Annotated in this window: 43 protein-coding genes (2 of these 43 cut by a window edge); 5 read left to right on the top strand and 38 right to left on the bottom strand. The window is 56.7% G+C overall.

From position 1 onward, the window contains the following. The 38 genes from ACFSR7_RS19405 to upp form a co-directional block, all read right to left on the bottom strand. Positions 1-862 carry the 5' portion of a sugar transferase gene (locus tag ACFSR7_RS19405; protein WP_378164370.1) on the bottom strand. Its footprint begins 644 nt before the window's first position, so the window shows 862 of its 1,506 coding nt (coding positions 1-862); it begins with the start codon at positions 860-862; the stop codon falls past the left edge of the window. Positions 863-1,005: 143 nt separating this feature from the next. Next, positions 1,006-3,153: a hypothetical protein gene (locus ACFSR7_RS19400; RefSeq protein ID WP_378164368.1), complete on the bottom strand. Its 2,148-nt coding sequence runs from the start codon at positions 3,151-3,153 to the stop codon at positions 1,006-1,008. Positions 3,154-3,319: 166 nt separating this feature from the next. Continuing rightward, complete coding sequence (locus ACFSR7_RS19395; RefSeq protein ID WP_378164367.1) at positions 3,320-6,013, bottom strand: S-layer homology domain-containing protein; 2,694 nt, start codon at positions 6,011-6,013, stop codon at positions 3,320-3,322. A 568-nt stretch (positions 6,014-6,581) separates the two neighbouring features. Then, positions 6,582-10,352 carry an S-layer homology domain-containing protein gene (locus ACFSR7_RS19390; RefSeq protein ID WP_378164365.1) on the bottom strand — a complete coding sequence of 1,257 codons (3,771 nt, stop codon included), beginning with the start codon at positions 10,350-10,352 and terminating at the stop codon, positions 6,582-6,584. 231 nt (positions 10,353-10,583) lie between these two features. Beyond that, positions 10,584-11,714, bottom strand: a complete 1,131-nt coding sequence (locus ACFSR7_RS19385) for a glycosyltransferase family 4 protein (RefSeq protein WP_378164655.1) — start codon at positions 11,712-11,714, stop codon at positions 10,584-10,586. 147 nt (positions 11,715-11,861) lie between these two features. Then, positions 11,862-12,629, bottom strand: a complete 768-nt coding sequence (locus tag ACFSR7_RS19380) for a WecB/TagA/CpsF family glycosyltransferase (RefSeq protein ID WP_378164363.1) — start codon at positions 12,627-12,629, stop codon at positions 11,862-11,864. A gap of 2 nt (positions 12,630-12,631) precedes the next feature. Then, a complete protein-coding gene (csaB, locus tag ACFSR7_RS19375; protein WP_378164361.1) occupies positions 12,632-13,909 on the bottom strand; it encodes a polysaccharide pyruvyl transferase CsaB in 1,278 nt (425 codons plus the stop codon). 130 nt (positions 13,910-14,039) lie between these two features. Next, positions 14,040-16,079, bottom strand: coding sequence for a DUF5693 family protein (locus tag ACFSR7_RS19370; RefSeq protein ID WP_378164359.1), 2,040 nt, complete (start codon positions 16,077-16,079; stop codon positions 14,040-14,042). Positions 16,080-16,790: 711 nt separating this feature from the next. Then, positions 16,791-18,494 (bottom strand): phospho-sugar mutase, encoded by a 1,704-nt coding sequence (locus tag ACFSR7_RS19365; protein WP_378164358.1) that lies wholly within the window; start codon positions 18,492-18,494, stop codon positions 16,791-16,793. A 90-nt stretch (positions 18,495-18,584) separates the two neighbouring features. Beyond that, positions 18,585-19,025, bottom strand: coding sequence for a 3-hydroxyacyl-ACP dehydratase FabZ (fabZ, locus tag ACFSR7_RS19360; protein ID WP_378118570.1), 441 nt, complete (start codon positions 19,023-19,025; stop codon positions 18,585-18,587). 192 nt (positions 19,026-19,217) lie between these two features. After that, entirely contained in the window at positions 19,218-19,736 is a 519-nt protein-coding gene (locus tag ACFSR7_RS19355) for a CDP-alcohol phosphatidyltransferase family protein (protein ID WP_378164356.1), read from the bottom strand. Between the two features lie 264 nt (positions 19,737-20,000). Then, positions 20,001-20,234: a DNA-directed RNA polymerase subunit beta gene (locus ACFSR7_RS19350; protein WP_378164354.1), complete on the bottom strand. Its 234-nt coding sequence runs from the start codon at positions 20,232-20,234 to the stop codon at positions 20,001-20,003. A 130-nt stretch (positions 20,235-20,364) separates the two neighbouring features. Further along, on the bottom strand, positions 20,365-21,210 hold the full coding sequence (locus ACFSR7_RS19345; protein ID WP_378164352.1) for a flagellar hook-basal body protein: 846 nt from the start codon (positions 21,208-21,210) through the stop codon (positions 20,365-20,367). A gap of 22 nt (positions 21,211-21,232) precedes the next feature. Then, positions 21,233-22,099, bottom strand: a complete 867-nt coding sequence (locus ACFSR7_RS19340) for a flagellar hook-basal body protein (protein WP_378164351.1) — start codon at positions 22,097-22,099, stop codon at positions 21,233-21,235. Between the two features lie 28 nt (positions 22,100-22,127). Continuing rightward, on the bottom strand, positions 22,128-23,123 hold the full coding sequence (gene mreB / locus ACFSR7_RS19335; RefSeq protein ID WP_378164349.1) for a rod shape-determining protein: 996 nt from the start codon (positions 23,121-23,123) through the stop codon (positions 22,128-22,130). A 92-nt stretch (positions 23,124-23,215) separates the two neighbouring features. After that, positions 23,216-23,503 (bottom strand): sporulation transcriptional regulator SpoIIID, encoded by a 288-nt coding sequence (gene spoIIID / locus ACFSR7_RS19330; RefSeq protein WP_090116189.1) that lies wholly within the window; start codon positions 23,501-23,503, stop codon positions 23,216-23,218. Positions 23,504-23,708: 205 nt separating this feature from the next. Next, positions 23,709-24,851: an HD-GYP domain-containing protein gene (locus tag ACFSR7_RS19325; RefSeq protein WP_378164347.1), complete on the bottom strand. Its 1,143-nt coding sequence runs from the start codon at positions 24,849-24,851 to the stop codon at positions 23,709-23,711. A 163-nt stretch (positions 24,852-25,014) separates the two neighbouring features. Continuing rightward, complete coding sequence (locus ACFSR7_RS19320) at positions 25,015-25,755, bottom strand: peptidoglycan DD-metalloendopeptidase family protein (protein WP_378164345.1); 741 nt, start codon at positions 25,753-25,755, stop codon at positions 25,015-25,017. A 73-nt stretch (positions 25,756-25,828) separates the two neighbouring features. After that, a complete protein-coding gene (gene spoIID, locus ACFSR7_RS19315) occupies positions 25,829-27,142 on the bottom strand; it encodes a stage II sporulation protein D (protein WP_378164343.1) in 1,314 nt (437 codons plus the stop codon). Positions 27,143-27,321: 179 nt separating this feature from the next. After that, complete coding sequence (gene murA / locus ACFSR7_RS19310) at positions 27,322-28,743, bottom strand: UDP-N-acetylglucosamine 1-carboxyvinyltransferase (RefSeq protein WP_378164341.1); 1,422 nt, start codon at positions 28,741-28,743, stop codon at positions 27,322-27,324. 230 nt (positions 28,744-28,973) lie between these two features. Further along, positions 28,974-29,225 carry a DUF1146 domain-containing protein gene (locus ACFSR7_RS19305; protein ID WP_378164339.1) on the bottom strand — a complete coding sequence of 84 codons (252 nt, stop codon included), beginning with the start codon at positions 29,223-29,225 and terminating at the stop codon, positions 28,974-28,976. A gap of 40 nt (positions 29,226-29,265) precedes the next feature. Continuing rightward, positions 29,266-31,437, bottom strand: a complete 2,172-nt coding sequence (locus ACFSR7_RS19300) for a S8 family serine peptidase (RefSeq protein ID WP_378164337.1) — start codon at positions 31,435-31,437, stop codon at positions 29,266-29,268. A 478-nt stretch (positions 31,438-31,915) separates the two neighbouring features. Next, on the bottom strand, positions 31,916-39,187 hold the full coding sequence (locus tag ACFSR7_RS19295) for a cadherin-like beta sandwich domain-containing protein (protein ID WP_378164335.1): 7,272 nt from the start codon (positions 39,185-39,187) through the stop codon (positions 31,916-31,918). Between the two features lie 220 nt (positions 39,188-39,407). Next, a complete protein-coding gene (locus ACFSR7_RS19290) occupies positions 39,408-43,613 on the bottom strand; it encodes a cadherin-like beta sandwich domain-containing protein (RefSeq protein ID WP_378164333.1) in 4,206 nt (1,401 codons plus the stop codon). A 553-nt stretch (positions 43,614-44,166) separates the two neighbouring features. Further along, complete coding sequence (locus ACFSR7_RS19285) at positions 44,167-44,628, bottom strand: Dps family protein (protein WP_378118544.1); 462 nt, start codon at positions 44,626-44,628, stop codon at positions 44,167-44,169. An 85-nt stretch (positions 44,629-44,713) separates the two neighbouring features. After that, positions 44,714-45,724: a YpdA family putative bacillithiol disulfide reductase gene (locus ACFSR7_RS19280; protein WP_378164331.1), complete on the bottom strand. Its 1,011-nt coding sequence runs from the start codon at positions 45,722-45,724 to the stop codon at positions 44,714-44,716. A 137-nt stretch (positions 45,725-45,861) separates the two neighbouring features. Then, entirely contained in the window at positions 45,862-46,263 is a 402-nt protein-coding gene (locus tag ACFSR7_RS19275; RefSeq protein WP_378164329.1) for a F0F1 ATP synthase subunit epsilon, read from the bottom strand. A gap of 24 nt (positions 46,264-46,287) precedes the next feature. Beyond that, positions 46,288-47,694 (bottom strand): F0F1 ATP synthase subunit beta, encoded by a 1,407-nt coding sequence (atpD, locus tag ACFSR7_RS19270; protein ID WP_277534580.1) that lies wholly within the window; start codon positions 47,692-47,694, stop codon positions 46,288-46,290. 76 nt (positions 47,695-47,770) lie between these two features. Continuing rightward, positions 47,771-48,646, bottom strand: coding sequence for an ATP synthase F1 subunit gamma (gene atpG, locus ACFSR7_RS19265; protein ID WP_378164327.1), 876 nt, complete (start codon positions 48,644-48,646; stop codon positions 47,771-47,773). A gap of 85 nt (positions 48,647-48,731) precedes the next feature. After that, a complete protein-coding gene (atpA, locus tag ACFSR7_RS19260) occupies positions 48,732-50,246 on the bottom strand; it encodes a F0F1 ATP synthase subunit alpha (protein WP_378164325.1) in 1,515 nt (504 codons plus the stop codon). A gap of 43 nt (positions 50,247-50,289) precedes the next feature. Next, the gene (locus ACFSR7_RS19255) at positions 50,290-50,835 is read right to left on the bottom strand and encodes a F0F1 ATP synthase subunit delta (RefSeq protein WP_378164323.1); all 546 of its coding nucleotides are present in this window, start codon (positions 50,833-50,835) and stop codon (positions 50,290-50,292) included. Then, positions 50,832-51,317: a F0F1 ATP synthase subunit B gene (atpF, locus tag ACFSR7_RS19250; RefSeq protein ID WP_282913115.1), complete on the bottom strand. Its 486-nt coding sequence runs from the start codon at positions 51,315-51,317 to the stop codon at positions 50,832-50,834. Before atpF ends, ACFSR7_RS19255 begins: the two co-directional genes overlap by 4 nt. A gap of 115 nt (positions 51,318-51,432) precedes the next feature. Then, positions 51,433-51,654 (bottom strand): F0F1 ATP synthase subunit C, encoded by a 222-nt coding sequence (atpE, locus tag ACFSR7_RS19245; RefSeq protein WP_090116173.1) that lies wholly within the window; start codon positions 51,652-51,654, stop codon positions 51,433-51,435. Between the two features lie 35 nt (positions 51,655-51,689). Next, positions 51,690-52,445: a F0F1 ATP synthase subunit A gene (gene atpB / locus ACFSR7_RS19240; protein WP_277534573.1), complete on the bottom strand. Its 756-nt coding sequence runs from the start codon at positions 52,443-52,445 to the stop codon at positions 51,690-51,692. Position 52,446: 1 nt separating this feature from the next. After that, entirely contained in the window at positions 52,447-52,854 is a 408-nt protein-coding gene (locus ACFSR7_RS19235; RefSeq protein WP_378164320.1) for an ATP synthase subunit I, read from the bottom strand. After that, on the bottom strand, positions 52,854-53,105 hold the full coding sequence (locus ACFSR7_RS19230; protein ID WP_378164318.1) for an AtpZ/AtpI family protein: 252 nt from the start codon (positions 53,103-53,105) through the stop codon (positions 52,854-52,856). Before ACFSR7_RS19230 ends, ACFSR7_RS19235 begins: the two co-directional genes overlap by 1 nt. Before the next feature lie 359 nt (positions 53,106-53,464). Further along, the gene (gene wecB, locus ACFSR7_RS19225) at positions 53,465-54,604 is read right to left on the bottom strand and encodes a non-hydrolyzing UDP-N-acetylglucosamine 2-epimerase (RefSeq protein ID WP_378164316.1); all 1,140 of its coding nucleotides are present in this window, start codon (positions 54,602-54,604) and stop codon (positions 53,465-53,467) included. 32 nt (positions 54,605-54,636) lie between these two features. Further along, positions 54,637-55,266, bottom strand: coding sequence for a uracil phosphoribosyltransferase (gene upp, locus ACFSR7_RS19220; protein ID WP_378164314.1), 630 nt, complete (start codon positions 55,264-55,266; stop codon positions 54,637-54,639). 175 nt (positions 55,267-55,441) lie between these two features. Between upp and ACFSR7_RS19215 the strand changes: the two genes are divergently transcribed. The 5 genes from ACFSR7_RS19215 to ACFSR7_RS19195 form a co-directional block, all read left to right on the top strand. Continuing rightward, entirely contained in the window at positions 55,442-56,128 is a 687-nt protein-coding gene (locus ACFSR7_RS19215; protein ID WP_378164312.1) for an S-layer homology domain-containing protein, read from the top strand. 112 nt (positions 56,129-56,240) lie between these two features. Beyond that, complete coding sequence (locus ACFSR7_RS19210) at positions 56,241-56,552, top strand: acetyl-CoA acetyltransferase (protein WP_378164310.1); 312 nt, start codon at positions 56,241-56,243, stop codon at positions 56,550-56,552. A 125-nt stretch (positions 56,553-56,677) separates the two neighbouring features. After that, positions 56,678-56,866, top strand: a complete 189-nt coding sequence (locus tag ACFSR7_RS19205) for a helix-turn-helix domain-containing protein (RefSeq protein ID WP_378164309.1) — start codon at positions 56,678-56,680, stop codon at positions 56,864-56,866. 6 nt (positions 56,867-56,872) lie between these two features. Continuing rightward, on the top strand, positions 56,873-57,169 hold the full coding sequence (locus ACFSR7_RS19200) for a hypothetical protein (protein ID WP_378164307.1): 297 nt from the start codon (positions 56,873-56,875) through the stop codon (positions 57,167-57,169). A gap of 138 nt (positions 57,170-57,307) precedes the next feature. Continuing rightward, positions 57,308-57,671: the 5' portion of an MFS transporter gene (locus ACFSR7_RS19195; RefSeq protein WP_378164305.1), read on the top strand. It continues 956 nt past the right edge of the window; the window shows 364 of its 1,320 coding nt (coding positions 1-364); the start codon lies at positions 57,308-57,310; its stop codon lies beyond the right edge, outside the window.

Genomic DNA, 57,671 nt, shown 5'->3' with positions numbered 1-57,671 from the left:
TAGCGTCCGTATGAAAAGCAAAAACGGTTGACATTCGATCGAACATTTCCGGTATAATCCGGATATCGACATTGTACTTGTAAATGGTGTGCAAGATCGAATCAATAACACTGCGTTCGGAAGGTATCGTTATATACACGATATCGACATGTTGATTTTGCAATACCGCTTCCAACTCCGCCGTCTTGCCGATTACTTCAGAACCAATCTTATAATCGTCCAAGTAACCGACGATCTGGAATTTGTGGCTTCGCTCCTGTTCAAGCCTTCTTTGCAGTTCATTGCCTACCTTGCCTGCGCCTACGATGAGAACGCGGTCTTGCAGATACCCCTTTTCATTTAAAGCTTGATTCATATATTTATGTGTAGCTCGCCAAGTGACAGCTTCCACGAGCATCAGAATGGCGAACGTTACTAGCGTCACCCGGGAGTAGATAAACGTCGTTTTTAATAAAAATGTGATGCCGATCGACATGAGAAACGCATAACTTGTTGCCTTTGCAGAGAACAATAATTCTTCGGTAAGCCCACGCTCTCTTTTTCCAGAGAAAAGAACGCCTTGCGCTCGAATAAATCCATGAATAATCAGAACCATGCCTAAAAATAGCAAATATTTGTCGAACACATAGACTTCGCGGATCCAATGGATGGGATCCATTGAATGGACTGCCGGATAGTCTGGAATTACTTTTACATACATGAGTAAGTAAAACGTCAAAATATATGTGCCATATTCGCCAGTTAGAAAGGAAATCTGTATCCATCGCTTGAGTTTATCAAGCTTAATTCGCTTCCTGGAAGCATTCCCTACCGCCTTTATACGCATCTGTGCGATACTCTTGGTGGTTCCAATCCGCTTCACTTCCATGCCTTCTCACCATCATTCGGGTATAGATAATTCTATTTTAACACAATTTCCGACAATCGGGACGAATGTATTTTCCAGTTCTGTGAATAAAAAACTGCCGGTATAAAGTAAATACCGGCAGTTTTAATGTTCAGCAATCAACCATTCGTGTCAGCTGTCCAGTCATTCGTAATAAACCAGAAATCGACGGCACGTTCAGCGACAAGCTTTTTAGCGCCTTGAACTACTTCATAAAGACGGAGTTTGTACTTCAGCGTCCCGTCATAGCCATTATTCGGATTCGGCTTTTTAATGACGAGCTCTTGATTCGCTCCTGCTTTTAGAGTCGTAGTCGTTGCGTCGCCTTCAATCGTCAAGTCCTGCGATAGATAGTTCGTTTCTTTCCCATCGCTGGCATTAACGCCGACTACCTCAAGCATGAGTTTGCGATCTGTCGGGTAAATATCGTAGGAGGTGTCCTTATCCAGATTGTAATCTATTGTTAACTGAATATCGTCCCCCAGCAGCGTCGGGAAGAACTTATTGATCGTGAACTTGTATGGCAGCAAGCTGATGTCTTTAAAGGTATTATACAACCGCTGCTCCTGCGGCAATCCGTAGGAGACGGCGTTAATGAAACCTTCAGCAGCCGTTTTAGCATCTGTATATTTGGTATCTGAAACGCCTTCGCCTACGATCAACTTTAAGTTATTCGTATCATAGTTTTGCGGCACTGTGGCCGTAAACGTAAGCAGTGCTTTATTCGAAGCATTAACTTGACCTTCAGCCATCGTTGCAGTAGCCGGGAAGATATCGCCGTTATCGCTCCTGAATAAACCTACCAACCTTACCGGATCGATGGTGCGCTTTTCCGCGCTTGTCAGTGTCATTTGCACCGAGAAAACTTTACTTGTAACCGTATTGTACACATTTACATTGTTTAATTGAGCTGTCATCTTGCTGCCTTCACGATCAATGTTCATAACCTTATCAACGGCATACGATGGAATTTGGGCCAAGTAAGACGTGCCCGTCAACTCTCCAAGCTTGGTCGTCGTCTTATCATCGACCTTATTGTTCAGGACTAACTGAGCCTTAGTAAAGTTAAAATTAGATGGAAGCTTTGCGTATACGTCCAGGTCTACGAAGCTGCCTGCATTTAAACCAAACTGATTGTTCACTGCAATTGTTTTAAATTCAAGCTTCGTCTTTTCATCCAAGTAAAAGTAACCGGAAAGTGCCGGAATGGATACAGCTGTTTTAGACTTGTTGGTAAGTCGAATTCTAGCTGACAGTACATCTTGACTGTTCCAAGGTTCCCTAATCAACGACGTCAGCTTATATTGATACGTGCCCTCCGTATTTGTATAAGTGAAGTTATCGGTTGATGTAGAAGTAGTCGGCGTGCCCTGGCTGAAATAAAGATTATAAGTACCGACCGGAAGCGTAACAGCCGTTTCTCCACCACTATCTTTTAAAATCATCAGTTTCCAGCCCGTCTTAGCCAATGCATTAGGAACAGTCGCCGTGATACTGAGTTCTTTGCGCGTTAGCGGTTGTATCGAGAGATCGTCTGTAATCGAAGGTGTAGCTTCGTACATAATGCCGCTGGCAGTCACAAGATAATACTTGTACTTACTAAGCGTAACGGCTTTCTTCCCGATATTGTTATATACATATTTGACCGTTATGAGCTGCTCATCGTCGCCTGATGCTGCGATCGTTGATGAGGTTACCTTAGAGTTCAACGTAGTCGTAGAGAAATACAAAGACTTGTAAGAACCTGCAGCTACGACGTTATTAAAGTTTTTAGGGAACGTGAACTTCCCAACGCCTTGCTCATAACCGGCGACACTGAAGTTAAACTTAACGACTCTAAATACCAGGTCCGATAACTTCGTTGATTCGCCTACGGTAGCATACAACGTAATCATGCTTTTAGAGTTTGGAGCCACTCTGGTGAGCTTTGCATCGGCAGCAGATGTCTTAATGGAATAAGTGCTGCCTGATAAGTTGGCTAACCTGAACCAATAGTTCGAGAGATCCAGAGAAGTAGAACTGCCGTTATAAATACTCAAAGTAAATGCAGCAATCTGTCCACCATCCACTGGGGTCAGGCCAACATCAACCAAATTAATATAGCTGGTACTACTTAAGTAAATAGGTTTAACGACTTGCGATACGGCCGTTATTTTAGACGCTGCCGCTGCTGTCGTTGTTGCAGCATAAGCCGAAACAGGCGCTATAGCCAACATGGCTGCGGTTAGTCCAACCAGTACTTTAAACTTTTTGCTAGATCCGTTCATCCGGCGATCCTCCCTAAACTCTATTGCATTTATTATAGCTTGCACACATGAATATTACGTGAACCGCATCTTAACCTACTACTATAGACGACGGATCTAGTCAAAAAGTTGTGACAAAAGAAAAAAAGAGCAAGCCCGAAGGCTTGCTCTTTTTTGTAAAGAGAGATTACTTGTTGATCGTTACGTCAGCAGCCTTGTTCTTGTTCAAGTCCTTAACGGTAGCGTTAGCGAACTTAACTTGAATAGCTTGCGAAGTGGAGAACGTACCACCATTTGCATTGATATACAGAGTGTTACCAGAAATCGTGTAGCTATTTACTGAAGTAGCAGAAGTGCTGCTGTTAATGTAGACGAAGATGCCCGAAGCACCAGCAGCCGAGTTAACATCCAGCGTTTCGCTGAAGGTTACAGCCAGTTGCGTGTCGCTGTTAACAACAACCGTTTGAGCAACCGGAGCAACGTTTTCCTTGAAGGTAACAAGTGCAGTTACCTTGTTCGTGTTCAACGTATTGCCAGCAGCATCAACAATGTTGTTAACCTTTACTTCACGTTGACCGGAAACTGGGAACGTGCCAGCCGGTACTTCTGCAACAACAGTTTGTTGGGACGGCTGGAAGTACAGAACCGTATTAGTCGGCAGAGCCGCACCATTGATGGTGTACTTCGCAACATCGAGAGCCGACGGCGCAACTTCTCTGTCGAACACGAAAGTGATCTTGCTGTTGTTCTCAGGATCAACAGTTACGCTTCTAAGTTCAATTACGCCGCTAGTAGAACCAGCGGAGACCGTGAAGGAAGAAGAACTTGCATCGTTTGCGTTAGGAGTTGCAGCCTTGTCAACAACCAGGTTGCCTGGAATCGAAAGAGAGTACGTGCCAGCACCCAGCGTCGAAACAGGAATGCGCACATAGAAGTTTTCGCCGGAATCAGCATAGTCACCATCATTGTTAGCATCGTAACCTACTGCAGCGCTAGTTGTAGCCCAGTTGATGTCTGTACGGACGCTGTTCGAATTCGTGTACGTACCGCGAATTGGATTGCGAGCACTGATATCAACTGCTTCACTGAATTTGATGTAAACATACGTACCGTCATACAGCGAACCAGCAACAGTCGGCTTGTCGCTATCCTTGCTCAGCGTTACAGATGCAGAGTAGTCAGCGCCAGTGTTGTTAACCAGATCCTTGTAACCCTTAACAACAGCCGTAGTGTTCAGGAAGCTGTTGCCACCCAGCCAGTTAACGTTGTAAGTAGCCGTCAGTTGGTCGTCGCTCAGCGTTGCAGCAGGCGTACCAGTGGAAGAGCTACCATTGTACACTGCACCAGCATTGCTAAGACCGTTGATTGCTTCGCTGAATTTAACGGTGATCGTGCTGCCGCTAGCAGTCAGAGATACAACCGTAGGAGCAACCGTATCAGTAGGAGCAGTCAACGTAGTGTTGTAGTCTGCAAAGCGATTACCAACTTTGTCAGTACCGCCGATGATGTAGAAGGAGTAATTCGTGCCCAGAGTCAGGTTGTGGATTTTAACGCCACTAACCCATCCAAGGCCGTCGCTCGTATCAGTAATCGTGGTGTAGAAAATTCCAGTCGTCGTGCCGACCGTACCTGGGTTGATTTGAGCGCCGTTAATCGAAAGCGTACCAAGGTTTGTTGCAGGAATAGACTCGCTGAACGAAACAGTAGCCGTGTTACCAGCATAGGTCACGCCAGTTACAGCAGGAGCAGTCGTGTCGTTCAGAAGAAGAGCTGCTTTGTAAGCGGAGATCGTTTGACCGGAAGCAGACTTCAGACCAGAAACCGCCAGTTCCTTATAGGAATTGTTCGGGAACGGTGCGAAAGTATACGTTACAGTCGTCTTGTCGCTGCTAACAGAAGCCGAGATCGGCTCTTCGCCAGCCAGGGACACATAGTTTACAGCAGTGTTGCTAGCGCCGATACCATAAGTAACGCCACCAACGGAGACACCTTCTTGTACCGCTTTGTTGTACTTAATAGCGATTTGCTTGTTGTTAATAGCTGTTGCGGATTCAACAACAAAGCCGCCGATGGTAACTTCCTTGGTAACAGCGACAGATGCCTTCGTGCCGTCATATGCAACAACAGTCAGCTTGTAAGTGCCTGGAACTTGCTTAGCAGTCGTGTACGTGAAGGTCTTGTCGTCCTTCAGCGTAGCAGCAACTTCAGCAGCCGTGCCCAGAGCAACCTTAACGCTGTCAGCAGCATTTACAACCTTACCAGCTACCGTGATCGTGTCATCAGCATTAATCGTAGCCGTAACATCGCTCAGAACCGGAAGGGCTTTGAGTTGGGTTACAACGTAAGCAACGTCGATCGTTTGGCCACGCGTAGCGTTAGCCTTGTAGTTCGAAGGAACAGCCAGGCCAGCGTTGGTAGCAGCTTGGATGTACGGGCCAGCCCATGCGGACGAACCAGCAACAACAGCGCCTTCAACCGGCTTGATGCCAGCGAGGGTAACAGCAACCTTGATCACTTGCTCAACAGTTACGTTCAGCTTAGGACCAAACTTGCCAGCGCCGATACCGTTAACCAGACCAGCGTCGGAAGCGGATTGGATAGCCGTGAAGTACCAGTCTTTAACCTTGACGTCGGAGAAAGAAGACGCCGTGTTGACCAGCTTCAGACCGCCAACGCTTGCAACGATCGTTGCGAACTCAGCGCGAGTCAACGTGGAGTCCAGACGCGGATTGCCGCTTGGATCACCCTTCAAAACACCTTGATCAACGAACCACTGATACTTTTGCGCAGTGGTCAGTTCAGTTGTAGCGGCAGATGCCATAGAGGCAAACATGCCGAATACCATAGCGAGTGCTATGAGAAGAGACAAACTTTTCTTCATAACCTTTTTTTCTCCTCCTCGGAAAGGACTCTGTAATGTTTGTGTAGAAGATTTGTAGCTCGATTCTCTCATCGGTGTGTCACCCCCTCTCCGGAGTTGAGCGTTGTCTATAATTGATGTCTGCACATGTCTATGGTAGTAGAAGCATGTCGCAGAAACTCGTAAACACGCAGAAAATGGCCAGGGTAAATAATGCCACTTTGATCATTATACATGCGGGCAAACCTAGCGTAAAGAGAATTCTTGGAAAAGCTAGCCGCTCGTATGTCTTAAGTCCCTCTTGCGAGTCACATGATGTTAGACGCAGTTCGTCACGAAAAGTTGCGTCGTCGCTCATTTTTTTTGAGCAATTTTTTTCCGGATTTGTCCTGACTACTTTTTACACGGAATCAGGGGCTTCCAATCATGCTTGTCTTCTTTCCACAGCCTTCTATGTATAACTTAAGACTTCCATAGTATAGCTTACGGTCGATGGCCCCGTCATTGCCAAAAGTTTTCCTCCAGCGCACAATTCTATGAAAAATGAGAAAGGGAGCCGCCGCGCCAGCGGCAACTCCCAAGCCTACTATTAGAGTTTCTTCAGCTTTTTCATAACGCGCTGCGCAATGACCGCAGCATCCGCACGCGAGAGATTCGAATCCGGTTCGTAGCGGAATGTAGCCTTGCCGCCGGCCGGCACCGTGTTGGCGATGCCGGAGATAAATCCTGCTTTATTGACTGCCAGGATCGAACTAACCGCGTATGAGTCTGTCGTAGAAGCATCGGTAAAGACTTTCTGCAACGAAACTAAGTCCTTTTCCGCATCTGCATTGCTCTTAACTAGATTCATAGCTCTTGCGATCATGACAGCAGCCTCTCCGCGCGTCAAGTTATCATTAGGCATAAAGAGTCTCGGCGACTTCCCTCTAATATATCCCATCTTGACCGCCGTCTCGACATACCTATAATTCCAATACGGCTGATCCGGGTAATCGAAAGGCTGTACATCATCAAATGTCATATTATTCGGGTCGTATTGTAGCGGAATACCCATTACCTTAACAAGCATTTGTGCGAATTCGCCGCGCGTGATGTTCTCATATACACCGAAGGAATTCGCATCCTTGTTGTTCATAATGCCGTGCGAGAACATCGACTCTAGTGCAAGCCTCGCGTATTTGTGGCCAATAATATCGCTGAAGCTGTAGCGTAAGCCCATAACGGTGTAATAACCAAAGCCGTCGAATGGCGCAGTTACCGTCTTGCTGGAAGTATTGACGATGCCGCCGATGTTTTCCCAGCCATTATTGGTATAGCGCCAGATACTCAAGTTCTGACCGTAGACGTTCGCAATGTTGGCGTCATACTTTAACGTGATCGTGCCACGTTGCGAAGGCTCGAGCCACTTAGAAGTATCATACACACGTCCATAAAACATATTCGATGCTTGATAAGGCTGCATGGCTTTCGCCATTGTATATTCTCCACTGGTTGTCGTTGCAGTGGTATCAAAGTACCCTGCATCAACCCAGAACAGCTTGGAAGCATAAGCAAAGTTGGTCTTTGGCGTCAAACGATCAACCGCATAAGAATCCACCGGCACATCTTTAATCGTACCGTCGAGTGCATTGCCGGCGAGATCCGTCTCGCCAACTGCATTGTACTTCTTCACGGTGCGTCCATCCGTCCGGTCGGCTATGCCAAAATAAATCTGCTGAGAATTGAACAAGTCGACTGTCTTGACATCTTGTCCCGGGCTCGTGTTGGCTTGGCGCAGGAACGTGTTTTTCGGGAACGACAGTTGGAGCTCACCGCTGAAAATACTAACCTTGCCGGAAGTAGATACACTCGATTTAAATTGGGCGGCGATGGAATTATCCGCTGCATAGGTCACGTCAAAAGATCCATTTACCTTTTGGGTACCTGTTACGACAGTAAACTTAATTGTATTTTTTCCGGCCTTTAAGTCGGGCATTTCATAACGAAAAATATCGCCTTCTCCTTTGGTCATCTCAATTTTGCCGACGAGCACGTGATCCGCCCCCTCCGCCTTGATGCTAATCGGCAAGAAGTTGGCATTAATAACCGCTTCGTTCGGCAGTTTCGGAGAAAGCACAAGGTATGGCGAGTAATCCCGCACGATCGTAATCGTCTGAGAAACCGTGACCGTACCTTTACGCAAAATTACAGTAAAAGTAATTTTCCCCGAAGTCGGCAGCTTCACTTCGGATAAGCGAATCTGATACTCAGTCTCTCCAGACTGCAGCGTATACTGCGTGAGCGGCAAGCTGTTTGCCTTCATATCAACGAATGGTTTGATACTGTCTACAGGCGCTGCGGGATCCGTCAAATCCAGTCTCGAAGGCGTAGCCGTTGCAAATCCGCCAGTCGCCACCGATTTCCCGTCAATCAGCATATCGATCTCATCGAAATCCTTGACCTTGAAGAGAAGATCGAGCGACTTCTCCGTCGTCGTGTATTCGTTGGTGTCTGTGATCGCAAACTTTACGTCCGGATCGGAGAATTTGCGCTTTGGCAAAGCGGGATCGTCGTTGTTCGGCGGCAAGACGTAAGGTACTGGACGAATGCTGGTGATGGCAGGCTCGTCGTCCGAAAATAAATAGATCGTGTAGGACGTCGAAACAGGAACACCGCTTGCCGTGCCCGAGAACGTGATTGTATTCGCGCCAGCAACAAGCGAGATTGGCGTCGGCGTCGAATTATTCGGAATAAAAGTAAATTTGCCGGAGCTTACGTCGATGTTGTTAGTGCTCTGCTTTAACGGCACCGTTCTGCCGTTAAGCGTAACTTGGAGCGAGCCAAGCTCGGTTGCAGAGTTCAAGTTAAAGTTCGGCAGGCTGCCCACAATGCTGTAATGCAAGAAATCGGTTGGACTTGTAAAGGTCATGCCGGTGTACAGATTGGCGATTTGAATCGTCGGCGCAGGGTTGTAAGTAAATGTGCGCGTGAGCGTATAAAGCGTCGACGTACTGTTCTTAATTGAAAAAGTCAACTTCAACTGGCCCGCGGGTAAACTGCGAATAATCAATACCGGTTTGCCTGCATCGTCAAAGTATGAATTCTTCACTATATCGGACTGAGCCGTAACATTTTCCGTCCCGCGCTCGACTTTAACGTCAACGGTATTTGCACCGAAATTCAAAGTATCAAGAAGCAAGTAAAGCGGAAGCTGAGAGACGGTCGCATTGTCTGAAAAATTGGCGGTAGAAGCGGCCGTAACTGCCGTAGACGTAGATGTAGGCAGCGTTACACTGTACATCTGTTTGACACCGGTAATGCTCGGCGAGCCGGAGAGCAGCATCTTGAACGGAAGCGTGTCCGTAAGCGTCGGACTTGGACCGACGATGCGAATATAATAATCGCCATTCGCAGATACAGCAAAGTTTGAATCGGTCGTTGCAAAGTTGTATATAACGTACCCGGGCGTTGTGCTCACGAGCGTGTAAGTGCTAATAGACGATTTAGTTGCCGAAGTATCGCCGTTCTTCCAGAGTTCTACGGTCACATCGCCGGTAGGCACCGTTGTTCCCGAATAAGGAATGACAACAGTACCAGTTACAGCAGAAGCGCTGATCGCTGTAGTGAATGTCGGCGAGTCGCCGATCTCCTGCGAACCAATCTTTATGCCGTAAGCCGTTAACGAACCGTTATAGTAAACCAAGTAACGTTTGAGTTCATAAGTTTTCGTCGCATTCTTGGCTACGATCGTTAACGTATTCAAGCCGTGATTCAAGGCGATTCCCGACAGCACATAACTTGAACCTGCGCCGCCAAACATCTGCGTGCCGTTAATCGTCACTTCAGTCGCATTGGGCGCCTTCAAAGAAATAGTGGCGGTTGGGCTGGTCACGAGAAGCGAGCTGCCCTCGGGGAGTACGGTGCCATCGATCAGCTTGATATCCGAAATGACCGGCACATTAGTAAAGTTAACGTAGGCAGTGCCGTCAACAATGTTGCCGGCCGTGTTGGTGCCTGTGACCGTAATGCGATTCAATCCGTCGTAAACCGTGATGCCGGCAAAGCGGAAAGAATTCGAGCCGGTAATGATCGGCTTCGTCGATCCGATCGTCGATTCGGCTACTGTCGTTGTCGAACCGTTTTTAATGAGCTTCTCAATCTTATAGTTAATGGTAGTAGAAGAGACGCCGCTGAACGTACCTGCAATGTCGATGACATTGCTGTTCACCTCTGAAGGCGCCTGATCGGATGTGCTGTAATCGTCAAATTGGAAGTACGCCGAAGCCGCGACAGCGGGAGTTGCCGTCGATAAGGGCAGAAGAGTCGCAACAAGCGCAAGAGTCAGCATCCAGGCGACAAACCGTTTGTGCAGAAGTTTCAAAGGAAAAATCCTCCTTGAGCGGAATCGTAGATTATAAAAGTCGGAAAACAAAAAGGGAATGCACACCACCCTGCCTGCCTCAGCGGACAGTTATCGTACCTTTGTTATCGGCCGGGCGGGTCCAATTGTTTAGCCATTTTCGTCATAATAAGTCTCTGTCCCCACTCGCTTTGTAAAGGCATAAGAAAAGCCCTGCCCGCAAGCGCGGAACAGGGCCGATCGTTTCAAGCATTATTTGGAGCGCGTACCCGCCGTCTCCTTGACGCGCATGCGCGCGAGGAAGTTCAAGATCGGACGCTTCGACTTGTCTACGATGCCGATGAGTTCGGCGCCGATCTGAAGCAAGACGAGCAGCACGCAGATAACGACGAAGGTCAACCAGTTACCGACGCCCGAGTTCGAGAACACCGACTGGAGCACCGCACATGCGCCGAAGAAAGCGGCGACGCCGTAGATGATCAGAACGGTCTTGCGGTGGCTGAAGCCGAGCTGCTGCAGGCAGTGGTGAAGATGGCCTTTGTCCGGTTCGAAGATCGGCTTCTTCTGCACGCGGCGGCGGATAATCGCAAAGAACGTATCCGACAGCGGCACGCCGATCAGCAGAAGCGGCGTTACGAACGAAACGACAGTAATCTGCTTGAATCCGAGCATCGACAGCATAGCCAGCGCGAAGCCGAGGAAAAGCGCGCCGGAATCTCCCATGAAGATCTTGGCGGGATGGAAGTTGAAGAACAAAAATCCGATAATGCCGCCCAGCAGCACCGCGCACAAAATAACGACGGTCCCTTGGCCCATCAGGGCGGACATAACGAGGATCGAGCTGATCGCAATGCCGGATACGCCGGCCGCGAGGCCGTCGAGCCCGTCGATCAGATTGATGGCATTGGTGACGCCGACGATCCAGAAGATCGTGAGCGGGATGCTGATCCAATCCGTCAAGGACTGGCTGGCTGCACCAAACGGTATATTAACGAAGTCCATTTGAATATCGAAGCCGAAAACGACGACGCAAGCCGCGGCGATCTGCACAAGAAGCTTAAGCTTGGCAGACAGCTGAAATCTGTCGTCCAGCGCGCCCAGCAGCACGATGAGCGAACCGCCCGTCAAAAGCGCGCCGATCAGACGCTTGTCGTGAGCGCTGAACCAATGATCGGGAATAAGCGGCAGCAAGAGAAGAATAATGACCGTAAACGAAGCGTAGAAGGACAGGCCGCCGAGCCGGGGCATGATCCGCGTATGCACCTTGCGGTAATTCGGTTTGTCGACCGCGCCGACGAGAAATGCGAACTTCTTGACGAGCGGCGTCAGCACGAGCGCAAGCGCGAGCGATAGCATAAATCCGGTGATCCCGATTCCAACCATCCAGCCTGTCGGCATCTTTACATCTCCTTTAGCTTATGTACCGGAATGAATTATACGCTCCGGCACGGGAATGAACAAGCCAATAATTTCGCCGAATTCCGGCAAAAAAGGCCGTTTTCCTGCATTCAGGTTCATTTTCACGCGTTTTCATTTCGTTTGTAAAAGGTTATCGCCGTCTCTTGCCACTTTGATCGCGAATTGGGGAAGTACCATCATTCGCCTGATCCGCGTCGGCTCCTTAAGCAGCCGATAAAACCACTCTAGCCGAAGGCGGATAAACAGCGCAGGCGCGCGCTTGGCCTTGCCCGCGAGTACGTCGAAGCTGCCGCCGACGCCCATCATGACGGGTACGCCGAGCGCTGCCTGGTGCTTCGCGAGCCATGGCTCCTGGTTATCCATCGAGCGGGCGACGAACAGCAAATCGGGCTTCGCCCCGCGGATGGCAGCCACGACGGCTTCATCGTCTCTGTCGGTAAAATACCCGTTGCGAACGCCAGCGAATCGAACGCCCGGATAGAGCGAAGCCAGCTTGGCATGGGCGGCATCGACGACTTCCTGCGAAGCGCCGAGCAAGTAGACGCTCCAATTGCGGCGGTCTCCCTCGCGCATCAGCTCATGCAGCAGGTCGTAACCGGCTACGCGTTCAGCCACGGGTTGACGGACGCGGCGTGCCGCCCATACGACGCCGGTCCCGTCGGGCACGACGAGCTCCGCAGTCGCCAGCGCCCGGCGGAAGTCAGGGTTCTGCAGCGACTTCATGACCATCTCCGGATTACCGGTGACGACCCGGTGGCTTTTGCGGGACGCGACGGCCTTGATTAGATGAGCGACCGTGTCGGTCATATTCATTTTTGAAAACGGTATGCCGTAAATCGATACGGTCGGAAAACTGCGGGCTTCCGCGGTCTGAGACATGATTATCTCCCTCTGAGTTCCAGGCAGGCTTCGACGATTCGCTGCGCCGGTACGGCCGCTTCTTCCTTCAGTCGCCGGATGGCGCTGTAATGGTCGATGCGCCACTGTGCCGGATCTTCTATGAATTGGACGGACTTGGCCGAAAATTGTTGCAAATCGATCGCGTCGACGGTGCCGATCGGCCGGTCGCCGAGGCGATGCAGGAATTGGTCGATTTTCGGATCGTAGGACAATCCGAGCAGCGGCACTTCGCGGTTCGCGGCATAGATGAGCGAATGAAGCCGCATGCCGACCAGCAGGTCGCAGCGGTCGATCTCGCGCAGCATCTCCTGCGGCGCATCGTGCGCAGGCGCGATCTCGGCCGCGGCGGCGGCATCGCCCAGTCGCTCGATCACGTAGCGCGACGCATCCTCGTCCGCGCCCTCGTGAAAGGGCAAGAACCGCAGCCGCACCGGCCGCTGTCGCGCCAGTGCCGCAAGCGCCGCGGCAATCCGGTCCAGGTCGGACCGGTCGCTGCGCCAGAACCGCACGGACACGCCGACCAGCGGCGGCCTGTCCGTGCCGCCTCCGCGCGCCGCGCCAGCGCCTTCGGCTGCCGCGGCTTCGCGCCCCTCGGCGCCCGCATCGGTGGCGCCGTCCAGCCCCGCCGCGCCTGCGGCTGCGCGCGGCGCACTACCCGCAGCGCCGCCAGCAGCTGCAGCGCCGCGCACCTCCGCCCCGCCGCCCGACGGCGGCAGCGGCAGCCCCATAACCGGGTCCGGCACGACCGCGACCCGGTCCTCCGGGACGCCAAAGCCGGCCAGCAGCGCGGCCGACTCGGCATCCCGCACCGACACGTACGACGCCTTGCGCATCGCCCGCGCGATGAACGGACCGAACATCCTGCGTTTCACCGGCCCGATGCCCTGCGCGTAGATAAACGAAGGCTTGCGTGCCCAGCGCGCCATCTCCAGGATACCCAGATAATACGGAATCGACCCGAGCCCGGTTGCGTCTTGGAGCAAACTGCCGCCGCCGCTGATGACGCCGTCGCTGGCAGCGATCGCCTCGCGCACCTCTCGCAGCTTCATACGCGGCACCGACCAGACGCCATACTGCCGAGCCGTCCAAGTCGGGTCTCCCGACAGGACGATCGGCTCGACGAACACGCCCTGGTCCTCGCCGGCCTGCTCAAGCGCGTTCAAAATGCTGAGCAGCACCGCTTCGTCCCCGCTATTGCGGAAGCCGTAGTAGCCGGACAACACCAGCCGCAGCTTCCGGTCCGTTTTTGCCATACCCATTATGCCATGCACCGCCTATGTTTACCTTAAATTCAGATGAATGCGGCCCGCGCCTTCCTTGCCAGGCGGCAGCTTCGAGCCCTTGGCGGCCGCATTATCCTTCACCCGGTTCGCCTCATGCGGAACAAACTCACTTCAGCGCCGGCTGCTTTCTCCACGCCGCCCACAGCCGCTCCAGCACCTGCCAGACGACGATCAGCACGAGTCCGATCAAGAAACCGATACCGAGTCCCAGCAGATCCCGGGTCGCGGACAGCACGGCCGGCGTATGAATATGCGCGAACGTGTCGACCATCGACAGCTGCCCGATCGTGGCTGCGACGATGATCACGAGCGGCCACTTCGGATAGCGGAGCGACAGGAACAGGCCGAGGAGCATGAGCGGGTGGCCCATGGCGAATTCCTTGAATCTCGGACGTACGTGGAAGGTCGTCTCAAGGAACGTGCGTAGCTTCATCTCGAGGCCGGATGCGGAGCCGCCGTTGCCTGTACGCGTCAGGTAATAGTAGCCTGCCGCCAGCAAGAAGACGCCGATGATGACCCAGAACACCTTGATCGGCATGACCAGCAGCTGACGAATGTTGCCCCAGAACCCGTTCGCGGAGCCGTAGAAAAATACGTACAGCGCCACCAGCGCGATCGGCGCGAGATGGAGCAGGCTTACGCCGCGGAACTGCTGCAGCACGAGTTCGTACGTAATGTCGTTCAGCAGCGCGATAACGAACGGAATCGCAATGACGGACAGAATCGCCGTACGAACATAGAGCATGATCGCTGAGCCCAGGCGGCGTCCGGCTGACATGCGGAAGTTTTCCGGGCGATTCCTTCTGGCCCGCAGCAGTCGGACCAGCGTCACGACGGATACCGTCGGCGCCGCAATCGCCGCGAAGAGCGCCAGCGCCTGCGTGAGCAGCGACGAATTCGTCGCGAGCACGCCAGCGCCGCCGATAAAGCCGAGAATCGTCACCGGCAAGAGCAGCGGCGGCAGGAACAAACCGATCATGAGCGCGACAAGCGATACCGCGCCCGCGATCGCGAGGCCGCGCCACACCGTTTCGGCCGGGGCCTTATGAATCTTGAAGGCATGCGCCTCGCCCGTCTCGAAGCCGAAGTCGCGCATGCGCTCGATCGCGCCGTCGTCGCCTGTAAGCGCGGTGATGATCGTCTTGTCGATCGGATGGGTGACCCGGGCCCGCTTGTCGTCGCGCGCGGGTGCGGCGTTCAGATAGATCATCCGAATGTTGCGGTCCTTTACCGCGAGCACGAGACGGTCCTTCAGCGTCTCCGGGCTGATCACCATCATCTCGGATTCGGACACCGAGTGCAGACGGATCGCGTTATAATCGAGCTTCTGGGCGAGCGCGCCCATGCCGAGCTGCGGCGCCCTCAGGTTCTCGATGACTGCGATGCCGAATCCGCCGTCCTTAAGCTGCTTGGCGAAGTCGTCCAGGCTTTTGTCTTCTGCCTGATTGTTGTAGCCCGTCACGGCTTCTCCGTCGAAAATGATCCGGGTCGCGCCCACCGCCTTGAATTTGGCCAGCCAATCGCTGACGCGCGCGGCGTCGTAGGGTTGGGTGCGGTCGGAAATGCGCGGCACGACCATCAGCCCTGCATCGTGAATCGCCTGCATGGCCAGCGGATTCGGTTCCATCGGACGCAGTCTGGCGTCGTCCGGTCCGACCCCGATGATCATGCCGTCGCGACCCTTCGCGGACCAGGACTCGATGCTGATCCCGGCCTGATTGAACGCATCCTCCACGATCGGCTTAATCGCCGGCTCGGTATCCGGCTTGTTGAACAGCACGTATGTACGATTGTCGCCGGGCTGGCTCAGTTCGCCTACCAATTGTGCCGCCTGCTGCGCGGAATACACGGACACGTCGCCCGTCAGGCTCAGCTCGTCCAGATTGCTTTCGAACACCGCCATTCCGTTTACGCCGGCGTCCTTCAATTTTTTAAGCTGTTCTGCGGCAAACGCCTTCGGATCCGCCTGCGTAGCCGCGATCGTCAGGATGTCCTTGTAATCCACGATGATTTCCACTTTGTCCGCCGAGTTCTCCGTCTGTACGCGCGCATAAGCGACAGGCAGCGACCCTAGCACGCCAAGCAGCACGACCCACCAGAGCCACTTCGCCAATCTGCGATTCCATTGTTCCAGCCATACAGGCACAACTTCCACTCCCTTTTATCACATAGACGACGGCGCACGTTGGATGCCAACGCTTCGAACGGACGCCGAAATTCTCGAATGCCACAAATTTAAATGTAGTATTGCAGTTATCCGGACATTGAATGCCGAAAACGCAACATTTTCCTGTGCCTGCCGCGAACGTCCGGACACCCCTACATACGCGACTCTTCCTATAGACGTCCTCGCCGCCGCACAAGTTTCGCGCCCTGCGCCCGATTGTCGGCATATAGCTTCATTTCCCGCGCAATACCGCGACAAGATGCGACACCGCGCAGACGCAGAGATGCCTCGCGCCTCGCCTAGTCTCTGCCTTGTCACTGATCTGTATCTGTCTTGTCACTGACCTGTCTCTGCCTTGTCACTGACCTGTCTTTACCTTGACCCTGCCTTGCCTCTGCCCTGCCATTGCCTTGCCCCTGCCAACCTGAGCCGGCAGCCTTCGGCCACGTTCATCGTCCTCAAGCTCTTCGCCCTTGAGTCACTCGTCTCTTCTCCCTTGAGCCTCTCGTCTCTTCTCCCTTGAGCTTCTCGTCTCTTCTCCCTTGAATCACTCGTCTCTTCGCCCTTCAGCAACTCGTCTCGCCGCCCTTAATCCCCTCGTCTCGCCGCCCAAGCGCACAAGCGCCCGCAAGCCGTGCATCGCGCATGGCTGCGGGCAAACTGGTGGCCGGAAAAGCACGCGGGCTTCGCTTAGCTAAGTGCGTCCACGCGCGCCATGACCGCGGCAACGAGCGCATCCAGCGCCGCATTCGCGCCGTCGAGGTCGTCGCCGCGAACGGCGAAGTATACTTTGATCTTGGGCTCGGTTCCCGAAGGACGGAGACAGAACCAGGAGCCGTCCGCGCGAAGGAACTTCAGCACGTTCTCCTTGGGCAGACCGTCGAGTCCCAGCTCATAGTCGAGCGCTTGGTCCACTTTGATGCCGCCAACCTCGGCCGGCGGGTTCGTACGCCAGTCCGCCATGATCGCGGCGATCTGGGCGACGCCGTCCTTGCCTTTGAGCGTGCGGGACTCCAGCTTCTCAAGGTACGTACCGTACTTTGCATACAGCTCGAGCAGCACGTCGTACAACGTCTTGCCCTGCGTCTTATAGAAAGCGGCAGCCTCGCAAATGAGCAGCGAAGCGACGACCGCATCTTTGTCGCGCGCGTAAGTACCCGCCAGATACCCGTAGCTCTCCTCGTAGCCGAAGAGGAACGTATGCTCCCCCGTCGCTTCGAACTCGGTCATCTTTTCCCCGATGTACTTGAAGCCGGTCAGCGTATTAATGACCGCACTGCCGTAAGAACGGGCGATATCGGCGCCCATCTCGCTCGTGACGATCGTCTTGATGACGGCGCCGTTAGCCGGCAGCCGCCCCTTGGCCTCCAGATTGGAGAGCAGATAGTGTACCATCAGCGCGCCCGACTGATTGCCGGACAGCACCACGTACTCGCCCTTGTCGTTCTTGACGACCGCCCCCATGCGGTCGCAGTCCGGATCCGTGCCGATAATGATATCCGCGCCGACTTCGTCCGCGAGCCTGATCGCGAGCGTGAACGCCTCGTGTTCCTCCGGATTCGGCGACTTGACGGTCGAGAACATGCCGTTCGGCTGCTCTTGCTCCGGCACGACGTGAACGTTCGTAAAGCCCGCCGCGGCGAGCACCCAGCGCACGGGCATGTTGCCTGCGCCGTGCAGCGGCGTATAGACGACGGAGAGCGCCGATCCCGCGCCGCTTTTCAGCACCTCGGGATGGACGGACTGGGCGGCTACCGTATGTACGAAGCGATTGTCCTCGTTCTCGCCGAGCCAGACGATAAGTCCCTGCGCTTCGGCTTCGCCTTGGCCGATGCGCTTGACGTCCTCGAACGCGTCGACCTCGCGAATCCCGGCGATGACTTGCTCGGCCTGATGCGGCACCAGCTGGCAGCCGTCCTGGCCATAAACCTTGTACCCGTTGTATTCTGGCGGGTTGTGGCTGGCCGTCACGACGACGCCGCCTGCAGCCTTGAGATCGCGCACGGCGTACGAGAGCTGCGGCGTCGGACGCAGCGAACGGAACAGATAAGCCTTGATGCCGTTCGCCGCCAGCACTTGTGCCGTCTCGAGCGAGAAAATATCGGAATTATTGCGGGAGTCGTGCGCGATGACGACGGAGGGAGACTCGAAGTTGCGCAGCAAATAATTGGCGAAGCCCTGGGTCGCGCGGCCGATCATATATCGGTTCATCCGGTTCGTGCCCGCGCCCATCACGCCGCGCAAGCCGCCGGTACCGAACTCGAGCTCCCGATAGAAGCGGTCTTCGATCTCCGCGGGCTTGTCCGCGATCGCGCGCAGCTCCTCCTTTGTCGAGGCATCTACTTTCGGATTGTTCAGCCAGGATTCGTACACTTCGTTAGCAGCATTGGTCATCAATTTCTCATCCTTCCGTCTTTGGTCTCTTTATCTATACCCAGGCGCCGCACTTCCCGTCACAGGCAGCGCGGCACGCCGGAGCCGTGCTCATTTCCCCTTCGCCGGATCCGTCAGCGCGAACATCAGCACGCCTTCGGCTACGACCTTGCCGTCCACCTTTGCGGATGCCTGTCCCTTGCCGACCGGCCCCTTTAATCGAATAATCTCGACCTCAAGCGTGAGCGTATCGCCCGGCGTCACCTGTCCGCGCCAACGGAACTCGTCCACGCCTGCGAACAGGCCGATCTTGCCCTTATTTTCCTCGAGGCCGAGAATCGCCGTCGCTCCGACCTGCGCGAGCGCCTCCAGGATCAATACGCCGGGCATGACCGGGAAGCCCGGGAAATGCCCCGCAAAATATGGCTCGTTCATCGTCACGTTTTTGAGTCCGACCGCGCGCTTGCCCGGCTCGAGCTCGAGGATCCGGTCGATGAGCAGGAAAGGCTGGCGGTGCGGAATGATTTCCTGAATCTGATTGATGTCGAGCATAACTATACTCCCTCCGAATATAAGGCGACCTAGGAATAATTGCGCGGTCCGGCGCCCATACTATGTATAATCCTTCCGCGTACTGCAGCCGCGAAGGTTGAATATAAGAGGGCTTGCCTCCTGTGCCGATCGCTTCCCGCGCGGCCTTGCGGCAAGTCCTTTTGTCGCCTCCGCAGGCCTGCTGCGCGCGATTCAGGCGGACTTCGTCTCGCTGTTCAGCTCTTTAAATGAAGTGAAGTAAACGAATGACGTCAAGAATGACAGTCCGACGGCAATCCAGAGCGCGACAACGCCTCCCGGCTGGTCCAGGATCAGCAGGACGATCGCCAAATAATAAATGACGGTCGTCAGCTTGCCATAGGAATTCGCGGGGACCGTCCGCTTGCCCCGAAAATGAAAGAAGGTGCCGGTCGCGATCATCCCTACCTCGCGAAACGCCATTGCGCCCGCAGCAGCCCAAGGAATGTCTCCGTCCGCCAGCAGCGCGCCGACGACGGCGAGCATCATGAGCTTGTCCGCCAGCGGATCGAGCATAATGCCGATCTGCGTCACCAGGCCGCTGCGCCTTGCGATATATCCGTCAAGCATGTCGGTAAGCCCGGCCGCGAACACTACGATCAACGCCCATATGGGATGTCCGTTCAGATATAGCGCCAAGAATACGGGGATCAGGAGAAAGCGGGACATCGTCAACAGATTCGGCACATTCACCGCCGGAGCCACCCTTTCGCCATCGGATCCGCGAACGCGATCGCGAGACCGTTGTCAGCTTTTATTATACCGCCAGTCCTGCTTCTGGTAAAATCCCGTTCCAGCTTCACGGGTCAATGATACCATATGTATCGCATTTGCACATAAAAAAACTCCCCTTGCCGTCAGACGGGGAGCCTCCTTGTCGTCCTTCCATTCTCGGCGTCTGCGCATCTCGGCGTCTACGCATCCGCAGTGCGCATGTCCATCCATTCCGAACGGCGGCTAACGGCTGCCCTCGAAAATGAGATCGTACATATGCTTCCAGGTATTCCAGTCGAACACGTCCGACCAGTCCTGCTTGCCCAGCACCGCGTAACCGATCCCAAGTCCCGCCATGAGCGCCAGGATACAGAACACCGGAATAAGCAAAATTTTGACGCTAGTCCAAACGATCAGCATCATGAGCCGTCCTGCGGATCGCTGCTTCTTGTCCGTCGGACGCTTCGTCGCTGACACGGTAGATCCTCCTTCAGAATAAAGAAGCCCGAATATCATTGCTCTCGAGTCAATTTATTCTAAGCTTTGGGTCGGAATTGCGCAAGCGGGCCGGCTATAACGCCGGACCGCCAGCGGTCGTCAGGCCGCGTCAGACGCGAAGATTGGCCGCCATCTGGGACATTTGGTCGCCGGAGCTGAGCGCCCTCGCGCTCAATTGGTAGGCACGCTGAACATTGACCAGGTCGGCCATTTCGTCGCCCAGGCTGACGTTGGACTCCTCGAGGAAGCCCTGGCGAATCGCGATGCCGCCGGACGCGTCGGGTCTCGCGACGACATTCGCCACGACATCCGCCACGTTGACGTCCGAAGGCACACCGTACAGATTGTCGGCGACGGCCTGCAGCAGCTCGGGCTTATTAACCTCGACGAGCCGCAGCGTGCCCAGTTCGATCGATTCGTTGCCGTCCGCGGAGCGGGCGCTCAGACTGCCGTCCGCACCGACGATCAGCTCGTAGTTGTCGGGCACGCGTACAAAAGTATCCTGGCCTTGCGGCGAGACGGCGACGATCGGGTAGCCTTGGGCCGTCGTCAGGATACGGTCGCCGCCGTTCGTCGGCGACAGCTGAAAGGCGCCTTGCCGCGTGAAGGCGCGCGCGCTGTCGAGCGTGCCGCCGGAGCGAACCTCGAACAGGGCGTTGCCTGCGATGGCGAGGTCGGTCAGGCTGTCCGTTTGCTGCATGGCGCCCTGCGTCATATCGATCTGCTGGCCGACGACGCGAGCGCCCCAGCCCTGAGTGAAGCCGAGCGGCGTGCGGCGGCCCGGCAGCTCAAACGATTTTTCGTGCGGCTGGACGTTCGTTAGGATATCCTCGAATACCGTGCTCTTGCGCTTGTAGCCCTTGGTGTTCACGTTGGCGATATTGTCGGCGAGTACGTCCAGCTTCTGTTGGAGAGCGCCCATGGACGCGGCTGCGCTGACGACGGAGTTGTTCATCTCGATTCCCCTTCGCTTCTAGTTAGACTCTGCCGACATCGTTGACTGCCTTGTCCAGGCTGCGGTCGTAGTACTGGACCATTTTTTGGTTCGCCTCGTAGGCGCGCAGCGCGCTCATCAGGTCGACCATCGACTGCGAAGCATCCACGTTGGATCGCTCCAGATAACCCTGCTTAATCTCCACGCGCTCGCCGGCCTGTACCTGACGCAGCCCGTTGGCGTCGCCCTGGTAGACGTATTTGCCGTCGCCCTGGCGAATGAGCTGATTCGGGTCGTTGACCTCGGTAAGCAGAAGCGCAGGGCTGCCCGCCAACGGCTGCTGGGTCTCCTTGTCGATCAAGCGGCCGTCCGCCGTGACCTGTACGTTGTCCCAGGTGCCGTCGACGCGAATGGCTTGTCCGTCCACGCCGAGCACTTGCATTCCGTCGGGCGTCACCAGCGTGCCGTCCGCCGTCGTGCGGAACCCGCCGTCGCGCGTGTAACGTCGCTCTCCGTCCGCGTTCTGCACCGTGAACAGCGCCTGCGGCTGATAAGTGACGTTGCCGTTCGCGTCCACGTACTTGCCGGAGCCGTCGAACACTTGGCCGTCTACGAGGATATCCGACACGAGCGCCAGGTCCTGGCTGCGTCCCGTCTCGTTCAGGTCGCCCTGCCCCAGATTGATCAAGCTTTCTTCCGCGAAAACGCCGGTGTTGAGCTTGCCGATCGTACCCTTCGTATCGTCCGGACTGCCCATCAGCGAGATCAGCATCTCGGGGAATGCCCGGTTCACCGAGTTGACGCCTTTGTAGCCCGGCGTATTCAAGTTGGCGACGTTGTTGGTCACCGTGTCGTGCCTTCGCTGCTCGGCAATCATCCCCGCAGCCGCAGTATACAATCCTCTGATCATGTTGCAGTTCCCTCCCGTTGTGAGAAAGCTACTTGCGGCGCGCCATCTTGTCGAGATGATCGAGCATGATGCCCGTCCCCTTGACGACACAGTGCATCGGGTCTTCGGCAATCAACACAGGTACTTTGAGCTCGTCCGCCAGCAGCGAGTCGAGTCCGTCCAGAAGCGCCCCGCCTCCGGTCAGAATGACGCCCCGGTCGATGATATCGGCCGACAGCTCGGGCGGCGTCCGCTCGAGTACGGCTTTGGCGGCGACGACGATGGACGATACCGGCTCCCACAGCGCCTCGCGGACCTCGTCCGCGTGAATCGTCACGGTGAGCGGCAACCCCGAGACCATATCCCGTCCCCGGATATCCATCTCCTCTTGCCGTCCCCCTGTATATACGGTGCCGATCTTGATCTTGATATCCTCGCTTGTCCGTTCTCCGATCAGCAGTTTGTATTTATTTTTAATATATCTCATGATCGCGGCGTCGAACTTGTCCCCCGCTACCTTGAGCGACGAGGCAGTCACAATAGCGCCCATCGACAACACCGCGACGTCGGTCGTACCGCCGCCGATATCCACGACCATGTTGCCGCTGGGCTGAAAGATATCCATGCCCGCGCCGATCGCGGCCGCCTTGGGCTCTTCCTCCAGGAAAACTTCCTTCGCTCCGCTGCGCTCCGCAGCTTCGCGAATCGCTTTTTGCTCAACCGAGGTGATATTGGTCGGCGCGCAGATCAGAATGCGCGGACGCCCGTACCAGCTGCGGCCTCCGACCCGCTGAATGAATGCCTTCAGCATCATGTCCGTAACTTCGAAGTCGGCGATGACGCCGTCCTTCAGCGGGCGGATCGCGATGATATTGCCGGGGGTGCGGCCGACCATGCGGCGCGCATCCTCCCCGACGGCCAGCACCCTGCGGGTGTCGTTCTCTATCGCGACAACGGAAGGCTCGTCGAGCACGACGCCCTTGCCTTTGATGTGGATGGAAACGTTCGCCGTGCCCAAGTCGATTCCGATGTCTTTACTGAACATATGAAAAACAAGCCTCCAACGCATAGATATTCCTTGTAGTATTCGCCATGATTTCTAAAAATCCTCTAACAAATCTAATGATATGACAAAAATTACGCCTTCGCTACCGCGAATACTTCCCGCTTCTTAATCGTCGTTTTCTTGTACTTGATCTTGGTCGCCTCGCCGCCACGCAGGTGCCGGATCGACTTGTGGTACTCGAGGATGTGCTTGACCTGATCGGCCAGATCCGGATTGATCTCCGGCAGACGCTCGGTCAGATCTTTATGCACCGTGCTCTTGGAGACGCCGAATTCTTTGGCGATGGTTCGAACCGTATTGCGCGTCTCCACGATGCTGCGGCCGATCTTGATGGTCCGTTCTTTGATGTAATCGTGCACGCTCCCGCCTCCCTGCTCTGATTGATTGGTACAGTATATGAGGGGGACGTTCACTTATTCTTTGTAACCAAGCCTGACAAGCCTATAAAGTCCGCAAGCGGCGGGGCTTATGGGTCAAATGGACTTCTAGTGCGTCCTAATAAACGCAAAAAAAGACGAGCCCAAAGGCCCGTCTGGCGTTATCTATACCGTCGGTCGCAACCGCTCATCCCTTGATGGACACGGAGCGGGACACGTAAATGCGAGCGTTTTCGTTCAGATCGATCTCATAAGGGGACGGCACGCGGCCGTCGGCTTCCCGCACGACCAGCACGACCGGCTTGTGCGCAGGCCGATTTGCCGTATCCTTGACGATCGCAGTCTCTCCGCTGCTGAGGAGCACAGCCATCCCCGCGGGAAAAATCGTGAGGTTCTTGAGAAACGAGCGCACGACGCCGATGCCGAACTCGTAGTTGCCGGCTGCGAACATATATTCCATCGCCTCGCAAGGCGGGTAAGGATCGCGATGATGGCGGGGCGAGAGCAGCGCGTCGAATACGTCGGCCAGTCCGACGATCTGCGCCATGTCCGGAATCTTGTCCTGCGCGACTCCGTACGGATAACCGCCCCCTCTATAACGCTCGTGGTGAAGCAGCGCGCACTTGGCCGCAGCATCCGGAACTTCGCGCATGCGCCCCAGCGCGTGATAACCGAGCGTCGTATGCTGCTTGACCGCATCCATCTCCGCTTCCGTAAGCTTGCGTCTTGCGCGGAGCAGCTCGGGCGAGATCCGCGTCATGCCGACGTCGAATAGCAGCGCACCGACGCCCAGCTCGTACTGGGCGCTCGCATCCATCCCGCCCGACGCGCCAATTACGGCCGACATAAGCGACACCTGCAGGGTGTGGTCGAACAACGATTGATCGGTCTGCCTCAGCACGCTGAGCTCCTCGGCTACCGCCCTGTGACTGACCGCAGAGAGAAGGCGCTCCCGGTAGCCCCGTTTGAAGTTCGCAAGCTCGGCGAGAGGCAGGGCAACTTTGCTGTAGTTTTCCTCCGTCTCTAAAAAGCGGATCAGACTGTGATGCGTCTCCTGAAGCTGAACCGGATCGGCGCGCAGCAGCTCGATCTCCTCGACGTTCCTGACCTTCTCGTCGGGCCGCAGCTTCATGCGGGAAGCCAGCAGCGCTTCGGCCGCCGCGCCGCGCTTGCCGAGGGCTACCGATTGAAATCCGAGGATTTGCAATCGATCTATGTATTGCGCCGTAAGCTCCGTGCCGGCCTCGAGCATGACCAATCCGTTTTTTCCGTATACCGGCCTGTCCAGCACATCGCCGGGGTGAAGTTCGTCTACAGTCACGAGCTTCATCTATCACGCGTCCTCTCTGAAGTCGATAGATCCTCGGTAGTATCAATTATGGTACTATCGTAACACAAATGCCATCATTTGGTCAGCTATTAAAACACAAAAATAGACAGGGATGCCCTTGCGCGCCGCCGCACGCCCGGGCATCCCTGCCATTGTTACCAGATTACTGTTGATCGCCGATCAGCGAAGCCGGATCCACGGTCTGGCTGTTGCTCTTGACTGCGAAGTGGACGTGAACGCCTTCATCCTTCTCTAGTTCGCTAACCCCGGCCGTGCCGAGCACATCGCCTTGCTTGACCGAATCTCCCACCTTAACCTTCAGCTCGGCCAGGCTTTGGTAGACGGTGACAAGACCGTTCGGATGCTTGATATTAATCTCGTAACCGTTTTGCGGCGTCTGCTCCGCCACCGTCACTTCGCCGCTCATCGCAGCCTTGACGTCGAACGCCTTGCCGTCCTTGCTCGCGAGGTCGATCGCCGTGTGCGGCGTGAACTGGTTGTCGTGCTTCACCATTGCGGCTGCCTGTTCTTCTTCCGTACCGTTCTCGTTGTAGTACGGCATGGACACCGACATCGCGTCACGGTTGGTCACCGGCCAAGCGAGGGTCTCTCCGCCTGCCGCTACCGGCAGCGCGTCCGGATCCTCGGCGGTCTGACCGTCTGTGCCGACCTCCTGCTTCACGCCCGCGGTGCTCGCTACGTCCTTCGGCTTGCCGCTCGTTCCCGAGCTGGCGTTCAGCCAGAGGATCGTTACGATGATTGCCGCTGCGGCCATGTACATGGCGGGGAACACCCACCGCTTGGCGAAAAACCTTTTCGTTGCCGAAGGACGGGACGACGAGCTGACGACACTTCTGGTACTGCCTGGTTCGATCTTGCCGTTTGGTTTGTTTGAATCATTCATTTTTTATCACCTCAGTAAAAGAGTGTTGCCAGGTGATAGTTTTTTAAACATGCCTTTTGCAAGATTAAGGGATTTATAGCTTAGCAGTGTCGGCGCTCGCGGATTGAAGCGCGGTCACCGTCTTCAGCTGTATGCCCGTATAGTAGTGAAGCACGATGTCCGCGGCAGTCGCGCCCGTCTTCGCCATGCCCTCCGCGCCCCATTGGCTCATGCCGACGCCATGCCCGCTGCCGTAGGTCGTTATCGAGATCATCCCCTTCTCGATCTTCCAGTCGAACGCGGCGGACCGCAACCCTAGCAGTCTGCGAACCTCGATACCCGATAGCGTCTTGCCGCCGACGGTCGCCGTACTCACTCTTTTTCCGTCGGTCCAGCTATTAATAACGGCGGCCGGCCGTTTGCCGAACCCCGTCAGCGTCGCCAGCGACTTGACGCCGAGCTTGCGATAGAATTCGCTCAGCTTCATCTCTACGGTTTCCTCGGCACGGGGCGAGTCTTTGCGATCCCATGGACTGCTCACCGACACCAGATAAGGCAAATCCGCTGCGAAAACATCTTTTGCATTTTCCGTAAAGCCGTTGCTGCTGGAAAAGTAAAGAGATTCGATAGGCGCTCCGCCGTATACCATGACGATGCCGCGCGTCCGCCGTACCGCCTCGTCTACTGCCGCCCATGCTGCCGGATTTTCCTTCTTGAGCTTGTCCATCTCCGAACGGGAGCGGTAGACCTGGTGCGTCACCGTGTCGGTCACGTCCGCGCCGCGGACAGGCACCCCGGACCGATCCTCGTTCCACAGGCGGCGTATCAAATAGGTGCGCGCCGCGATCGCTTGGGCCTCCAGCGCGGCCGGCTCGAAGTCCGTCGGCATCTCTGCCGCCACGACGCCCTTGACGTACGTCTCCAAGCCGGCCCGTTCGACCCGCTTATCGTCGGATAAGTAGACGCGAACGACGAGCGCGCTGTCCTCCCGATCCGCCCGTAGCCCCCGAGCGGCGTCTGCTGCAGACAGGGCGCCACCCTGTGCCTGCGTTTCTGACGACTCCTGGCCGTCTTTTTCGCGTGATTCGGCGCCATTCTCTTCGGATGTATCTTTGGATATAACGACGCTGTCCGGCTTCTCATTCTTCTCTCCAACGCGGTTCGCAACCGTGCCCGCGCCCTCCTCGACGACCTGCGCCAGATTCGTCTCTCTCGCGTGGCGCTCCGCCCAGGACCAGCTTGCTAGCAACGCGCCCGTGCCGAAGGCCAGAATGAGCAAGAGGCCAACCGGCCGCATGCCGCCTCCGCCGGTGCGTAGAAACCCGCCTCTTAGCCTGCCCCTGCGTCGATTCAGACGTACCGAATACACCCCTTTGTTGCGATCCGCTTGTCCATCTTCTTTTTGCATGCCTTCGACCTTCCTCTCTTCGTTGTCCTTTTCCTCGCACGCTACCAATCTATGAATGGCGCGGAGTCGCTAGAACAAGACAAAGAGAATGCAAAAAAGCCTTCGCGCCCGGGACCGGATACAAACATCTCGGTCCAAGGCGCGAAGGCGCGGGGATGATAAGTGCGATTAAAAGAAAATCATGCCAGCGTAGGCTGCACGCGCAGCATCGCTACGCTGTCCGATGCGACACGCTCTTCGGACGCTGCCTGAAGCGAGCGACGCACGGCGAACGGCTCTGCCGGCACCGGCGGTGCTTGAATCACAACTGCAGCAGCGGGCGCCGGGGCCGGAACTTCTTCGCCCTCGCCCAGGCGGCTGATATCCGCGCCTAGCGCGGCCAGCTTGCCGACGATGTCCATGTAGCCGCGGTCGATGTGATGCGTACCGGTCACCTCGGTGACGCCTTCCGCAGCCAGGCCTACGCAGATCAGCGCAGCTCCCGCGCGCAGATCCGTTGCGCAGACCGGAGCACCGGACAGCCGCTTGCCGCCGGAGATGACGGCGGTGCGGCCTTCGATCTTGATGTCGGCCCCCATCTTCGCCATCTCTTCGACGTGCATGAAGCGGTTCTCGAACACCGTCTCCGTCACAATGCTCGTACCCGGGCTGGCGAGCAGCAGCGCCATGAATTGCGCCTGCATGTCGGTCGGGAAGCCCGGATAAGGCAGCGTCTTGACATCGACGCCCTTGAGCGGGCGATTCGTGAAGACGCGAATGCCGCTGTCGTCCGCTTCGATGCCGACGCCCATCTCTTCAAGCTTGGCGACGACCGGACCCAGGTGGTCGCGGATCGCGCCTTCGACGTACACATCGCCGCCGGAAATAGCCGCCGCGATCATGTAGGTGCCGGCCTCTACCCGGTCCGGAATAACCGTGTGGCGGATGCCCTTAAGACGTTCTACGCCCTCGATACGGATGATGCCCGTGCCTGCGCCGCGAACCTTCGCGCCCATGGCATTCAGGAAGTTGGCGAGATCGACGATCTCCGGCTCCTTGGCGGCATTCTCGATCGTCGTGACGCCGTCCGCGGTCGCGGCTGCCATCATGATGTTCTCGGTTGCGCCTACGCTGGCTACGTCGAGGTAAATGCGCGCCCCGCGCAGTCGTCCGTCCACCTTGGCTTCGACCGAGCCTTGGCCGAAGCCGATCTCGGCGCCCATAGCCTCGAAGCCCTTGAGGTGCTGGTCGATCGGACGGGTCCCGATCGCGCAGCCGCCGGGCAGCGAGATCTTGACCTTGCCCTCGCGGGCTAGGAGTGGTCCCATGACGAGGAACGACGCCCTCATCTTGCGAACGAGCTCGTATGGCGCCTCATGCGAGATCAGCCGGTGCGCACGCAGCGTCACGCGGGACTCGTGGCGAAGCGCCTGAACGCCTAACGCCGAGAGGACTTCCAGAATGTTATACACATCGTCCAAGGCGGGTACGTCATCGATGACGCAAGACCCTTCCTCCGCCAACAGAGTGGCGGCGAGGATCGGCAGGACGGAATTTTTGGCGCCGTGCACGCGGACAGTCCCATTTAGGGGACGGCCGCCGCGGACGATGATTTTGCTCATGGGTGGTTCCCTCCGCGGGTGTAGAATCATTTCCGGAGACCGTGCTTTCACCGATTCCGGCTCCAGAAAACCCAAATTTCATCATACCACCGTCCGTCGGTTCGGTACAAGCGGCATGTTATGACAAAATACAAACTTTTTGTCCGTCAAGATTCGCCTTCAGGCGACTTGCTTCTGCTTTATTACCCATTGTGATCATTTTGATTCGACGTTATGCGGAAAAGTATTCTCTACGATGAATTGAATAAGTGCCTCAGCGACGAAGCCCAGTTCCAGTAATCCAGCACGAATCCGGCCAGCAGGCGTCCTGCGATGATCGCCAGAATGAGCTGTGCGAGCCGCGCCCTCGGACTTTTGGGATGTCGGAAAAATTGCTCCCACTTAACCTCCTGCAGCACGACCCACGCGACTGCGATGAATCCGAGCGTGATGAAAATGGAGAACAAGCTGTCCCAGCCCATTGCGTAATAAATGGATTCCATCCGCCGACAACGCTCCTTATCGCCGCAATTCCAAAACGTTTCAGTGGACGCTCACCACGCCGAAACGATAATACGCGGAACGATCCGCGCGATCGGCTGTGATCCGGGCATAATAAGTCCCGGCAGCCAGCTTCTGCGGAACATTCAGGGAAACGCTCTGCGCCTTGCTGGACCATTGGCCGAGCGGCTTCAGCTCCTTGTCGTATACCGCCAGCTTGAACGTCGAGCCCTCCGGTATGCCGTCGAGCTTCCACGCAAAGCTGCCGCCCGTCGTCTTGAACCGGAACCAATCCGCGTCTTCCTTGGACGAGATCAGCCCCTTGAGGATGCCCGCATCCCCGGAAACGAGCGCGGCGGCCGTCAGCGGACCGTCGTTCGGCTCGCCCAAATCCGCGTACGTAGTAATGTATTCCAGTCGGACCGTATAGGTCCCTATCACGGGCGCCGCCCCGTCGGCGGCTGCGTTGCTGACCCCTATGTAGTATCTGCCTGCCGGCGCATTCTTGATCGTAGCCGTTTCCGGCAACCCGTCGCCGTTCGTATCCGTCAGGACTTCGGCCTGCCCGGCTCGCTGCAGCGTAATCGCGGGGTCGATGCGCGTCGTATCCGTCTCCACGGTTACTTTCAAGGTGCCGGACTGGGGCAGCTTGACCGTTGTCCAATCCTCGTCGTCTTCGCGATCGAACGTCCCTGTCCAAGTCTGTGTACGGGGCTCGATTGCATAAGCCGAATCCCGTGTCGACCCGGGCTCCGTCCGATCCGGCAGCATTCGGAAGCCGGAGGTGAGCCGGTAAGGCAGAGACGACGCTCTCGAGGATCCGTCCACCCTCAGGTAGTATTTGCCCTTGGCTACCTTCCAAGTCGTCGTTCCCCCGCTTGCGCCGCTCGCAGCGGTCGGAGCGGTCGGATTAACGCCTCCCGGACGGTATAGCGACAATTTAACCGCGGCGGGGCCGATGTCAAACAGGTTCGTCTGCATACGTACGGATAGCATCCCGTCTGCATGCGCTTCGACCGCGTACCAGTCGGTATCGAGCGAGCCGCTCCATGCCGAATAGACCTCCGTGCCCGGAGGAAAGGGCGACGCCGACCGCTGCGCTCCGTTAGGCTCGCGCCAATCGGCTGCGAACGCGGCTGCCAAAGCGCGATCCGCGTGTACGAGGCCATAGCCCGTCGCGTCGTCACGGCCCTTGGCGCCGATATCCTCGGCCGTGCGGCGCAGCGTCTCGCGGAGGAACGCAGGCTTCCAATCCGGATGCGCAGCCCGCAGCAGCGCGATGGCTGCAGCCACTTGAGGCGCGGCCATGGATGTGCCTTCCATGGTAATACGGCCGCCGCCCAGCGCGAGCGTATCGACCTGCCAAGACGCGGCAAGATCGACCTCGGGGCCTCCTGTCGAGTTGATCTGACCTTGGCCCGCCTCGGCGCCTGCAACAGCCACCACGGTCGGGTAGGCGGCCGGGTATTGCACCGCCGCCCGATCGCCAAAGTCGGCCGCGTCATTGCCGGTCGCTGCAACGAGCAGCACGCCCTTCGACTCGGCCAGGTCAATGACGCTGCGCATGCCGGGTGCGTCCCTGCGGAGCCCGAGAGACAGCACGACGATGTCCGCGCCATGCTCGATGGCGTATCGGATCCCGCCCGACAAATGCGATTCGTCTCCCTCGCCCTTGTCGTCCAACGCCTTGATCGGCATCAGCTTCATCTTCCACGAAGCCTCCGCATCCTTCCCGGCCTCTGCCGCGGCTACAATGACGCCAGCCACTGCCGTGCCATGCCCGTTATCATCCTGCGGCGACTTTTTGTCATTCAACAGATTGACACCTTCGGTCAGATAGGGCTGGAGCGCCGCATTCTTCAGATCGATGCCCGTATCCACGATTGCAATCGTACCGGTCACGTCGCGTCGCAGCAGCTTCCAAGCGTCCGCGATGCCCGTCTCCTTAAGAAACGAAGCATTCGTTAACGCCGCGATCGCGACCGGCTTACGTGAAGCGGAGATTCTGGCGGCCTTGCCTAAGCGGTCCGCCTGCTTTGCAGTCGCGGGGAAAGCGGTCGCGCCGAGTTTCGCCGCCTCGGCTGCCCCACTCAACCCGTCATTTGCGGTCAATCGCGAATCCGGGGAACCGGTCGCCGCCAAAGCTGTGCCAAGCAGCACAGCCACAGCCGCCGCACGAACCGTACGCCGTTTCCCATTTAATCCTGCTGCCATTCTTGCCACGCCCTTGCCTGTCAGTAAGTGAAGCTATGAGTATATACCCACATTTTGGCGTTCAACCAACACGTATCCGTCATTCGACATATGTAACTCGAATCCGTGGGCGGGACATAAGGCCGAGCAGTATCCAGTCATCGCGAAACCAGCCTAATATATATATCGCTCATTCATTATTCATGCATTTGCATGCCCTATCAAGTTAATAATATTTAATGCTCGACGCGCGTTGTCTCATCTTTTTCTCATAATCGGACCGCCGTCGACTCCGGTTACCACTCCATTCCCGGCACCGTCCCCCCAATGCTAGACCGTGACGCTTTCATATCTTATAGCTATTCTATTTTTCGACATCATTTCCCTTCTTTCGGGATAAAAAAAGTACTTAGGTCATGGGTGGGGACACGGAATGCCTACTAAATAAACAACCCGGCTCTGAGGAAAAATTCCTTTAGCCGGGTTGTTTATATATTATTTAGGCCGTTGGGTTAAAACCTGCACCAAAACTAAATAGATAAACAGCAGTCTGACTGCTCTGCTGGACGACAACCTTGTAGGTTTGAACATCCCCGTCCGACTCCAGCCAGTTCAGAGGAAGACTCCAATGCCAATCCTCATTGACTGCCGTGCGCGCCAGCGGCTGATCGTCGTCATCCATCGCATAAATCTGGATGTTGCCCGACAATTGAGAGACTCGCAGCTCGACGCCGGTCGGTATCATCGTATTGTCGTTCGACCAGAAATAGGCGCCAGGCCTCTCGTCATTTCCGTAAACGAAACGAGGAATCGACGCAGACGTCCATTCAAAGTTATCGCCCTGAAACTTGGCTTGGAACAACGGCATACTGACTGGCGCGAACACGCCGACTGCCCGCGTGACCGGATGATTCGCAGAATCATTATGCGTAAAAGTGCCTTCGTAGATGGAATTCGTGAAATACCAACCAACAAGATTTGAAGCCCCCTGCCCTTCCAACGTGCTGATTTTCACTTGGGGCGACTCGGAGGACGCAAACCAACTGGACGGCAGTGTTGCATAATAAGTATTTTGCCACTTAATCGCTCTAACACGTTCCGGGCTTGTGCCCTCCGTCATGTTGGTTACAACGACAGAGTTCCAATTATAAACAACGAACTGGTACGTAGCGGCAGCAGTATCTTTTCCGTCCCATTTGACTTGCACCGTAAGCCTGTTGACACCGCTATCCGGGTACCAGCGCTGCTGCTCTGCATCGAATTCGGATCCGTCCGTCTCAAAGTACAGATGGTATCCGTCGGGCTTGCCGAAATTCATGCTTAACCAATCGCCATCCTCCAGCTCGAGTGCACCCGAATTCCAAACATCGCTGCCTCCCGACGTCCATGATACCGGTACGTCACCCTTGATCTTGGCGGCTTCCGTCAACAACCGCTCCACATGAATATGATAGACGCTGGTTGTGTAGGACCCATCGCCTGAACTGACCTCGAGCTCGTATTCCCCGGCTGCGTTCGGTGCGAGCGCATGCGCTTCGTCGTCGTCCCATAGCCAAGACTCGCCGTTCACCTTTAGGCTCACATGATCCTGGTCAGCGGCCACGGCATGCACCACCATCGACTCGGGCGCTCCGTACGGAAGATAGACGGTATATTCGTATCGTCCTTGATCTAGAGGCACCATTTCGCTGCCGATTCGCAAGCCGCTGAGCTGGGCGGGAGGCGTGGCGCCTTCGGCCCTATTAATCGTGAGCGTATAAGTTCGCTTGACCGTCCCCGTCGGATCGGTGACCTCGATATCAACCGTATTCGGCCCTGTATTCAGGGAAGAGAGAGAATATAAGCGGCCTTCGCTATTCGGCTTTTCGCCATTCAGCGTCACTTCCAGCTTGCCGTAAGTCGACTGCGGAGCCGCCGTTAAATACACATAATCAATATTGGCGTCCACGTCAGCCGTATAATTCGTTCCGTTCTGCTCCATGACGATGGGCTCGAACGAATGCGGGTAATCCTTCGTCAGACTGAACGAATCCGCTGCCGTATCCAGCCTGCCCGCTTCCGACGATTCGAGATCGGCGGCTGTTCCTACAAAGAGCACCCAGTCCGTCGTACGGTTGAACACGATCTGTCCTTCAGGTGCGATCTCGAATCGTTGAAGCGTCGAGACATAATGATATCCGGGTGTCAGATCAAGGGATAAGGACAGCTTCGTCTCGTCATCCAAAGGATAGTTATCCCCGTCCACTGTCACTTGCTCGAATGTGTTCGTTCCATTTTCGGATTGGGCCAGTCCGAGTTTCATCTCAAGTTCGTTCTGGCCGGATTCCTCGGGAACGATCGCATAGTACCTGCCGTAGCTCTGGCCTTCGTTTCTGTCATTGAAGCCTTCGGCCGGCTTCCAATCTACCGTACGCTGACCTACCTTGGCATTTAGCAGACCGAAACCGGGATTGTCGATTCCGACCATAAGCGTCAAGTCGTAAGCATAAGTCGTTCCCTCTGCACTATCGACCTCGAGAACAAATTGATAGATCCCCGGTCCCATTCCGCCTATCGTAAAGCTGTACGGATAGTTTCCGTTGCCGATATATTTTGAGAGTTCTTGACCGTTTTGAAGAAGTCTGGCATCGGACACAATCGACTTATCGAATTTCATGTCGAAATACAGTCCGTTGCCTGCAAATTCTACTGAACCAACATAAGACGGCGTTACCTCTGTATCGTCGGCCACCCAAGTATAAAGCGGGCGCCCCTCGCTGAGGTTGTTAGTCATCCATTTCGACAAGCCAAATATGGAAGCCGGACCATTGCCAATGACTAAATTTATTTCTGTCCCATAGCTTTCCTCATCAACAGGATACAAGACAAGCGTATACTCTCCCGTACCCGGTGCCGGATGATCGATCGTCTGCGTCCAATCCCCGCTATCCGCTTGCCATGAAGCAAGGCTCTCTCCATCCCATGTGGGGTAGAGCTCGGCGCTGCTGTACACCGCAGGATCAAGTTGAAGCGTCATTTGAAGCGCCGATTGCTTATTATTCCACGAAGCATAGTAATAATGGCTCGAGTAAATCGCATCCGACTTCAACTCGGCCCCTTCCAAATGCCAGTCGAGTACCCCTTCGGGCAATTCCACTTGTTCCGGGTCGAGCGTATGGAAAATATGAATCCGATGCCTGAATCCATGCCCTTCCGCGTCCTTGACCACAATCTCGACGTTGTCGCCCGCTTCTAAACCAAAGCTGTACTGGCCCTCTCCGTTGGACGGGAGCTCCGTTTTCCCATCTTCGTTGTTCACGACATAGACGCCGAGGATTTCCGATTCAGGATCGACAAGGAATGGCGTGAACGAGATATCCGCATTCGTGCCATGCGCGGTCACATTGTAAAATCCGAAGCTGCCTTCATTTTCCGCATAGAATGCCTGGCCGTCATTCTCGAATGCCATGTCGTCAAGCGACAGCTTCAGAGAATCCGGACCGGACTCGCCATCCTCAGAAGGCCGCCATACGTTAATGACCGTGTCCTGAGCAGCCGGATTCCCGGCGATGTCCTTCATTTTGACGACGATCTCGTTCCAGCCGTAATTCAGGGAATTTGCCCCGGCAAAAAACATTCCACCTTCAATGCCGTAATTTTCGGTCTCGAGGCTCGAAGTCACGTTTTCGGGTACGAGATACACTCGGAAACTCGCGTTCGGAGCCGGCAAGATCATGGTGTAATCGTACGTGCCGTTATGGCTGACGGGCACCGACTCCTCGGCTGTATCGAGGTATGCATGCACCATGGCCAAGGCCTGACGCGACTCGCCAATCTTAATATCAATCGTGTACTCTTCCGTCTCATCGTATTCCTCATCGTATTCCCTCGTAATACGGAGGACAAAGACGTTATCCCCCTCCTCAAGCGAACTGAAATCGACCGACATCATGCGGGAGACGTCGCCGTCATAGCTTGCGACTGTCTCTTCACTGTATTCTTGTCTTAAAGAGGCGTAAGTTACCGTCTCGTCGAAGATTAAGCTTGAGCGTATGGAGACTGAAGTGTCCGGAAGCTCGGCGTAGAATACTTCCTCATACCTGTAATCCCGCCCTTCATGCCATGCGACTGCTTGATTGTCGCTTCGCGTATCCGTCCAGGATGTAACGCCTCCAATTACCGATACCGCAGCGTTTTCTTCCCGCGTGACAATAATCTTATATTCCGACACGGTCGTACCGTTTTGCGCCGTTACGGTGACTTTTAATTCATTTTCGCCGACCGCCAATGTGTGAAGCCCGTCGCCCGTCAGCGTATCGAACGGGGAGCCTGCTGTCGCATTAATCGTCAATTCGCTTATGGCATACGGCACCGAAAGCGTATAGTCCTTCGTATAGGCGTTGAACGGGGGCGTAAGCGTCCCATCCGAAATAGACAAGCTGCTTAGCGTCGAGTCCTGCGATGCCGGCAGTCGCGTTACGAGAATAACGTAACTTTGCTTAAACCCGCTTTGAGAAGTTACCTCCACAGCAACCGTATTTTGACCCACGCTTAAATCAATTTCTCCAGTCGCGCTTCCGCTAGTCGCACTCTGTCCGTTGACCTTGATCGTAGAGGTACCCACGGCAACGGTCGGCGTCACGTTTATCGTCGTCGACGTGTACGGCACGCTAACAGTGTATTGGTTGACGCTGCTCTTGAAGCCCGGAGATAACGCGCCCTGGGATACAGACAAGCCGCTAAGAGTCGCGTTGCTATCGGCCGAACGCGTCACGACGATAACATATGTCTTGGGCGACTTCCCGCTTTCGGTCGTGACGACCGTTATGGTCTTTGGCACACCCGCCACAAGATCGATAGCCTGCGAGTTTTCCCCGCTAACGACCGCCGTTCCGTTTACGGTCAACGTGCCGCCGCCTTGCGCATTTACGGTCAGACTGGATGCATCGCTGGAAGCTAACACATCGGCGTAGTTATACGTGGTTTTGACAAACGAAAATCCGCTGACTGTTCCGTTAAGCGCCAAACCCGTCAGATCCGCACTCGCCGCCTGCGTATAGCTAGCGCTGCCCACCGGGCTGCTCGGATAGCCCGCGCGCGTCGCGATGGCCTTGATCGTGCCGGCGGCAACGATCGTCGGCTTGCCGTTCGCCGAATATTCCTTCGTCGCGCCCGTGACGCCGGTCGCGGGATCGCTGCCGTCCGTCGTGTAGTAAATATGCTCGGCGCCTTCCGACGAGATCGTCACTTGCGTGCCGAATGCGACCGCGCCCGACGACGGATTAAATGTCGGCGTTGCCACCGCCGAATTTTCGCGCGTGACCATGATCGTATAACTCAGCCTGGAGTTGTCCTGCGCAGTAACCTCGACCGTGATCTGATTGGAGCCCGCACTCAGCGGAATTCCCGCGCTTGCGGCACCGCTCGCTACGGTCGCGTCGTTGACTTTGATCGTCGCCGCGCTGCTCGCAGCCGTCGGCGTCACCGTGATGCTGGTTACCGTATTCCCGACGTTGACCGTATAGTTCGTCGTCCCGCTCGCGAACGTCGGACTCAACGTCCCAGCGGACAGCGTCAGTCCTTTCAGCGAAGCGTTGGACGAAGGCAGTCGCTGGATCGCGATTGAATACATCTTCTGCGTCGTGCCGTCCGCGGCGCGCACCGTAAACGACAAGCTCGTGTTCACGATCGTATACGGAATCTCAGCGCCGGATGCGTACTCGTTGGTTCCGTATAGCACCTTGGCGGTCGCGTTAAGCGTGCTGATCTTCAGCTTGATCGCCGACGTATCGGAAGGCACCTTTACGGTCCATCCGTCGCTGCCGGAGACGACTTCGTATACGGTCGTTCCGTCCGTTCCGGTCGCCGCAACGCTCTGCACGGCCGTCTCGTTCGTCATCGCACGGATTGCGATCAGCTTGTACGACATGACGATGCCGTCGATCGTCGCTTGAATGACGATCTCGTTGGATTCTTGCGTCAGCGGAATGGTGTACCGCCAGGCAATCTGGTCCGGCAGCACCGTACGCGCTGCGGTAAACATCGGCTCCGGCTCGACGTTCTGGCCGTTGACCGCGATGTCCAGCTCCGGACCGGTCACGGGAACGACCAGCGTCATGCTGCTTGTGCCGCTCGGAATGCTGAGCGGCGCCGGCGCGGTTGTCGAGTTGAAGTCGATGTTGAACCCTTCGGCGCCAGGGAACACGACGCTGACGCTGTTCAGCATCTGACGCGTGACCGTGACTTTGTAGGATTTGCTCGCACCGCTCTGCGCGGTGACGACGATCGTAATTTCGTTGGCGCCGTAGGCGAGATTCACGGTACGTTGCCCACCGCTAGCCGCCTGCCCGTTGATCGCGAGCGAAGCAGAGCCGCTCTGTACGCTCGCCCCGACGACGATGCTCGTCCGGCTGCTCTCGACGCTTGCCGTGTACGACGTTACACCTGCATTAAAGGCAGGGCTGATCGCCGCACCCGACAAGCTAAGCGAACCGAGATTCGGATTAGAAGAATCGTTGCTATTCGGCGTCTGCGTACTGGTCCCGTTGTTGTTCGCCTTGTCCGTCTGATACTGCTGCTTCTGCTGATCGTTCAGCTTTTTCAGCAGCTCTTCCTCGGCTTTTCGCTTGGCCGCTTCCGCCGCCAGCCTGTTAGCCTCCGTCTGCGCCTGCTTGGCCGCCTCGATGGCCTTGAGTGCCGCGGCATTAATCTTGTCCGCAAGCTCCTTCAGCTTCGCCGCTTCCTCGGCCGCTTTTTTCTTCGCGGCCTCCTCGGCCAGCTGCCTGGCCTTTTCTTGCTTCGCCTTCTCCTTATCGCTAAGCTGGCTCAGCTGATCCTTGTCCAGCCCGAACGACGTTTTTTCCTGCTGTTCGATCTTCTTGACCAGCTGCTCGTCGATCTTCTTCTGCTCGATCGCCTGTTTGGCGATGACGCCCAGCAGCTCCTGCGTATTTTGAATAAACTGCTCCAGCTGCTGCTGCAGCCCCGCCGGTACGCCGCTTTGCTTGAACTTTTCGACCGTTTGCCGGTTCTCCTCGTCGATCTTCTCTTTGCTGCGCAAGATCGCCTCGATGATCTCCGGCGTCGCGTTCTTAACGATCTCCTCGATGTCCACAAGCGTCGTCAGCTCGCCCAGATCGGCGCCGCTCGTCGAATCGAGCGACAGCTGCTGCGTCGGATACAGATCGATCGTCTTAGAGCCGCCCGACGAGCCGGTCTTGCCGGCGCTCTCTCCGCTCTCGCTTCCCGTCTTCTCCGCATTCTCGGACGTAAACCGCACGACGCCCGACATGACCGACGTATTCGTCCCGCCCGTCTGCGGATTGACCCGCACCAGGAACGCCGTGCCGCGCACGCCCATGATCGCCGTCGGCGTCTCCAGCTTGAAGTCGTCGTCCTGGCTCTTGATCGACTTCACGTCCACCCAAGCCGTTCCCTTGAGCATGCTGACCTTCGTCACCGTGCCCTTTTTGTCCGACAGCTTCGAAAACGTCAGCGTCGCGTTCTCCCCGACCGTGAACTTGTCGTCCTCCGACGTCCCGTTCGCGAACTGCAGCACCGCCGATCCCTTGCTCCCGGTGATCAGCTTGTCCCCCTGGTTCAGGCTCAGCTTCGCGAACGCCTTGAACAGCTTCGAGCCGCCCGCTTTTTGCACCTGCACGTCTCCGCTCAGCTGCTTGATTACCGCGATCCGCGACGAAGAAGCCGCGTGCGCCTCCCCGCCGAACGCAGCCGATACCGGCAGCAGCAGCAATAACGCCGCAAGCAGGTACATGCTCAACTTTCGATACATAAACTCCACTCCTACTTTTCTAAGTACTTGAACGCTATCTATGTAGCTGTCAATGCAAGAAATCAATGGAACAGGCTATTTGATTATATCGTAAAATTAGCATTTTTTGTCGATTATCAAGCGATATCTTCGTTAAAATTAAGCGCGTTTCATGTAAAAAAAATCTCCCGCTCTTCAAGGGACGAAGGCGGGAGACTTCCTGGCGGGCCACGTCTATCTTTTACTCGGAGACGCGCTTAATAACGAGATTGCAGGACCAGGCAATACCTTCAAACAAGCCGGTTGCTTGAATGACGATCTCGCTCGTCCCGGGCTCCGGCGTCAGTGTATACAGGCCGTCGCTGTTCGGAGAGTAGGGGATATCGCCTACCTTAACGACGGCTTCCGCGCCCGCAGGCAGGCCCAGACCGATCCACATCCTTTCCGGAAAATCTTCTAGGCTCGCTTCATAACGGCCGGCCGCTTCATTGTATTCGAATACCGTGCTGGAGCCCCATCCGGTATAGATTAACTTGGGGTAGACAGGCGCCCCGCGATATACAACGAGATCGTAATCGAGCCGGGCCCCTTCCTCATCCCTGACAATGACGGTATACTCGCTTCGTCCCATAGGCAGCGCCCCGACGTAACGGCCCGTTCCCCCTGCACCGTAAGGCCCCAGGACAACCGCTTGCGTCGTACCTTCGTCCGTCATCCAACGCAGATCCAGCAGATCATGCGCCTCCGGTACGATCAGACGGAATCGCTTCTGCCCTTCGTAAACCCAGGAGGATTCTGCCGCTGGCTCTTGACCATGCGAGCTTTGCGCGCTCCAGGAGGCTAGCCCTACAGGCTTCAACCCTTCCGAACCATAATAAAGATGAATATCGATACTCTCGTACCTTCCGTATGCATCCGTCATTTCGATCAAAAACGCGTTATCCCCGCCAGCAGGCACAAACGGGTACGCGAAGCCGGATTCCGCCTCGTCATACGGGACGGCGACATCGTTGATCCGAACGGACAAATCCGGACCCGCACCGGTTACATTCAGTTTAAAGTCAGTTTGCCCGGGTGCATCGGCAAGCATCGCGTGAAAACGGCCGGCAAAGGTGTCGAGCTCGGCCTCGCGCAGCTCGCCGTCCAGCTTATATCCGATGCTAGCCTGAACATCCGTCGTCATGCCTAATTCAAAAGCCAGCGTGTACGCCAACGGCGGACCATCGACCGAGACCGGACGGACGACGACGAAGCCGAAATTCGCCCAATCGCTGTACACCTGCACCTCATAGCGCCCGGAACCTGCGGGTTCTTCGCTCACCTTGTCAAAGGAAGTATAGCCTCCCTGATAGACGGCATCGACCTTCACGCCTGCACCCGGCACAGGCTTGACATTCACCGCTATCGAATCGTCGGGCATAGCTGCGCGGTATAGGGTCTGCTGGGACGCGTCGCGGAGGAATTCGACGGGCGCCGCAGAGGCTTCTGGCGGATTCTGCACGGGCGTTCCAATCACGCTAGCCATCTCGTAGCCATCCGGCAAGCCGTCGCCTCTCCAGATATAAACGACGCCTTCCTTTGCGCTGGATTCGTAGCCCGGGTAATACGTGCGGACCTCCGCGACATTCCATCCGGGCGACAACGGCACGATAAAGTAGCCTTCTGCATTCCGCTGTGCCTTGATCCGATTCCCGGGGTTGCCCGGATTGTGCGGATCTGCCTCGTAAACCCAAACGTCGGATTCGACGGACATATCGAAGTTGTTGTTGCGAAGCATCAGCTTCTCGTCTCTTCCCCGTACCGATACCGTATAGTCGCCGCCTCCGACAGGCACGAGATGAACCTCGGCCCTGCCGTCCGTCGCCAGGTTGGCAGCCCATAGCTGCTGCTTGACCGCGATGTAATAGACTTCATAATCCGTTGTCGTGTTGTCTTCGGTCACGGAATAGGAGAGTCTGACGCTAACGACAGGTTCGTCCATCGACAAGCTGCCGTACAACGAGCCGTCTGCCTCTTCGTAGATCGTCTCCTCGCCGACCATGAGCCTTGCATCGGATACGACGGCCGAATCGAATTGAAACCGCATTTCCATAAGTCCATTCTCATCCTCCGGCACAAAGAGGCCATAGGACTTGCTCGCGTACGATCCGTCTTTAAAGCTGTAAAGGAGCATCGGCTCGATCGGCGTTTCTCCCCATGAGATGCCGGACGACACCAGTCCCTTGAGCTCAATGTCCAGCGGTTTGACCCATATGAATACGGTCGCGGGCGCCGACTCTTCCCCGTTTGCCATTGCCTTGTACCGAAAGCTGTCCATGCCCGAGAAGTCTTCGTCTGGCGTATAGCTGAAGGAACTGGCGTCTGCCGCATTTAAAGTCACTTCTCCGTGCTGGCTGGCGGTGACGATCTCGTAGCTCACGGCTCCGGTGCTGCCATGACTTTGTAAAGTACCGCTGACCGGCGTGTTGAAATTCGCCTCTACCGAGAAGCTCTCCGCGGTAAGCGAAGCCGCCCTGTTGGCGAACAGCTGGTAGGTCTTTGTCGCGCTGCCGATTTGCACTTTAATCGCGATCGTATTGGAGCCCGTCTGCAACGGTACGTTGTAAGACCAAGCCGCATCGGAAGCAACATAGGTGAGCGAAGCAAGCGTTGCGCCGCCCGGCGGCACGGACTGCCCATTTACCGTCACTGACGGCAATTGTGCAAGCGGCAGCTTTAGCGTCAGCGATGCCGTATTCGCGGGTATGTCGAATGTCGTAACAGGATTTGCGGCGGTAAAATCGATATGAAGCGGCGCGCCGCCGGCAAGCTCGATATCGGCGCTGTCGAGTAATTGGCGCGTTGCCGTAATCTTGTAGACCCGACTCGCCGCGCCGTTCGACGCCGTTACCTGAAGCCGGATCTCGTTATCTCCATAGGCAAGCGGGATATGAACGGCACCTCCCGCCCACGCCGTTCCGTCGACGGTCAGCTTCGCGCCCGGATCGTCCAAAGTTGGCGTGAAGTCCAGGGCGGAGACAGCACCTCCTACACTAATAGCGTAGTTTAGAACATCCGGGCTGAATACGGGACTTAGCGAAATGCCCGCCGACAACGTCAGTCCGTTCAAACGAGCATTGTCCGATCCGGGCGTCGGCGTCGGTCCTGTTCCCCCGGTGAGCGTCGGGGTCGGAGTGGGCGTCGATGTCGGGATGGGCGACCCGTGGTTGCTCGCCTTATCCCTATTGTATTTCTGCTGCTGAACGGGCGTCATGCCGGCAAGCAGCACCGCTTCGGCCTTTGCCGCCGCCTCGGCCGCAGACTTGCGGTTCGCTTCCGCTTGGGCCAGCTTGGCCGCCTCGATCGACTGCATTTGCCCCGCCAGCCGCTGCTCGATCTCCTTCAGCTTCGCCGCTTCCTCGGCCGTTTTTTTCTTCGCGGCCTCCTCGGCCAGCAGCCTGGCCTTTTCTTGCTTCGCCTTCTCCTTATCGCTAAGCCGGCTCAGCTGATCCTTGTCCAGCCCGAACGACGTTTTTTCCTGCTGTTCGATCTTCTTGACCAGCTGCTCGTCGATCTTCTTCTGCTCGATCGCCTGTTTGGCGATGACGCCCAGCAGCTCCTGCGTATTTTGAATAAACTGCTCCAGTTGCTGCTGCAGCCCCGCCGGTACGCCGCTTTGCTTGAACTTTTCGACCGTCTGCCGGTTCTCCTCGTCGATCTTCTCTTTGCTGCGCAGGATCGCTTCGATGATCTCCGGCGTCGCGTTCTTAACGATCTCCTCGATGTCCACAAGCGTCGTCAGCTCGCCCAGATCGGCACCGCTCGTCGAATCGAGCGACAGCTGCTGCGTCGGATACAGATCGATCGTCTTAGAGCCGCCCGACGAGCCGGTCTTGCCGGCGCTCTCTCCGCTCTCGCTTCCCGTCTTCTCCGCATTCTCGGACGTAAACCGCACGATGCCCGACATGACCGACGTATTCGTTCCGCCCGTCTGCGGATTGACCCGCACCAGGAACGCCGTGCCGCGCACGCCCATGATCGCCGTCGGCGTCTCCAGCTTGAAGTCGTCGTCCTGGCTCTTGATCGACTTCACGTCCACCCAAGCCGTTCCCTTGAGCATGCTGACCTTCGTCACCGTGCCCTTTTTGTCCGACAGCTTCGAAAACGTCAGCGTCGCGTTCTCCCCGACCGTGAACTTGTCGTCCTCCGACGTCCCGTTCGCGAATTGCAGCACCGCCGATCCCTTGCTCCCGGTGATCAGCTTGTCCCCCTGGTTCAGGCTCAGCTTCGCGAACGCCTTGAACAGCTTCGAGCCGCCCGCTTTTTGCACCTGCACGTCTCCGCTCAGCTGCTTGATTACCGCGATCCGCGACGAAGAAGCCGCGTGCGCCTCCCCGCCGAACGCAGCCGATACCGGCAGCAGCAAGAGCAGTGCCGCCAGCAGCGTTAATCCTAACTTCCGAATCATATCCGCACTCCCAATCCATCTTTAAAATAAGTGCTTTTGCACGATCATTCGCCTATGTATAGATGCCGCAATCCCCATTATAAATTTGGAAAAATGGCGAATATATGCGACTACATTCACAATTATCGTCATGCGCGGTCACTGAATCTGTAATGACCGCCCCATAATCGCGTTTCCAAACAAAAAAACGTAGCCGGCCAATCGCCACCCGCGTCGTTCCTCCACAGAAAAAAAGCCTGCAAATGTACATCTTCTTTCACCGATGTCGATCCTTTCGAGAAGAAAAGATGCAAATGCGCAGGTACTTTCCTCCATCAGCACGATTTCCGGCTTGTGCTTTGCATTTACCTGCACATTTGCATGTATTTCATCACTTGTCATTGGTCGGCAGAAAATACATGTACAAATGCAGGTTTTTTCGACCCGCCATACATCCGAAAAGCGCCGGCTCGCCGAACGCACGCAGCCCTGTCCACGAATGCATCATTCAAAAAAATCCCGTTCGCCGGAACTTAATCCGGAGAACGGGATTTCTAAAAAACATCGTATTCGCTTAAGCTTTCACCTTGGTCGGCACTTCGATGCCGGCAGTCGCGCTCAGCATCCAAATGTGCTTTTGCAGCGCTTCGACCTGCTTCGTGAGCAGGTCCGCCGTCGGCGCGTCGCCTGCTTCGTCGGCCAGCTCAAGCGTTTCGTTCAATCCGTTGGTCAGCAGGATGAAATCGTCGATGACGGCCTTGACCATGTCGACGTCCTTCGTCTCGCTTCCGCCTTCCTTCACCTTCGTGAGCGACAGATATTCCTTCATCGTGGATGCCGGCTTGCCGCCGATCGAGAGAATGCGCTCGGCCACTTCGTCCAGCGACAGCGCCGCGAAGTCGTAGAGCTCTTCGAACTTCACGTGAAGCGTCTGGAAGTGAGGCCCCTTCACGTACCAGTGGAAGTGGTGCAGCTTAAAGTAAATGACGCTCCAGTCCGCCAGATTTTGATTGAGATTGTTCTGGATCTTAGGCATGTGAATCCCTCCCGATTGGATAAGCTTGCTCTCCTAATTTACCCGGGAAGGGCGCTCTTCAAGCAGTTCTGTTCAAAAAGCCGTTTTAAACCGTCCGCAAGGAAGCCAGATGCGCGGCGATTTTACGTCCGTGGTAACGTCCGCTTTCGATAAATATCTCATTGGCGTCCCGGCCGGTGGAAACGACGCCGGCGAGATAGAGTCCCGGTACGTTGGTCTCCATCGTCTCCGGATCGTGCGTCGGCGGAATGATCCCATCCGGCGCCTCTACGCCCATCGACCGCAGGAAAGCCCGATCCGGACGAAATCCCGTCAGCGCCAGTACGAAGTCTGCAGGCAGCGTTTCCTTGATGATCTCTGTCCGGCCGTCAGTCGAGTTCCCATCCCTCACGCTTTCTACCGTGACCTGGTCGTAGCCGATTTCCACGACGCTGCTCTGCAGGCGCAGGTCGATCCGTCCTTTTGCCGCATAGCTGTCGAAAATCGGGCGCACCCAAGGCTTGATGTTGGCGGATACCGATTCTCCCCGGTATACCACAGTCACCTTCGCGCCTACGCGCTCCATCTCCAGCGCCGCGTCGACGGCGGAGTTGCTGCCGCCGATGACGACGACGCGCGTCCCTGCGTATGGATGCGCTTCGGTGAAAAAATGGCTCACATGCGCGTGATCTTCGCCGGGAATGCCGATCCGGTTCGGATGATCGAAGTAACCGGTGGCGATAACGACTTTGCGTGCATGCGTATTCGCAGGCTGGCCGGATCTGCCCACCGACGTGACCCGGAACGCGTCGCCGTCCCGTTCGACGGCCGTGACGCCTTCATAGCGGCGAATCCGCAGCTCGCGCCTTTCCGATACGATGCGATAATAGTTCAACGCCTCAAGCCGGGACGGCTTGTCGTTTGGCGTAATAAACGGCACGCCTGCGATCTCGAGCATCGGCGCCGTGCTGAAAAACTGCATATTGACCGGGTAACGGGAGATCGAATACCCGACGTTTTCCTTTTCGAATAGTAAAGGGTTGAAGCCCTGGTCCTGCAGCTCGGCCGCGGCCGACAGGCCGCAAGGCCCGGCTCCTACGATGACGATATCTTCCATTGCGCAGTCGTCCGCCTTTCCTCGTGATGGCTTCGCTTAAGTATACGCCCACTGACGAGCGGTGTAAAAAACGCAGAAATCGCCGGGAGGCGGCTTCCTGCGAACAGGTGCCGCCTCCCGGCGATTTGCGTTTAAACTTAGTTTCCGCCGCCGACCCGAATCCGGGTGAGTGCGCGCTGCAGTGCAGCCTCGGCCCGTTTGTGGTCGACTTCGGTTTGCTTGTGGTTCAGACGATCCTGCGCGCGTTCCTTGGCGAGCTCGGCGCGATGAACGTCGATATCGCCGCCAAGTTCCGCGGATTCCGCCAGGATGACGACCTTATCCTTGCGGACTTCCATGAAGCCGCCGTGAACCGCGATGAACTCATCGTTGTTCCCGATCTTCGCCTTGACGGGCGCGATCTTGAGCGGCGTTACCAGCGGGATGTGATGCGGCATAATGCCCAGATCCCCGTCTACGCCACGGGCGACAACCATGTTGACGTCCTTGTCATAGACGGTCCGCTCGGGGGTGACGATCTCCAAACGTAAGGTGCTCATATCGATACCTCCATCAAAAGCGGATTAGAGCCCTTGAGCGAGCTTCTTCGCCTTCTCGACTGCGCCTTCAATCGAGCCGACATTATGGAACGCCGGTTCCGGAAGATCGTCATGCTTCCCTTCAAGGATCTCTTTGAAGCTGCGAACGGTATCTTTAACCGGCACGTATACGCCAGGCATGCCGTTGAAGGCTTCGGCAACGTGCAGCGGCTGGGACAGGAAAAGTTGGACGCGACGCGCGCGCAGAACGACGAGCTTGTCGTCCTCGGACAGTTCGTCCATACCGAGGATAGCGATGATATCGAGCAGTTCCTTGTAGCGCTGGAGCAGCTTCTTGACGCCTTGCGCGACGGCATAGTGCTCTTCGCCGACGACTTCCGGCGCCAGGACGCGGGAGGACGATGCCAGCGGGTCGACGGCCGGGAAGATACCCATTGCCGCGATGTTCCGCTCGAGGTTCGTCGTCGAGTCCAAGTGAGCGAACGCCGTAGCCGGAGCCGGGTCGGTATAATCGTCCGCCGGTACGTAGATCGCTTGGATCGAGGTAACGGAACCTTTTTTCGTGGAAGTGATCCGTTCTTGCAGTTGGCCCATTTCGGTAGCAAGCGTCGGCTGGTAACCTACTGCGGACGGCATCCGGCCGAGGAGGGCGGATACTTCGGAGCCGGCTTGCGTGAAGCGGAAGATATTGTCGACGAACAAAAGCACGTCGCGGCCTTCTTCGTCGCGGAAGTACTCGGCCATCGTCAGACCCGTCAGCGCGACGCGCAGACGCGCGCCCGGAGGCTCGTTCATTTGGCCGAACACCATCGCGGTCTTCGCGATAACGCCGGAGTCGCTCATTTCATGGTACAAGTCGTTACCTTCGCGCGTACGCTCGCCTACGCCTGCGAATACGGAGATACCGCCGTGCTCCTGAGCGATGTTGTGGATGAGCTCTTGCATCGTAACCGTCTTGCCGACGCCTGCGCCGCCGAAGAGGCCGACCTTACCGCCCTTGGCGTAAGGCGCCATCAGGTCGATGACCTTGATGCCGGTTTCCAGGATTTCTTGCGACGTCGACAGTTCGTCGAACGGAGGCGCCTGGCGGTGAATCGGATTCGCGATCGTGCGGTCGACCGTACCGGCGTTGTCGATCGGGTCGCCCAGCACGTTAAATACGCGGCCGAGTGTCGCCGGTCCGACCGGCACCGTGATCGGCGCGCCGGTATCGACGGCTTCCGTACCGCGGATGAGACCGTCCGTCGAAGACATGGCGACGGTACGGACCATGTTGTCGCCCAGATGCTGCGCGACTTCGACCGTCAGCTTGACTTCGCGTTCGCCGGTCTGATGAATTTGGATTGCGTTGAGGATGTCCGGCAGATGGCCGTTGTCGAACTCGATGTCGACGACCGGACCCGTAACCTGGACAATGCGCCCCTTGCTCATTCGTGTCCCTCCTGTAACTTCAGTCTATATCCGTATCCTTCGCTTTGCGGGCGGCCTGGCCGCCGCAAACGAAAGTTTAGCTTAATGCGTTTGCGCCGCCGACGATCTCAGCGATTTCCTGCGTAATGGCCGCTTGACGTGCGCGGTTGTACGTCAGGGTCAGCTCGTTGATCCGTTTGGTGGCGTTCTTGGTCGCGTTGCTCATTGCCGTCATCCGCGAACCGAATTCGCTCGCCTTGTTCTCCAGCAGCGCGCTGTATACCAAGGTTTCCGCGTACTTCGGCAGCAGGACGTTAAGCACAGCTTCCGGAGACGGCTCGTATTCGTAGCCTGCGCTCGGACCTGCCTGATTCGTCGCGCCAAGCGCCGAAGCGTCGAGCGGCAGCAATTGCTTGACCGTCGGCATTTGCGTGAGCGCGTTGATGAACCGGTTGTAGACGAGATAGACCTCGTCGTACGCCCCCTGCTCGAACCCGCCTACAGCCGCAGCCGCGATTGCCTTCACGTCGGCGAACTTCGGAGAGTCGGGTACGCCGATGACGTCCTGGACGATCGCGTAATCGCGGCGTTTCAGGTAGTCGCGGCCTTTGCGTCCGATGACGAACAGATCGTACTCCGCCTTGGACTTGTGCTTGCTCTTCAGCGTATCCACGAACTTCTTCAGCAGACCGCTGTTGAGACCGCCTGCCAGACCGCGGTCGGACGTAAAGACGATATACGCCGTCTTTTTCACCTCGCGGGATTGGAGCATCGGGTGCTTGACGCTTCCGCCGCCGCCCGCGATGCTCGAGACGACTTCCTTGAGCTTGTCGGCATAAGGCCGGCCCGCGAGCGCCGCATTTTGCGCGCGCTTGAGGTTCGCAGCCGCGACGAGCTCCATCGCCTTGGTGATCTGCTTCATGTTCTGCGTGCTCTTGATCTGACGCTTAATCTCGCGCATCCCTTTAGCCATTCATGTCACCACCTTATTGTCCGCGCCGGGCGACCTCGCGGTCTTGCGCCGGCGCGGAAGCTTCTATGGCCGAAGCCTTCGCTAATTAAGCGGTCGTAGCGAAGCTCTTCTTGAAGGCGCCGATCGCTTCGACGAGCGCCTTGTCGTTGTCGGGCAAAATGTCCTTCGAATCGCGGATGGACGCCAGAATCTCCGGGCGTTGCGCATCCAGATAGCTCAGGAATTCGGATTCGAAGCGGCGAACGTCTTGTACCGGCACGCTGTCGGCGTGGCCTTTGGTGACCAGGTACAGGGAGACGACTTGACGCTCCAGCGGCATCGGTACGTTGATGCCTTGCTTCAGAATCTCGAGGGTACGGATACCGCGGTCGAGACGGGATTGCGTGACCTTGTCGAGGTCGGAGCCGAACGCTGCGAACGCAGCCAGCTCGCGGTATTGGGCGAGGTCGGTCTTGAGCGTGCCCGCGACCTTCTTCATCGCCTTCGTCTGCGCGGACGAACCTACGCGGGATACCGAGTTACCGACGTTGACCGCCGGACGCTGACCGGAGTAGAACAGGTCGGACTCGAGGAAGATCTGACCGTCGGTGATCGAGATGACGTTCGTCGGGATGTAAGCCGAGATGTCGCCGGCTTGGGTCTCGATGAACGGCAGCGCGGTGAGCGAACCGCCGCCGAGCTCGTCGTTCAGCTTGGCTGCGCGCTCCAGCAGACGGGAGTGCAGATAGAATACGTCGCCCGGATAAGCTTCGCGGCCCGGAGGACGACGGAGCAGCAGGGAAAGCTCGCGATATGCTGCGGCTTGCTTGGTCAAGTCATCATAGATGATCAAGACATGCTTGCCGTTGTACATGAATTCTTCGCCCATAGCGCAGCCGGTATAAGGCGCGATGTAGAGCAGCGGGGACGGCTCGGATGCGCTCGCCGTAACGACGATCGTGTAATCCAGCGCGCCTTGACGGCGGAGGGATTCGACAACCGTACGGACGGTCGATTGCTTCTGGCCGATGGCGACGTAGATACAAATAACGCCATTGCCCTTTTGGTTGACGATCGTGTCGATCGCGATCGTCGTCTTGCCGGTCTGGCGGTCGCCGATGATGAGCTCCCGTTGGCCGCGGCCGATCGGGATCATGGCGTCGATGGCCTTGATGCCGGTTTGCATCGGCTCGAATACGGACTTACGGGCCATGACGCCCGGAGCCGGAGATTCGATCGGACGGAACTTCGTCGTCGCGATCGGACCGTTGCCGTCGACCGGCTGGCCCAGCGCGTTAACTACGCGGCCGAGCATCGCTTCGCCGACAGGCACTTCCATGATGCGGCCGGTACGCTTGACTTGGTCGCCTTCGCGAATGCCGGTGTACGGGCCCAAGATGACAACGCCGACGTTGTCTTCTTCGAGGTTGAGGGCCATGCCCACGACGCCGTTCGAGAATTCAAGCAGCTCGCCGGCCATCGCTTTTTCCAATCCGTGGACGCGAGCGACGCCGTCGCCGACCGTGATGACGGTACCGACGTCAACGACTTGGATATCGGATTGATAGTTCTGAATCTGCTGCTTGATCAGCGTGCTGATTTCTTCAGGACGGATACTCAAATTCGTTCACCCCTGTCTCCTACTTACAAGATACATGCGTATATTACAGACTCGTTTGAAGTTCTTTGGATAGACGGTTCAGCTTGCCGCGCAGGCTGCCGTCATAAAGCGTGTCGCCGATGCGGACGGTCATGCCGCCTATCAACGATTCGTCGACTTGACCGATGACACGCACCTTCTTGCCGATAATCGCCGCGAATTGCGTCGAGATTTCTTCGGCTTGATCAGGCGTGAGCGGCTTGGCCGAGGTGACCAGGGCGTCGGCGCGTCCGAGGACGCCTCCGGCGACCGACATGTACGCGTCCAGCACAGCCGGGATCTCGGTCTCGCGACCGCGCTCGACCAGCAGGCTGACCGTGTTCAGCACGATCTGGGATACGTTGTCGCCGAACGTGCTGCGCAGCAGCGCGATTTTCTTGTCCAGCGTGATGTTCGGGGCCGACAGAAAAACGCGCAAGTCTGCGTTCGCTTCGATCGCGTCCGCGACCAGCTTCAGCTCGTTCTCCGTGCCGGCTACCGCGTCTTGCTCGCTCGCCAGATCGAAGAGCGCTCTGGCGTATCGTTTGGCTACGACCGTGCCGCGGCTCATGACTTCTTACCTACGTCTTTGAGATATTGATCGACCAGTTCGCCTTGGGCGCCCGCATCGACTTGCTTCTCGAGGATCTTGCTGGCGATCTGAACGGACAGGCCGCCGACTTCGGACTTGAGCGAAGCGATTGCCTTGTTCTTCTCGGCTTCGATGTCGCGTACCGCCTCTTCCTTCAGGCGGCTCGATTCGCCGCGCGCCGCGGAGATGATGTCGTCGGCTTGCTTGGAGCCGGTCGACTTCGCTTGCTCGATAATATCATAGGCTTCCTTGCGCGCTTGCTGCAGCGATTGCTTCTGCTCTTCGAGGAAACGTTCGCTCTCGGAGCGGTTGCGCTCGGCCGTGTCGATCTGCTCTTTGACAAGCTGACGGCGCTTTTCCATAATGCCGAACAGCGGACCGAAGGCGTACTTCGACAGCAGCAGATACAAGATGCCGAATGCGATGACTTGAACAAAAAAGTTGGTCCATGTGATGGTCAACGATAGCCACTCCTTTCACCCAAAAACTGTCGATCAAATCCGAATTGCGCCCTCTTGCATAAGGAAGGCGTGGAGGCAGATGGCTCTCCGCGCCTAACGTTATAGATGAAATTGCTTACTTCGCCATGAAGATGAACGCGAGGACGAGGGAGATGATCGGCAGTGCTTCTACCAGACCTACGCCGATGAAAGCCGTCGTTTGCAGAGCGCCGCGCAGTTCAGGCTGACGGGAGATGCCTTCGACCGTCTTGGAGAAGATCAGACCGTTACCGATACCGGCGCCGAGCGCGCCAAGGCCGAATACGATTGCAGCTGCTAACAGAGCATAAATTTCCATTTGTGAATATCCTCCTCGAATTGGGTACTTTGAGATTAATGATCTTCTTCGTGAATGCTAGCCTGACCGATATACACCATGGTCAGCATCGTAAATACGAACGCTTGGATGGCGCCTACGAATATACTGAAGCCCTGCCAGACGAGGAGCGCCGGAATCCCGACCCAACCCATGCCAAGGATAACGCCGATCATGACTTCGCCGGCGTAGATGTTGCCGAACAGCCGGAGACCCAGCGTCAGCGGCTTGGCCACCGTCTCGATCAGGTTGATCGGAAAGAAGAACGGCCACGGCTCGAAGTAATGCTTGAGATAATGCTTGCGATTGTGGCGGAATCCCTGAATGTGCGAGATTACGATCACGGTGAGGGCGAGACCCATTGTCATAGCGGCGTCTGCCGTAGGAGACTTCCACCATGCGAAGTGGGCTTCCTCTTCGCCGTTCATGAACAGATCCATACCGAGGAACGTCGCGTGACCGTGCGCTTCGGTAATGAAGTTGAACGGAAGGCCGAGCATGTTGCCGATGAAAATGTAGATGATCAGCGTAAGACCGAGGCTCAGGTAGACGCGACCCCGCTTGAAGTCTGTCGCCATCCCGATGATGTTGCTGACGAACTCGACGACCCATTCCATAAAATTCTGCAGCTTGCCGGGATTGTCCACGGACAGGTTGCGGACGGACAGGCGCGCGAGTACAAATGCGACGATGCTGGTCACGATGACCATTATGATAGCCGCAAGGTCGAACTTCACACCGCCGAGAATGACGATTGGCGCTAAGTGATCCATGTTAGTGCTTTTCACCCCTTTCATCGGTGGCGTGGCCGCCTTGGCGGCGTCTGGACAAGATACCCAGTAGGAGTGTTGCCAACGGCGCCGCAATTAATCCCGCTACGGTAGCCGGGAGATTGAACTCGAGCAGGCGAACCGACACGAACGCGGCGAGCAGGGCCAACGCGGCGCGGGAAAGGAAGCCGAACCCCGAACGGGGTCTTCTGCCGCCGGACGCGGCTTCGCCGATCCGAACGGTCTTCCAAGCCAGATGCCACGCGACGAGCAAGCTGCCGATCGCGCCGATCAGGAATCCTCCGAAGACAGTCTTGTACGCGGGCAATAGCGCCCACCCCAGACATCCTATGGACAAAAAAAAGAACGTAATGCGGGAAACCTTCTTCATCAAAGCAGGCAAATCGTCCATCATTTGCCCCTTCCCTTGACGGCGAACTTCCGAATAAGGCCCACAGCCGAACCGATGCCGGCGACGAGGCCGACGATAAGTCCGACCAGATACCAAGTTGAGGTGCCGCGGTTGCCGTCAACGACGGATCCGATCCACCAGCCCAGGCCGACGCACACGGCCAGTTCGACACCGATTGCGGTTACGAGCCCGGCTGCGCGCCACGGATTCTCGTCCGGCGGCAGAGGCGGTTTTCCTTCGGATTCGGGCATGGACATCCGCTCCTTCGATCCCACTAACAAGAAAATCGACTAAAAGTAAGCCCTTTCTTCCTAATGGTTCAGGTAATATTGTATCCTTGGCCGATGGGATTTGTCAATTCGCATAAATTCAAACATTATGTGAACGCAAGCCCGTCAAACCCTTGATAAATCTGGATTCTTCCGTTGTTAGAACCATACAGTTGCGCTGTACGCTGTAGACAATTCACCAGGCATTCCTTCTGCGGTGCGAGCGGATTCGTCATCCGGCGAAAAATTCGCCGTCATTATTTGGCACCTCGCCTATGCACAAAAGGCGACGGCCCGCCCAAAGGGTCTCTCTCCCCTGTGCTTAACCGTCGCCGGGCTCGTCAACCCTCGAAAGCCGACGGCCGTTCTCCCCTGCCAAAATGATGCAGAATCGCCTGAGCGATCCGCCTGGAAGCCTGCCCGTCCCCGTAAGGGTTTGCGGCATGGCTCATCCGTTCGTACAGCGCCGGATCCGTGAGCAGGGCGCTCGCCCTGTCGAAGATCAGATGCTCGTCCGTACCGACAAGCTCCAGCGTACCGCCTCCTACGCCTTCCGGGCGCTCCGTCGTATCCCGCAGCACGAGTACGGGCACGCCGTAAGAAGGCGCCTCCTCCTGAATGCCGCCCGAATCGGTCAGGATCAGGTGCGTGTGCTTGTAAAAGTTGTGCAGCTCGACGACGTCGAGCGGATCGATCAGCCGGATGCGCGGATGGTCGCCCAAAATCTCCTCGGCCGGTCCCTTGACGGCCGGGTTGGGATGCACGGGGTAGACGACGGCGATATCTTCGTGCGCTTCGGCAAGCTTGCGGACGGCGCGAAAAATCTGCCGGTGCGGCTCTCCTTGGTTCTCGCGGCGATGCGCCGTCATGAGGACAAGCCGCTTGCCCTTTGCCCAGTCTAGTACCGGATGAGAGAAATCCGGCTTCACCGTGTACTGGAATACGTCCGTCACCGTGTTGCCGGTCACGTAGATCCGATCCTCAGGCTTGCTTTCCTTGCGCAGGTTGCCCGCCGACCATTGGGTCGGCGCGAAGTGCGCGTCCGCCAGCACGCCGGTCAGCTGCCGGTTCATTTCCTCCGGATACGGAGAGAGCTTGTTCCAGGTGCGCAGACCCGCCTCGACGTGACCGATCTGGATCTGCTGCAGGAACGCGGCATAGCTCGCGAGAAAGCTCGTCAGCGTATCGCCGTGCACGAGCACCATATCAGGCTTGGCTTCGGCCAGAATCGGCTCCAGTCCTTGCAGGACGCGGATCGTGATCTCGTTCAGCGTCTGGCCGACCTGCATGACGTTCATATCGTAGTCCGGCCGGATATCGAAAATATCCAACACCTGATCGAGCATCTGCCGGTGCTGCGCAGTTACGCAGACGGTGGATTCGATTAGTCCGGGGTATTTTTGCAGCTCCAGCACGAGCGGAGCCATCTTGATCGCTTCGGGGCGCACGCCGAATATCGACATGATTTTAATCGGTTTCACAAGTCCGTACCTCCCACAAGCCTAGCTCTGCTTTATTTGGTTCCGTAAAGCCGGTCGCCGGCGTCGCCGAGGCCCGGCACTATGTATCCATGTTCGTTAAGGTGCGAATCCAGGGCGGCTACGAAAATGTCGATCTCCGGATGCGCCTCCTGGACGGCCTTGACGCCCTCGGGCGCCGCGATAAGGCACATCAACTTGGTGGGTTTGCAGCCGCGCTGCTTCAGGATCGAGATCGCCGCGTTGGCCGAGCCGCCCGTCGCGAGCATCGGATCCAGAACGATGAGCTCGCGCTCCGTCACGTCGGTAGGCAAGCTGACGTAGTACTCGACCGGTTGAAGGGTTTCCTCGTCCCGATACAGCCCGATATGGCCTACCCGCGCGGATGGCAGCAGCTTGAGCACACCGTCTACCATGCCGAGGCCGGCGCGCAGAATCGGGATCAGTCCGACCATCCGGCCCGCGATAATCTTCCCCTCAGCTTCGATGACGGGCGTCTGCACCTTCGTCGTCGTGAGCGGAAAATCGCGCGTGGCCTCGTACGCCATCAGCGTGGAGATCTCGTCCACAAGCTCCCGGAATTGCTTGGTCTCCGTCTTTTTATCGCGTAAAAAAGTGACTTTATGCTGAATCAGCGGGTGGTCGCAAACTTGCAATCGCCCCATGGTGTTCCTCTCCTTTGTCCGTTCAGATGCCCGTTCATTATAACATTGTCTCCTCCGCGGCGCATCCATGCGTCGCCAAGGCTTCCCGGCCGCACATGCCGTGCAGAATCCCCTGCAACGTTGGCCGCGGCGCGCCGATATTCATATCAGAAACAAAAAAGGGAGGCGTGTTAATTTGAAAAAGACAAAGCAAGCTTTATACGCGCTGGCGGCAGGCGCGCTCTTGCTGGCGGCGCTCGGCGGAAGTGCAACCGCGGCTTCGGCCGACAAGACGGCGGCGGAAACCAAGCTCCAGGCGCTGATCGATGCCGGCATCGTCGCGGGCGATCAGAAGGGCAACCTCAATCTTGGCGACAACATTACGAGAGCCCAGCTAGCCATTATTATGGTACGCGCCTTCGGTCTGGAAAGCGAGGCCAAGCCGCCCGTTCAGACAGCTACCTTCACCGACGTTGCGCCGGGATCCTGGTACAGCGGCTACATTTTGACGGCCAAAACCCTGATCGAAGACAACGGCTACAAGCTCGGTACCGGAGACGGCAAGTTCAATCCGAACGGAAACGTCACGTCGGCCGAAGCCGTCGCGTTGCTGTGCAAGTTCCTGGGCATCCAACCGGACGCGACGATGGCCGATTGGTCGGCCGCTTACGTCAAAGCGGCGTTGGAGAAAGGCATTCTGGACGCCAACTCGGCAAAAGGAATCAGCAAAACCAAGCCCGCCACCCGCGAGACTGTCTTCACGTACGCGAATACCGCATTCGGCGCCGTGAAGGACAAGGAAGGCAAGACGGTTTACGACAAATTAAAAGAAGGCGTCGGCAGCGGCGTATACAACAAAAAAGAGAGCGGGACCGCGCCTTGAAGACCGCCCGCAGCGCCGATTGAGGGGCATTTCCCGCGCCTATCCATTCATCCGTCACCCCCGGGCCTTTCTCCGCATAGGCTAATGACACAAAGCCCAGGGAGGATTGACCATGACTTCGAAAAGCAAGGCCTTGGACAACAGCGCGCATATCTACGAGGCCGATCAGGATTGGGTGGCTGGCGCCAAGCAGATTCGACAAAAGCTGTCCGACGTATGCGGCGCTCATCATAACCGAAATGTGCGCGTAAAAACGATCGACGGGCACACGTACGAAGGAACGGTCGTCGGGCTCGACGGCTGCCACCTTCATCTGGCCGTTTCGCCCAGCGTTATGGACGCCCGCTTCTTCGGTCCGTTCGCGGCAAATTCCATTTTGACGCTTGTACTGTACGAATTGCTTGTTATTACATTGCTTATCTAACGAAAAGTACCGCAGCCCTGCTGATCCCTCAGCTTGACTGCGGTACTTTTCCGTTTGCGGGTGACATCGCCATCCTCGCTTCTTTTCTTGCTATAACCTAAAACACACTATGTAGGTCTGTTATATTGGATTCCCTCCAACTCCATCATTTCCAACGCCTCGCCCGACTGGAGCATATGACCAAGGCCGCGGCAGAACTGCATATTTCGCAGCCTTCCTTCGCTCAGCCAATCTTAGCCAGAATGGAGGAAGAGCTGGGCTTTCCGTTATTCGATCGCAACGGCAGAAGCCTGTCGCTGAACGAAGCGGGATGATTGTTTTTGTCGCGTGCCTCGTCGCTGCAGATTGGCGTCTCAAGCGAGTCGGAGCGACTGACGCGCGAGCAGTTCGATGCGCTCACGGCTCCCCATGAAGCGCTGGCCGTCGGCAGTCCCGAGCAGATCGCGGACAAAATTTTGTTCCAGTACGCGCTGCTCGGCCACCGGCGCTATTCCCTCCAGCTCAATATCGGCGGCATGCCGTACCCCCTCGTCGCCAAGTCCATCGAGCTCTTCTCGACGGTCGTTGCCCCTGCCGTACGGAAAGTGCTCGCCGCAGCCGAACAACGGACGTTTTGAATGCGGACGAGACTCGCCGCGGCGGGCCATTCCAGATTTTTTTCAAATAATCATCATGTTATTTCCGGCATTCGTTCATCCTAAGCGGACTGCGCCCGGACCGGGCATGGAATTTTCGACAGTCACCAGGAGGTCGGTATGCCGGGTACTTCTTCTAAATCCCCGTTTTCGCCGCAGTGGGGCAAGACGCGCGGAAGAACATTTACGGACATCAGCCCTAAAGGGGGCAAGTCCGCCAGATTCGACCGCCAGGCGGTGCTGTTGCTGGCCGTGCATGCGCTTTTTACCTGCGGCAACGCGCTGTCCGCCACGTTCGTCAATATTTATATTTGGAAAATCAAACAGGACTACGCGCTTCTCGGGTGGTTCGCCGTCGTTCACCAGCTCGCGATGTCCCTTACCTTCTGGCTGGCCGGAAAATGGGTCAAGGAAGGCAACAAAATGAATGCCCTGCGGGGTGGCGTCATCGCCGCCGCCGCTTTCTACGGGCTCGTGCTCGCGC

The sequence above is a fragment of the Cohnella sp. GCM10020058 genome, assembly GCF_042683485.1.
Classification (GTDB): Bacteria; Bacillota; Bacilli; order Paenibacillales; family Paenibacillaceae; genus Cohnella.
This window is presented reverse-complemented; position numbering and strand designations above follow the sequence as displayed.

Coding starts and splice junctions, on each gene's coding strand:
- fabZ (WP_378118570.1), bottom strand. CDS start 19,025: ATGCTCGACATCAATCAGATTCAGGAAATCATTCCGCACCGCCAGCCT.
- csaB (WP_378164361.1), bottom strand. CDS start 13,909: ATGGGTATGGCAAAAACGGACCGGAAGCTGCGGCTGGTGTTGTCCGGC.
- ACFSR7_RS19380 (WP_378164363.1), bottom strand. CDS start 12,629: ATGTCTCAGACCGCGGAAGCCCGCAGTTTTCCGACCGTATCGATTTAC.
- atpE (WP_090116173.1), bottom strand. CDS start 51,654: ATGGAAATTTATGCTCTGTTAGCAGCTGCAATCGTATTCGGCCTTGGC.
- ACFSR7_RS19235 (WP_378164320.1), bottom strand. CDS start 52,854: ATGGACGATTTGCCTGCTTTGATGAAGAAGGTTTCCCGCATTACGTTC.
- ACFSR7_RS19285 (WP_378118544.1), bottom strand. CDS start 44,628: ATGCCTAAGATCCAGAACAATCTCAATCAAAATCTGGCGGACTGGAGC.
- ACFSR7_RS19340 (WP_378164351.1), bottom strand. CDS start 22,099: ATGATCAGAGGATTGTATACTGCGGCTGCGGGGATGATTGCCGAGCAG.
- ACFSR7_RS19395 (WP_378164367.1), bottom strand. CDS start 6,013: ATGAAGAAAAGTTTGTCTCTTCTCATAGCACTCGCTATGGTATTCGGC.
- ACFSR7_RS19305 (WP_378164339.1), bottom strand. CDS start 29,225: ATGGAATCCATTTATTACGCAATGGGCTGGGACAGCTTGTTCTCCATT.
- ACFSR7_RS19345 (WP_378164352.1), bottom strand. CDS start 21,210: ATGAACAACTCCGTCGTCAGCGCAGCCGCGTCCATGGGCGCTCTCCAA.
- upp (WP_378164314.1), bottom strand. CDS start 55,266: ATGGGGCGATTGCAAGTTTGCGACCACCCGCTGATTCAGCATAAAGTC.
- atpD (WP_277534580.1), bottom strand. CDS start 47,694: ATGAGCAAGGGGCGCATTGTCCAGGTTACGGGTCCGGTCGTCGACATC.
- ACFSR7_RS19255 (WP_378164323.1), bottom strand. CDS start 50,835: ATGAGCCGCGGCACGGTCGTAGCCAAACGATACGCCAGAGCGCTCTTC.
- ACFSR7_RS19300 (WP_378164337.1), bottom strand. CDS start 31,437: ATGGCAGCAGGATTAAATGGGAAACGGCGTACGGTTCGTGCGGCGGCT.
- spoIID (WP_378164343.1), bottom strand. CDS start 27,142: ATGCAAAAAGAAGATGGACAAGCGGATCGCAACAAAGGGGTGTATTCG.
- murA (WP_378164341.1), bottom strand. CDS start 28,743: ATGAGCAAAATCATCGTCCGCGGCGGCCGTCCCCTAAATGGGACTGTC.
- ACFSR7_RS19320 (WP_378164345.1), bottom strand. CDS start 25,755: ATGAATGATTCAAACAAACCAAACGGCAAGATCGAACCAGGCAGTACC.
- ACFSR7_RS19280 (WP_378164331.1), bottom strand. CDS start 45,724: ATGGAAGATATCGTCATCGTAGGAGCCGGGCCTTGCGGCCTGTCGGCC.
- mreB (WP_378164349.1), bottom strand. CDS start 23,123: ATGTTCAGTAAAGACATCGGAATCGACTTGGGCACGGCGAACGTTTCC.
- ACFSR7_RS19275 (WP_378164329.1), bottom strand. CDS start 46,263: ATGAGCACCTTACGTTTGGAGATCGTCACCCCCGAGCGGACCGTCTAT.
- ACFSR7_RS19290 (WP_378164333.1), bottom strand. CDS start 43,613: ATGATTCGGAAGTTAGGATTAACGCTGCTGGCGGCACTGCTCTTGCTG.
- ACFSR7_RS19365 (WP_378164358.1), bottom strand. CDS start 18,494: ATGACCAATGCTGCTAACGAAGTGTACGAATCCTGGCTGAACAATCCG.
- ACFSR7_RS19210 (WP_378164310.1), top strand. CDS start 56,241: ATGACTTCGAAAAGCAAGGCCTTGGACAACAGCGCGCATATCTACGAG.
- atpB (WP_277534573.1), bottom strand. CDS start 52,445: ATGGATCACTTAGCGCCAATCGTCATTCTCGGCGGTGTGAAGTTCGAC.
- ACFSR7_RS19230 (WP_378164318.1), bottom strand. CDS start 53,105: ATGCCCGAATCCGAAGGAAAACCGCCTCTGCCGCCGGACGAGAATCCG.
- atpG (WP_378164327.1), bottom strand. CDS start 48,646: ATGGCTAAAGGGATGCGCGAGATTAAGCGTCAGATCAAGAGCACGCAG.
- ACFSR7_RS19295 (WP_378164335.1), bottom strand. CDS start 39,187: ATGTATCGAAAGTTGAGCATGTACCTGCTTGCGGCGTTATTGCTGCTG.
- ACFSR7_RS19325 (WP_378164347.1), bottom strand. CDS start 24,851: ATGAAGCTCGTGACTGTAGACGAACTTCACCCCGGCGATGTGCTGGAC.
- ACFSR7_RS19400 (WP_378164368.1), bottom strand. CDS start 3,153: ATGAACGGATCTAGCAAAAAGTTTAAAGTACTGGTTGGACTAACCGCA.
- ACFSR7_RS19385 (WP_378164655.1), bottom strand. CDS start 11,714: ATGGTTGGAATCGGGATCACCGGATTTATGCTATCGCTCGCGCTTGCG.